This is a genomic window from Acinetobacter sp. SA01 (assembly GCF_011319235.1).
In the GTDB taxonomy this organism is placed as follows: Bacteria; Pseudomonadota; Gammaproteobacteria; order Pseudomonadales; family Moraxellaceae; genus Acinetobacter.
On record NZ_WXXM01000024.1, the window covers coordinates 1 to 41,104 of the forward strand.

Genomic DNA, 41,104 nt, shown 5'->3' on the forward strand with positions numbered 1-41,104 from the left:
CTGATCCAGAATGCCTCGTAATCTAAAAAAAATTTATCCCATAATCCCTTACTTGCCCAGCGATTAAAGCGATTGTAAGCAGTTTGCCAAGGGCAAAGTTCTTGAGGAATATCACGCCATGTCGCACCCGTACGTAGTTTCCATAAGATGGCTTCCATGATATTTCTACTGTTTTTTGAACAGTAACAACCGTGTAATCGCATAGTATCTTGAATTTGCTGCCAAATATCATCGGTGAGAAGAGTACGTGCCATTGAAAAAATGTAGAAATGAAAAGAGCTTAAAGGAGGATTTTAAGCATTTAAAACCAATTCTTCAAATGAGGACACGCCCTAGTACATTTTATTGATAATTAAATCTTTAATTTTTTATATAGATGCATTTAAATAGCTTAAGCTTATCTTTTTACAGCTAAAACTGGCATAAAAAATCCCCCAATATTTGGAGGATTGTTATCGTATTTTATGCTGTTCTAGAATTTGGCATTTAACACATTTTGCGGAACTTTATGTTTCCACAGATCACGCAGTGTGGGCAAATAGAATTTTTCACCAATTTCAACCAGTTCTGCATCAATCAGTGCGTGAATTTCGTGCATAAACAGATAATCGAGTTCTACAGTTTTCAATTTATGGTTGTTTTTCGCAAACTCTTTACGCTTTTGCTGCGCAGTTTTGACTAGCTGATCGGCATAGTTTTTATTTTTAAATTGAGAAATCGCATTTAAACGTAATTCAATCACGCCCCAGCCGCTGAGTAATAATTTGAACAATTCAAAATCTTCAGTGGTCGATTCCCAGGTCATTTCATCCAGATTTTCATCGCCAGGCAGAACCGGAAGCAATAATTCCATCACACTCGGAAAAATCTTTTTAAAATTCAAAATAAATTTAACAGGATGCTCACCCGGATAATCCTTAAATTGCACCTTTTTCTGAACATCTGTTAAATAAACGTCAAGCATAATCAATCATCAGCAGTTAATTTCTAGGACTATTGTACGCATATATGCCCCAGATAAAAACCACTGATGATCAATTGATAGCTGTTCCAACTTTTAGAGGGCTATTTTACATTAGGTGAAACCATATTTTCCGGAATTACCACGGCATCAAACTGTTCGGCAGTGACCAGGTTCAATTCGACCGCGACCTGTTTTAAGGTTTTGCCTTCCTTATATGCTGTTTTGGCAACTTTCGCAGCATTTTCATAGCCAATCACCGGATTTAAAGCAGTGACTAACATCAGTGAATTATGCAGGAAATGATCAATTTTTTCGCGGTTGGGCTCAATGCCAACGGCACAATGGTCATTAAAGCTGTTACATGCATCGCCCAACAGTTGAATCGATTGCAACAGGTTAAATGCAATGACCGGCATAAATACATTCAGCTCAAAGTTGCCCGAAGCTCCGGCGACGTTAATGGTCATATCATTCCCCAGCACCTGTGCCACCACCATGGTCATGGCTTCACTTTGGGTTGGATTGACCTTGCCGGGCATAATGCTTGAACCTGGCTCATTTTCAGGAATACGGATTTCACCAAAACCGCAGCGCGGACCACTGGCCAACCAGCGAATATCATTGGCAATTTTATTTAAACTCGCGGCCAAAGTTTTTAAAGCACCTGAGGCAAATACAGCCGCATCCCGTGCTGCCAAAGCCTCGAATTTATTCGGAGCAGTCACAAATGGCAAACCGGTTAATGTGGCCAATTGTGCTGCCGCTTTGACTGCATATTCAGGATGTGCATTTAAGCCCGTTCCAACTGCTGTCCCCCCCAAAGGCAATTCATATAAACCCAGCAAGGCATAATGCAGACGTTTTAAGGCATGGTCTAGTTGTGACACATAGCCACTAAATTCTTGCCCGAGCGTTAAGGGCGTTGCATCCTGTAAATGAGTACGGCCAATTTTCACAATATCGGAAAATGCTTGAGATTTATCCTTTAGAGTATCGCGTAAACGTTGTACCGCAGGAATCAGCAATTCATTGATTTGCAGGCTTGCAGCCACATGGATGGCAGTTGGAAAAGAATCATTGGTCGATTGTGCACGATTGACATGGTCATTGGGATGGATCGGCTTTTGCGACCCCAAAGGATTGCCCAGTTTCTGGTTGGCAATATTGGCAATGACTTCATTACAGTTCATATTACTTTGCGTACCTGAACCTGTTTGCCACACCACCAGTGGAAATTGACTATCCCACTTTCCAGAAATCACTTCTTCTGCAGCATTGACAATATAATGTGACAATTCATGAGGAATTTGACCTAACTCGGCATTGGTCATGGCGGCCGCTTTTTTGACCAAGCCCATCGCCCGAATCATCGGTCGGGGTAAACGTTCTTGACCAATCTTAAAGTTTTGCAAACTACGCTGTGTCTGCGCACCCCACATTGCTTCACTTGGAACTTCTACCTCGCCCATGGTGTCATGTTCAATACGTGTTTGCATTCTCCACCTCATATCCATGTCGTTTTATGATTTAAACCAATTCAATAGTTTTGACATATTTACTGATCTTAATCAAACGCATTTTAATTGTAAATGATTATTATTTGCATAAGTTTTTTTTAACTCTGCATGGTTTTAATTTCCTTTCAAGGTTTGCTGATAAAAACGCCAGGCATCTTCAATAATTTGGGTAATGCTACGTTTAGGTTGCCATTTTAAAATTTCATGGGCTTTGCCTGAGGTCGCCCCCACCTGATCCAGTTCTGCATAAGTATAAAACGGCGCATCAATGGTTTTGATTTCAGTCTGGGTGACTTTTGAAACTTCACTGAGCAAGGCTCGAATGGACATATTTTGTCCTGCAATATTAAAAGCATCACAAGTATAAGGCTGAGCCCTTAACCATTGTAAAGTTGCGAAAATGGCATCACAGCAATCTAATACATGCAGAAAGCTGCGCTCAACAGTACGATCCAAAGTCTGTGCCTGTTGACGCAGCTCAATATAATCACGTTTTCTCGCTGCAACCTGTAAAGCCAATGGAATAATGTTTTTCGGCAATGGCGCAACAAACTCCCCGAGCACGGCATGTTCAAAAGCTCCGGCAATATTGCACAATCTTAAAATGGCAATTTTCCATTCATTGTCGGTCAGTGCAGTATCGCGGATAATTTCTTCCGTCATCTGCTGCGATTTGATATAGGGATTGGGGTAGGAATAATTAAACGGCGTATCTTCGGTCAGAATTAAGCTGGACTGACCATAGACTGCCAAACTGGATAAGTGAATTAAGGTTCGAATGCCTGTACGCTGCATAGATCGCAGCAAACTCATAATACAACTGACATTATCGTTATAATATTCCAGCGGTTTAAGCGCAGATTCTTCTATTGATTTAAAACCGGCGGTGTGAATGACAGCTTCTACAGAATATTGTTCAAAAACTTTGTTTAAGGCTGGTGTATTACGGATGTCAATTTTGACAAAAGGCACATACATGCCGGAAATGTACTCAAGTCGTTCTAAGGTTTGTAAAGTTGCATTGGATAAATTGTCAACAATGATGACTTCTTGTCCATGAGCCATCAGGCTTAACGCAATATGTGAGCCTATAAAGCCTAAACCACCAGTCACTAAAATCATTGTATAGATACTCCTTATAATAATCAGTACCTTGCAATTCATTGGTGTAATTTTGGTGTTTACAGCAACTTATCCACAGATATTAAAAGCAAAAAACCGACTCAAAATTCTCTTGAGTCGGCTAATCTGCAAGAGCACTATAACACCATCTTAAAGATTTGGAATATTGCATGTGTTGCAGTTATGACTATGAACTGTATATTGTTTATGAAAAAAATAAAAAACTTATTCAATGAATGTTGATGCTCATCAAAAGGAATAAAAATAAAAACATGGGAATACTTTTACATAGAACACACGATAAGACATGATTCTAGCCAAACAACTAGACACACCTAGCCATCTTTGTTGTTTTTTATTGCGAAGTATATGCACCATCGACCACATACTGACTGCCAGTCACAAATGAAGCATCATCAGAGAGCAGAAAGGCAACGACCTGAGCAACTTCTTCCGGGTTGCCTGCTCGACCAATCGGATGTAATTTAACCATCTCTACCTCATCAATCTCAGCACTTAAAGGCGTTTTAATATAACCAGGATGTACTGAATTAATGCGAATACCTTGATCCGCATATTCCAATGCCGCTGCTTTTGTTAATCCGGTAATACCATGCTTTGCAGCCACATAACCAGGAATATTTTTAAACCCGATTAAGCCTGCAATTGAAGAGGTATTAACAATCGCTCCACCTCCCGCAGCCAATATTGCAGGAATCTCATAGCGCATGCTATAAAATACTCCATTTAGATTAACATCAAGTACACGATGCCACCCATCAATGCTCAATTCTGCAGTTGGGTTAAGCTCCCCCAGAATTCCCGCATTATTGAATGCTAAATGCAGTGCGCCATATGTGCTGACAGCAAATTCAACCACTGCCTTCATATCTTCAGGCTCAGCTATATTAGCTTTATTTGCTACAGCCTTCCCACCTAAAGACACGATCTCATTAGCAACTTTATGAACAGTTTCCAGGTTAATATCTGAAACCACCACACTTGCGCCCTGTTGGGCCAAAAGCATAGCGGTACTTTTGCCAATACCAGAACCAGCTCCAGTAACTAAGGCCACTTTATTATTGAATTTATTTGACATAATTTTTTCCATTTCTAATTTTAAGCGTAAGTCGCAAGACTTTGTAATGTTCAGCATCTCAATTCTTTGTTGAGACTGGGTCTATAATACTATTTGCATGAGTTCAACATATTTTTAGTATATTGATCTAACCAAAGTCATACAGCACATTCTCTATATTGAACTAAAAATGAGTTTATTTAACGCCAGCATACTTTTTGAAACACCACAAAAATTCTATACGCTTAGTTGTTAAACAAGCTTAAATAAAATAGTAATATATTAAGCATACCTTAATGATCAAATACTACGGATAGTATTCGATCGCACAGACCCACTTCGGTGGGTTTCTTATTTCTGAAATAAACTTTCGCTATTTTATAGGCAAGGTCGGATTCGAAGGTAAGACCTGTAATAACTAAGTAGCACTAATTCCCAAAACCCATCCCTGTGATGGGTTTCTTTTGCCTATTCTTGCTTATAATTTATTTACCAATAAAAATAATCACTTGAGAATTATATCAGAGCTTCTTCCAAGTCATGATGCTAGTTACATTGGCACTTTTAGCTTTACCATTGACTTTCATTTGGTCTCCAGCAGCATTTAAACTGGCATCAATATCATATACACGTCCATCCTGCGTATTAATCCAAATACCCTTGTTAAATTGTTTATTGCTAGTATCAGCAACCAGACCTTTAAGAGCTTCCATTCCAAAAATTGGCTGATTCTTCAGTTCACCTTGGCATTTGCTACATACTTCAGAACTTGCAACACCAGGTAAAGATCGATTTTTAGTAATGACAGCACTGTACTGTTGTGTTTTAGAATTCTTGCGAATCACGATGTCTGAAACATAATAACCAGTACGATCATCAATAACTTTCCAAGTGCCAATTAACGGATCGAATGGCATAGCGGCTAATGGATTGATTAGCCCAAAAAATAATGCAGTAGCAGCAAAAAATTTACGGTTCATAAAAAGTATTTACAATTCAAAGAAATAAATAGGCACGGCTGTGCTCAAAATTGGCGAGAGTATAACAATTATTTTTCTATTAAGACATTAATTTCATTAGATTTAAATATATATCTGCTAGCTATTCCCAAAATTAATCAAAGATTAAAATCAAGATATCATCATTTTTACAACGTTCACTTACCTTACTATCAAGCCAAAATCAAAGAAAACCATGACATGTAATAACGAAGTAACGCTACCCAGCCGGTCCCAGTGATGGGTTTTCTTTTGAAAAGGCCAGCATTGGTGTAGATCTGGTTCAGATTACTTTTTATTTTACCAATAATGTGAAAAAAGGAAGGAAATATAGGGAATTTCATGCAGATAAAAAACAGGTTTTATGACTTTTAATTTTCACAACCCCAAATAAAACATTGTTTTTAAATAATTATTTTTTAAATAACTTTAACATTAAGTTCTGAATTCTTTAGATACCACCTAAAATCATTGTATACTACCCTTTTCTTATGAAGTTTGGATGCATCAATATTGGATTGGGCATTCTTCAAGTGAATTTCGATGAGTACCTTATTACTAATTACCTCCGCTCCAACCTCGATTTACGCCTGGCATGCCTTGGGTTTGGCTCAGGCCTTGCACGCTAAAAACCAGCCATTTCGCGTGTTCTTCTATCAGGACGGTGTTGCTGTAGCAAATGCCTTGCAATGGGTTCCGGATGATCAGCGTAACCTGACTGAAGAATGGCAAAAACTGGCAATTCGCTTACCAGTATGTGTGAGTGCTGCTTTGGCGCGTGGTATTAGCGATGAGGAAAATGCCAAACGACATCAAATTAGCCAACACAATCTTGCGCAAGGCTTTGAACTGGTTGGTCTGGGTGAACTTGCCGATGCAGTGCAGTCAACACAACGTCTGATTCAATTCTAAGACGATATTTTTTGGTCTTTGTTGCTTTTAAAAGGTAAATTGTGTGAAATCTGTACTCGTTATTCTGACCCAAGCCAATCTGGCCAATTTGCAGGTGCATGAAAGTCTGTCTGCCACGATGGTACTAGCAACTTTTGGCTGTGAAGTGAAAGTTTTACTGCAAGATGCAGCCTTAAGTTTACTCAATGCCGAACTGCAATTTGAGCAATTTAAACATGCCTTTAAAGTGGCATCCAACATGGTCGATAGCTTTGAATTTTATGACCTTAGCCCAATTTTGATTGAAAACAAACATCAACATTCACACTTTGTAGCCAATGCTCAACAGGATATTGAATTTGTTGAGTTAAATCCTGATTTCATTCAAAGTTTTGATTTTGTACTGTACTGGTAAAGTTGAAGAGTAAACTGATTATGTCGAATAAAAACTTATATTTGGTGCAAAGTACTTTTTCAGCAACCCCGAATGTTTTGAGCAAATTGCAACAGGTTTATAGCCCTAAAGATACGGTTGTGATGATGGGTGAATCGGTCCTGCAACTACAGCATTCATTTCTGCAATCATTGAACAAGGTGTATGTACTGGACACCGATGCGGAAATCCTTGCGGGACAAACAACCAAAAATTTACAGCTGATTTCTTATGCAGAATTTGCAGATATTTGCCTCAACTATACCCGCTGTATTCGCTTGAACTAATTTGAGATTAATGATGAATTTAGAACTCGATCAAGATGGTCACTTAGTCGATTACACTATTTGGAATGAAACGGTGGCTCAAGAGTTGGCAAACTCTCTGGAGCTGCAACTTACAGCGTGGCATTTTGAAGTTTTGCATGCAGTACGCCAGTTCTATCAACAGTTTGGACATTCACCGGCAACACGCCCACTGATCAAATTCCTGATGAAAACCGTCAGTGCCGATATCAATAATGCCGTCTTGCAAGAGCAATTTAAGACCGGTCTGGTGGCACGTCATTTAAGCCGTCTGGCCGGTATTCCTAAACCGCCGAATTGTCTATAAATCCTGAAGGAAAAGATTTAGGATGATATTTTGTGCTGTTCCCGGTACTCGTAATCATCTTGCGTCAGTTCAACTTTAACCTGCTTGGCATGCAGCATTGTATGACATCCAGAACATACCCGTCACGGGATCATTTTATGACCACAGCTTTTATGCATATATTGCATCGGCTGTCCTAAGTCTTCATTCATCCACTGATTTGCCCAATGTACCATAAACATCAAGATTGAATTCGGCCTGCATCCAAACCCTGTTTTTACAATCTACTGCCAACCAATTTTTTTAAAAGTGAATTTTATCCCGATTTTCCTCAATAATTTTTAACCATGCCCGTGTTGCCGGATTCATGGCAACGGTGGTATTCCAGGCCATGCTCAGCGTCCAGTTTAGATGAGGGCTTTCCAGCAGACTGATGTTAAATTTCTCCTGATCCAGCTGTTCACAATAAATTTTTGGCAACAAAGCAATCCCTACATCCGACTCGACCATTTTGGCAATAAAGTCCCATTGGCTACTTTTACAAACCACATGCGGTTCAAAACCGACGTAATTTGCTGCCTGAATAATCATATTGTTTAAAGTGAAGGAATCATCATAAAGTAAAAAAGACTCTTCTTTTAATTCAATCAATTTTACGGTTTGTCGATTCTTCCACTGGGTATCTTTTCGAGAAAGCAAACATAAAGGTGAATCCATAATAGGAATACCGCTCAGTACAGGTTTTAAATGTCCCAGTAAAATGCCAACATCGACTTTTTTCGCCAAAATGGCATCTTCAATCGCAGCTGCACCGACTTCCAGAAAACTTAATTCGATATGCGGATATTGCTTGTGAAACTTGGCAATTAAACTGCTAAGTAAAACTGAACCTAATGGCGGTAAACCCAGCGTTAATTTGCCCTGTTTGAGTTGCCGGATTTTAGCCACTGTTTCAAAAATACGTTGCTGTTGTTCCAGTATGACCAAAGCATGTTGATACACTTGTTCACCAGTATAGGTTAAGGCAACATCACGTTTACGACCGGCATCCCCCCTGTGAAATAAAGCCACACCAATTTCCTGTTCCAGGTGATGTATGGTCTTACTGATGGTGGGCTGGGTCACACACATCTCCTCTGCTGTTCGGGTAAAACTTTGCAATTGCACAATTTTAACGAATACGCTCAGACTCTTAATATCCACCTATCATTCCATTTATGCATAATCTTTTTTTTATTATTCATAATATGAACACATGGTCAAATTTAAAATACCTGCAAGTTTTTATATTTTCTGATTATGTCTACTTCTTCACATTCTGCTCCATCAATTTATATTGCTCAGGTGATATTACAGCTCAGTCTGCTGATCTTCATCTGGTGGATTTCCTCACTGATACAACATGCGCTCAATTTACCGGTTTCTGCCGGAGTTATTGGCCTGTTACTGGTGTTAATGGCTTTACTGAGTGGCCTGTTTAAACTGCAATGGATTAAAACAGGTTCAGATTTTATTCTGGGTGAACTGGTCTTGTTATTTATTCCCTGTGTAGTCGGCATCATTAAATATAAAGACCTGCTTTTAACTCAGGGCTGGCAACTGATTTTATCAGTCGTGATCGGCACTTTCTGTGTGATGCTGGCTACAGCCTATAGCGTATATTTTGGCTTTAAACTGGAAGCCCGTTTAAAGCATAAATCACCATCCCAACACCTGTTAGAACAGGGAAAATAATATGAACCTGACTGCGCTTATATGTTTTCTCGGGACACTCATCTGTTATGTACTGGCTAAAAAACTGCATAAAAAATATCCCTACATGCTGTTGGCACCCGGTATTTTTGTGCCTCTTATTCTGGTGATATTGATGCTGGCGTTCAATATTTCCTATGATACCTATATGGTGGAAAATCAATGGCTGATCTGGATGTTGGGACCTGCGACCATTGCCTTTGCCATTCCGATTTATGAATATCGCAAAGTCATTACAGCACATGCATTGTCGATTGGTTTAGGCATTGTGGTGGGCATGATTGTCGGCGTGATCAGCGCATTTTATCTGGCAAAATTATTTCATTTTGATCAGACCACATCTTACAGTTTAATGGCTCGTTCCATTTCCACGCCCTTTGCCATGGAACTCACTTCCCATATAGGTGGTTCAGTTGAACTGGTGATTTTATTTACCATGATTACCGGGATTGCGGGTGTAGCGATGGGAGATATGCTTCTACTGGCACTCAAACTCAATTCACGCTTTGCTCAAGGCGCGTCTTTTGGGAATGCGGCACATGGTTTTGGTACCAGTAAAGCCTTTATGCGCCATCGTGAGGAAGGCGTAGTGGCCTGTTTGACCATGGTACTTGCAGGGGTATTTATGGTGCTGCTGGGACCGGCAATTATTTCCATGGTCGTCACTTATTTATAAGTAATGACCATGTTACGGAAGTGATGCTGTTTAGGTGATCAGGCTGCTCACTTCCTCTTTTTAATCATGTGATGGTTAAATAAAAACTGGCTACAATGAAACTCAAAAGACTCACCGCCTCGCAAATTTCAATACTCGCCCCTACCGTATCACCGGTGATTCCTCCAATACGCTGGATAAATTTGTATCTTAAATAAAGTAATGTACCTAGCATAGATAAAGCACACAGCATTCCAGCCCATCCCCAATACACTGATGTTAGTAAACTCAATACAAATACAATAATGGCGGCAGTTTTCGGAATAAATTCTGCTATTGAAGTGCCTAAACCTTTTTTACGCACATAAGGGGTAGTTAAAAATAAAAATAATGGTGCTAAACGACTCAATAGCGGAAACAAAATCAGGGCTGAATATAAGCGCTCTTGCAATAATACATATAGTGCCGACCATTTCAGCAGACATAGGATGATCAAACTGAGCACGCCAATTGGTCCACAGCTCGGGTCTTTCATAATAGCTAAGGTACGTTCAGGATCACCAAAACCACCCACCCAGGCATCAGCAGTATCAGCCAGACCATCCAGATGCAACCCGCCTGTCAACCAGATCCACAGCACTAAAATCACACTACTTAATAAAATAACGGGGATCGCCTGTAAAAGATGGGCAAGTGCAAATAAAATCAGTCCAATCACCAGTCCAATCACAGGATAAAACAGCAAAGATTGAGCATTTTGCTGTTTGCTCGGCATCTGTTTTAATTGAACCGGAAATGTCGTTAAAAACTGCAGTGCAATAAAAAATGGCGTCATGCTGATTGCTCCACATAGTCAATGCTTAAATCATCATGCAGAATAAAATGATTGAATTGCCCCAGTTCAGCAGACATTTTTAAAATATTGTCCAAGGGTTGATTGAATGCCAGACATTTTAACAGTTTAATCACCCCGCCATGCGTGACCACCATTGCATGTGCAAATTGATGTTGCTGCATGGAACCCTGAATCTGTTGCAGCGCATTTAAAATACGCTGCTGAAACTGCTGCATGGTTTCTGCATTAGGGGGACTAAATCGGGTTGGAGTTTCCCAGAACTGCGCCAATGCCTCCGGCTGCTTTTCATAGATCTCTTGCGTAGAAACCCCTTCCCAATCGCCAAAATGCATTTCCTGCAAATTTCGATCTAGAATAAGTTCAAGCTTTAAATTGCTGGCAATTTCATCTGCAAATAAAGCACAGCGCTGCAAAGGCGAACTAAACACAACATCCCAAGGGTTAGGTGAATTATTTTTTAAGAATTGATCTACCGTTTGATGCATTTTCTGCCAGCCTGAATCCGTCAAGGCATCATCGGTTGAACCACGCAAAGTATGACTCAGCTCGGTCTCGCCATGACGCAGCAAATCAATCCTGTACATCTTAAATCATCCTTAAATCTAGACAGATTAAACTTTTTCACCTGTCACGGCGGCTTCAGCAAAAGTTGCCATATTGTTATGCAGGCTGCATGCTAACTTGATGATTCCTAAAGCTGCCCCGGCACCACTGCCTTCTCCCAAGCGTAAATTCAGTTTCAGCAAAGGGTTGGCATTCAGTTCTTGCAATAAACGTTGATGACCGTATTCAGCAGACTGATGTCCAAACAGCATCCAGTCACGTACAGCCGGATTTAATCGTACGGCGACTAATGCAGATGCTGTGGTGATAAAACCATCAACCACCATCGGCAGACCGAGCTGTGCACAGCGAATATAAGCACCGACCATTGCAGCCACTTCCAGTCCGCCTACGGCACATAGGACTTTAAATGCATCACTACCTACATATTCCTGGTGTAATGCTATCGCACGGTTAATGACATTTTTCTTATGGTTGAGCTGTTCTTCACCGATCCCTGTCCCTACACCGGTCAGTTGCTCAGCAGGCTCATTCAGTAAAAAACAGGCGACAGCAGAAGCAGAACAGGTATTGCCAATACCCATTTCCCCAGCCACATAGATTGAAGCACCCTCTGCAACTGCCTCCTCGACACTTTTACGACCAAGATTTAAAGCTTCTATACATTGTTCTTCAGTCATGGCAACTTGTTTGGCAAAGTTGGCCGTACCCGGGATAATGCAATAACGTTCAACGCCTGCATATTCATAGGCATCACCGACTGAACCACAGTCAATCACTTGCAGTCTGGCATTGTATTCCTTGGCAATTACGCTAATACAGGCTCCACCGCTGGTGAAATTTTGCAGCATTTGGCGAGTTACCGCTTGCGGATAGGCTGAAATGTTTTCTTCCATCACGCCATGGTCACCAGCAAAAATGGTAATCCACGGTTTATCAATGTTCGGGCGCTGATTGTTTTGCAAACAGGCCAACTGAATCGCAACATTTTCCAGTTCAGAAAGTGAACCGATTGGTTTGGTTAACTGTAATTGACGCTCTGCAGCCTGTAGTCGGGCTTCTGCACTTGGCGTTTTACACGCATCTAACCACCAGTTCATTATTTCTCTCCTTTTAAAATCATGGGAAAACCAGCTACACAAAAAATCACCTTATCGGCAATTTTTCCAAGTTGTTGATGTAAACGACCTGATTCATCCACAAACTTGCGGCTGATCTCACCCATGGGAACAACGCCCAATCCGGTTTCATTGCTCACCAAAATGATTTGTGATTGCAAACTTGGCAGCACATCCAGTAATTTTTCACATTCTACGGCTTGCAGATTTTCATCTTCATGCATTAACAGATTAGTCATCCATAGCGTCAGGCAATCGACGAGGATCAGCTGATTTGCTGCATCAATTTGCTGCAATCGCTCTGCCAGTGAGAAAGGCTCTTCAATCAGCTGCCAATGGGCTGGACGCTGTGCTTGATGATGATGAATACGTTCTTGCATTTCCGTATCTAAAGCTTGAGCCGTTGCAATATAACGGACAGGCAAACCTGAATCTTTTGCGGCTTGTTCCGCAAGACGGCTTTTGCCGGAACGGGCGCCGCCTAAAATGAGTTGAATCATGCATCACCCAAAATAACTTGATGGTATGGTGTTAATGGCCCCTGCAAGGTTTGGGCATTGTAGGTCCCAAAAGTTAATTGCTGGATCTGAAATTCAAATTGCTGCTGTGGAATATTTTGCATGCGCTCAAAAACCGCATCGCTATTAATATGGCCTTTATATAGTCCCAAAGTGATATGAGGACAATATTGCAATGCTGCGACTTCTGCTGAACAGGTATATAACTGTTGACGAATCTCGGCCAGGCTTCCTTCAATATCCTCAATTTCAATAAAAAGCGCGCTTTCAAAACTATTTAAGTTCCTTGTCTTCAATTTAAATGAAGATTTTTGTCTCGAGCTTAAATTTTCAATTTGTTGTTGTAATTGCTGCTGGCTAAAATCATCATCCCACTCGGGTTTGTCTGCAGTCAAAAAGCCGCAAATAAATACAGTGATATGAAACTGGCGCGTATTGGGCATAAACAGTAGGTCAGAAAAATGCTGACGTAAATGGTCTAAATAGAGCAGCAATTCAGGCTGCTGTATTTCCAGATACCAGAGTGAATAATCCGTGCGCCCCTTATGCCACTCAGGATAGTCCTGTGCAAGCGTGGGCACAACTGGCATTGCAGGCTTTAGAAACACGTAAAATTCACATTAAATTCAATCACGTTATTTAACCATGAATTTGATGCAATTAAATAAAGCATTGGCTTAACAATATTCAGCCTATGCTGAAATTTATTCAGTTCTTCAAGCATATTCCTGATGCAAACGGTTATTTTTACAGCCCAATAGCCCTGTGTATCCCTCACCTAGATATTAGCCTGATGTATCTTTAGCTACCTGTTATATCATCATGATTTAACGATCTTTTTTTTCTGAACCATAACTTTAATATAAAGCAGAGCATCAATCCCAGCATTAATCACGGCAAAAAATAATAGGGATAACTTTTATGCTACTGATACAAACCACAGCATGACTATACACAGATTTATAATTCCTCCAGATTTATAAACACTCAATCACAAGTTCCTAAAACTAACTTTCATATTGGCATTCACATCTATTGTGGTAAGTCCTTTATTTTAGTTAGTACAAACCGAGCCATATTTAATCGTATCTTAGGGCAGTACGGCCAATCACTAAAATCTCCATAAAAAAGCCCTAAATTTCTTTAGGGCTGATTAGCAGCATTTAAATAAATTTTTATAAGTCCAGTATATCTACGAATTGTGCACCTAAAACCTGAGCTAAATCTTGTGGTTTTATGCCAATATCCAGACCTCTTTTACCACCACTAACATATATTTTTGGCAAGTCTTGGGCCGTAGCATCAATCACTGTTTTTAATCGTTTTTTCTGTCCAACCGGGCTAATTCCACCGACCAGATAACCTGTTAAGCGTTCGGCATTTTTAGGATCGGCCATCTGTAATTTTTTACAGCCTACAGCCGCCGCGACTTTCTTTAAATTTAATTGATGATTCACTGGTAAAACTGCTACAAAGTAGTTCTTGTCATCGGTGACTAATAAAGTTTTGAAGACTTCTTCAACGCTGAGACCCAGTTTCTCGGCCGCTTCTAGACCAAAGCTTTTTGCATTGGTATCGTGTTCATATTCATGAATAGAAAATTCAATTTTATTCGATTTTAAAACTTTACAAGCTGGTGTCATTTTTGAGGATATTAATAACGAGATAAGTAAATTATATGCCTTTTAAAAGTGAATGTTTAGTTTGCTTAGGCTATTTTAGATTCATCTTTTAAATCACGTGACTCTACAAAAACATTAAAAAACCATTTTAGGACTTATATTTTAAAACCGAATTATGGACGTGACTAAAATCTAAGCCTAAGCAAGGCTGAGGTGATCTCCTATTCTACTGTCAACTAGACTCAGTATTTTTTTACAAGCGGTTATTGTGATGTTGGGTATTGGTCTTCCTTTACTTGTTATCTCTAATTCATATACTTTTATTTGAAAAACTGGCTTTATCTTAGCAACCTGCTATAGCGCGATACTCAGGTTTAAATCAAAACTGTTAAAAATATGCTTTTTTAGTTTTAAAAAGTAGATCCTACAGTTGATAAAAAGCGTGGATATTGCATCCACGCCTTTTGATCACATTACAATTAATGAGCTAAATTTCTGAAAATAAGTTTAAGACTGTCTAACATTTTTTCAATTTGCAACGGAGTCAAACCTTCAAAAGACTGATCTAAAACAATATGACTCAGATCGTTAATTTTTTGCACCATTTGCTCGCCCATATGGGTTAAAACAACACGGGTAATTCGCGCATCGTCTTCACAACAATAAGTGTGTACCAAGCCTTCATCTTTTAGACGATAAATAATTTTCGTAGTCGTCGACATCTTAAAAATCAGCATCTCGGATAGCTCGGATACACTCGCATTGGGCTTGGACTTTAAAGCCAACAAGATACGCCGACGAGAATTGTCTAAACCATATTTTTTTAACGCATGATCCACATTCTGAACATATTGAGAATGTACTTGAGTAATCCAGTAGTATGGAAAATTATCCAGATTAAACTCAGATGCTGCAGAAAAAAATTTACTGTATTTTCTTGTCATGTCAAAAAACCTCTAACTTATTGTTGTAATTTAAATTATTTTAATGTTCTAAATTTTATTTAAAGTCATTTTTTTTTAGCAATACATATTAAATTATTTTTATTGCTCATTCAAAAATTAAGTCTCCCATAAATTGTGTAAAAAATCTACAAAATTTGTATAAAATAAAAGCCCGACATCATGTCGGGCCTTTTCGTATTTGATGCTTAGATCTGACTCCTATCGTACATCACCTTGCTGATCTAAGAATTTTTTCTTTACTTCTATTTATTTTTTTTATTGCTGAACTTCCTGTTCCTGCATGATTTGGTCACAGGAAAAATCTATTACACTAATCCGTAAACACCTTAAATTCCTGTGTGCCATAACGTATAAAAATGATGAATTTTACATCCAAGCTATCAAGATCATTCATATATGTTCTTCAAAAAAGAACGGGAAATTTTCTATCTCTGTAAAAATAAGTGCTTTTTTAAATATATTTATTGATAGAAAATTTCCAAATAGAACAGCGCAGAATACTTTATAAAGACACACCGAACTTCTTGAATATGCTGGCACGGCGTTTTGGATGAATATTGGCTTTATTTAAATCACCTTTATAATGGTCGAATACACGTTTATCCATCATTTTAAACCAGAGCGATGGAATTAAAGCTGGTAATAACATGGTGGCATAACCACTTGGCAATTCAGGTGCTTCATCAAAGTGACGTAAGGCCTGAAATGGACGTGTCGGATAGGCATGATGATCGGAATGACGCTGCAACTGGTACAAAAACAGGTTGGTAGTAATATTGTTATTGTTCCAGCTATGCTCAGGCATGGTGCGTGTATAAGTTCCATCTTCCTTTTTGTCACGCATTAGACCGTAATGTTCAATATAGTTAATAATCTCAAACAAACTGATGCCATAAAAAGCCTGCGTGGCCAAATAAGGAATTACATCTTTACCAAATAATTTCAGCATGGCGGCATGGAAAGCGGCACTCATCGCCCAACCTTGAAACAGTTCATTTTCCTTGCTAAAGAAAGATAAGCCTTTACGTTTTAAACGGTTCTTTTCAATTTCAATGGACGATTTAATTCCACCAAATACCGTTCTTGGCCAAAACTCATAGAAGCTTTCACCCATTTTCGAAGAAGCTGGATCTTTAGGCGTTGCAGCACGCTTATGATGTCCATAAGGATGTTCAACCCGAAAGTGATTATAAAACAGCGGCGCTAATGTGGCATGGGCAAGATAATGATCCTTTTTATGTGGTCGATGCGACAGCTCATGCGCTGTATTCACGCCTACACCATTAATCGCGCCCATGGAAATACCGAGCAGTATCTGATCCAGAAAAGAAGTTTCTTTACGACTCACCACATAACCGGCAAAAAGATTGGCTGCCATCTGCAAAGGAATAAACAGTTTTACAATACGGTCATAATAAGGGTCGGCTACAAGTGACTTAATTTCTTCATCATCAGGATTATTACTGTCATCGCCCACAAGAGCATCAACCGTTGGAATAATCACATGCAGCAATAAAGGACCGCCCAAAGCAAAGATTTTTTTCGTGGCTTTAGGACCAAACTGATAGCCAGCCAAAATCCCCATACCGATCACCGGCAAACCGGGACTTAGCAGCCACCAATAACGCTTTTTGTCGAGGGCTAAGCCTGAAGCATTAGGCAGGGTCTGAAGTGTGGCTTGATTTAAATTTACTGGTGCATTCATGCTGGCGATCTTCCCTATTTTTTGTTCTAACGTTATATTTCTAGAAATAGGTCCTCAAGAACAGTTGTAAACGTCCAAAAAAGCTATGCAAACGTCCTTGGCATATCTAGCCAATATTTGACCTAAAAACACATGCGGATATCAATCAAGGCTTTTTATAATTTTTATTAGATGATGACAGAACGATAAGACATGGATGCCTTAAGTAAAATTTTTGACGATATTCATCTGAATAAATCTGAATACATTTATTTAAAACCGCAAGGTCACTGGGCTTATGCTTATCGGGAACAGGATGCCATGATTGGCTATGTGGTTCTGGTAGGCACACTCAACATTCAGTTTGAATCGCAAAAAATGCTGCAGCTCGAGGCGGGAGATTTAATCCTGATCCCTTCAGGGCAAAACCATACCTGCCGAAGTAATGACAAACACAATTTGGTTGAAGCACTTAATATTACCGGGCTTTTTGATGAAAAAAGGCAAGAAACCATTGAATTTGGAAGTACCAGCGGTGAACCTGCACTGATTCTAGCAATCCGTTGTCATATTGATACCATTATGGCTCGCCCCTTACTGAATGCCCTGCCCGACTATATCCATATTCAGCATATTACCGGCAGTACTGCCCCTGAATGGCTACAAATCGGATTACATTTTTTGGCCGTAGAAGCCTATCAAATTCGTCCGGGTCGCGACAAAATTCTCGATCATCTAGTGAGTATTCTTTTTATTGAATGTGTACGCGATTATATTGCCCAGTTGCAGGATTCAAATAACTGGCTACGGGCGCTTTCCCATACCGAACTGGCCAATGCTTTGGCGGCTATTCATGGTAAGCCTGATCAGGCCTGGACGGTAGAAAGTCTGGCTGAACAATGCTGCATGTCCCGTTCCAAGTTCGCCACCTTATTTAGCAGTATCGTAGGCGAAACACCGTTGGCCTATTTACAGCAATACCGTTTCCGTTTGGCATCGCAGCATTTACGTGAAGGACAACTGTCTATCCAACAAATTGCCCATCGCGTCGGTTATTCTTCTGAAACGGCCTTTAGCCAGACCTTTAAACGCCTGTTTAATTTAACCCCAAGCCAATATCGCCAGCAGTTCCAGTAAATCAGGCTTAATCAGATATACCAGCATTCAAGGTATTCAGAATAGCCTGAACCGGATCCTCACTATTGCCTGAAAGCAGCTGCTTATGCATGGTGATGTGCTGCATAGCCTGAATTTGTGCAGTTTCAACGTTCATCAGTTTTTCAATTTCAGCAGCCAGATTTTCTGGCGTTGCATCATGCTGAATCAGTTCCTGAATGACCTTTTTCCCGGCAATAATATTCGGCAACGAATAATATGGAATTTTGATCAGGAACTTGACCAAATGATAGGTCAGCCAGTTTAGTTTATAAAAAGTCACCATCGGACGGTGTAACAACATCGCTTCTAAAGTTGCGGTTCCCGAAGCCAATGCCACAATATTGGAAGCATTCATCACTTGACGGCCAATTTTCGATTCCGTATCAGTATTTTCCAGCAAACAGACTTTAGCCACCAAGTCAGCAGGATACTGTTGTAGCAATGCTTCAATCTGCTGCTTACGTGCATCATTAATCGCAGGAATCAGAAACATATATTCAGGGTACTTTTGACTGACGATTTTGGCAGCATCAAGCACCAAAGGACCCAGTCTTTCAATTTCGCCACGACGACTCCCCGGTAACAGTGCAATGTGCTTGTGTTCCACGTTCAAGCCCAGCTCTTGCTTGGCTTCAATCAGCGGATTTTGCAAAGGCAATTGACTGGCCAATGGATGCCCGACAAAAGCAGCTGGCACATCAAATTTCTTATAAAAGGTTTTCTCAAAAGGAAATAAACACAGTACCAGATCAATACTGGCTTTGATGCCATGTACCCGTCCCTGACGCCATGCCCAGACTGAAGGACTGACATATTGCACGGTTTTGATCGGTAAGTTTTTCTGTTTCAGACTTTTAGATAAACGTAAATTAAAATCTGGCGCGTCAATCCCGACAAAGACATCCACTGGCTCTTTGCTCCAGATGTCAAGCAAACCATCACGCACGGCGAAAAGTTTTTTCAGATCTTTTAAAACTTCCACAATGCCCATAACAGACAAAATATCCATCGGATAATAGCTTTTGAAACCTTCAGCAATCATCTGTGGACCACCGATGCCTTCAAATTCGGCATCTATGCCTTGCTCACGAAAACTACGGATCAGTTTAGCGCCAAGGGTATCGCCTGAAACCTCACCAACCACCATTCCAATTTTTAGTTTTCTATTTTGCAAGTGTTTTTCCCCATACGTCCTGCGGCTGAATAGTTTAATATTTTAGCATAGTCCTTTATCTTTACATGACTAAGCATTAATCTCTTCAAACTATAGCAAAACAATAAATTTAAATGCCGTGTTGGGAAAAATTTGCGTTCGATACAAACATGGCTTCAGCAGGAAATTCTAAAATCTTTTCAGACACAGTGGCGATAGATCAACAAACATTTTATTTTCAGCCTAATATTTTTCATTAATGTTCTGGTTTTCAAGGACAAATCGCTTCATGGATATTTCATGAAAAAAATAGACTGCAAATTGTGACTATATGACCTATATGAATAGTTCCACTATAAAAAAGGCTATCGAAACTTTTTGTGAAAATGCATCACATAACAGTAGCCCAGATAGTGTCTAAGTTGAACTGCTATATAATCAACTTCCATTATTCCGATCTCTATTTCAAGAATTCATATCCTGCTGAATTTTCAATATTTAATTTTAATCAGACAAAAATATTAACGCACAACATAAGAAAATAAAATCCCGCTTTATCTCTTTTTAGAATAAGCAAATCAATAATCAAGACAACGACTTATATGAAAAAGTCATAACATATGCACGTTTTTGATATTTGGCATATAACCATGTTTGGTCCATTAGAATTTATTTTAGCAGGTGTTTTGGTTGGTTTCTGCGTTGGGATTACAGGTGTCGGTGGCGGTTCTTTAATGACTCCTATCCTGATTAGCCTGTTTAGAATCGAACCACATATCGCCATTGGAACAGACTTGCTATATGCCGCTATTTCAAAATTCTGCGGGTCTTTAGTTCATGCAAAAAAAATGAATATTGTTTGGCCGATTGTCATCTGGCTTGCTGTAGGCAGTATTCCTGCCTCATTTGCAACGCATTGGGTACTAGAAAACTATCTCAGCCAATCCAGTAGCTATAAAGCTGTCTTAACCATGGTCCTAGGCTTTATGTTGACCCTGACCGGTGTTTCTATCGTATTCCGTGGTCATATTGAACAATTTTTTAACAAGCTGCGTAAAGATGTACCTGTTGATATGACGCAGGATCTGGAAAAGGTTAACTTACAAGCCAAAGACAAACGTGCTTATATCGTGATTATGGGCATTGTATTGGGAATATTCGTTACCTTATCTTCAGTCGGTGCTGGTGCATTCGGTATTATGGCACTGGTTTTGATGTTCCCGAATTTACCCATGATCCGGATTATTGGTTCCGATGTGGTGCATGCTGTATTGTTGACTTTGGTTGCAGGACTTGGGCACATGAGTTCAGGTAATGTCGATTTACACTTGCTTGGCTGGTTATTGGTTGGTTCCATTCCTGCAATTGTAGTAGGTACTTTGATTAGTTCCCGCTTGCCGGAAAAAATTATCCGTAAGATTCTGGGCATTACCTTGTTTGCCTTAGGTATGAATTTCATGCTGCATCCAGTCAAGGCAAAACCTGTGGCGAAACCGGCTACCGCACAAGTGATCAGCATTGAAAAAACTGCACATGTTTAATTTAACTATACGATTCATCACTTTTTTTTGACCTATATATTGATCTTTTTTATAACATGGTGAATGTATATTCGTGTTATATTCAGGGGATGAAATAATTTTTTGTATGATCGAACCAGTGACGGCAATGAATACACTACAGTCAAAACCTATTACACAATCTGACATCGACGACGTGAATGTACAAAGCATTCAGCCTCTTGTAACTCCTGCAGAATTAAAAAAAGAGTTACCTTTGACTGAGCAAGCCTATCAAACCGTCCTTAAAGGCCGTGAAACTATTCGCAATATCCTGGATGGTAAAGACAAACGCCTGTTTGTCGTCATTGGTCCTTGCTCAATTCATGACACCGTGGCTGCACATGAATATGCCGATCGTCTCAAAGTTTTAAGCGAAAAAGTTAAAGATAGCCTTTATATCGTCATGCGTGTCTATTTTGAAAAACCACGCACCACGGTAGGCTGGAAAGGTTTGATTAATGATCCTGACATGAATGACTCTTTCAATATTGAAAAAGGTCTGCGTATTGGTCGTCAGCTTTTGGTTGAACTGAACGAGAAAGGATTACCATGTGCGACTGAAGCACTCGATCCAAACTCGCCACAATATTATCAAGACCTGATTTCATGGTCAGCAATTGGTGCCCGTACCACTGAAAGCCAGACGCACCGTGAAATGTCTTCAGGTTTATCTTCACCTGTAGGCTTTAAAAATGGTACTGATGGCGGCTTGACCGTTGCAACCAATGCCATGCAGTCGGTGAAACATGGTCACAGCTTCCTCGGCCTGAATGATCAGGGTCAGGTTTCTGTCATTCGTACCAGCGGTAACCAGTACGCACACGTAGTACTTCGTGGCGGTAATGGGAAGCCTAACTACGATGCAGGTTCTGTTGCAGAAGCTGAAAATGCCTTGGCCAAAGCCAAAGTCAGCAACAAGATCATGATTGATGCCAGCCATGCCAACTCCAACAAAGACCCGTACCTGCAACCGCTGGTACTGAAAAACATCACTGAACAGATTCAGGATGGCAACAAGTCGATTGTGGGCATTATGGTTGAAAGTCATCTGAAAGGTGGTCGTCAGGATATTCCTGAAAATCTGGACAATCTGGAATATGGCAAATCGGTGACTGACGGCTGTATCGATTGGGAAACCACTGAAAAAGCCCTGCTCGATATGCATGAAGCATTGAAAGACGTTTTACCAAATCGCTAAGAGCTAAAACGCCATCTGACCAGATGGCGTTTCTACTTTAACATTAGGAAAAATTTTATCTGATGAATGAAATTGAACATGCACTCAGTCATATCAAAAATTTCCAGTTTATTCACGAGCATCTATTCACTTCTGCCCAGCCTAAGGCGGAACAGCTAAAGCTGATTAAAGAATACGGTGTAACCACAATTGTGAATTTGGCCTTGTCTGACGCCGAGCCGCATTTAGATCATGAAGATAAAGTTTGTTTAGATTTAGGCTTAAATTATATTAAGCTGCCCATTTCAGCAGAAACACCTTCTGATGACCAATGTTTACTGGTATTGGACCTGCTCAATCATCTAGTACAAGAACAGATGGTTTGGGTTCACTGTGCAACCAACCATCATGTCAGCTGTTTAATGTATTTATACCGTCAATATTATATGAATGTAGACATGCCTACAGCGCAAGAACTGATGCACAGTATTTGGGAACCGAATGAAACCTGGATCGGCTTAATTCATGCAGTAGCCCTACAACTGCAAGGTCGCAAAGCTACCCAGGAACTACAGCAGTCGCTGATCCATCCAGATCATTTTGCCTGATGCGAAATCAACACTGTTGCAGTCGATAAAATACCTTCTTCACGTCCGGTAAAGCCTAATTTTTCTGTGGTTGTGGCTTTAACGCTAATTTGTGTAACATGCACATCCAGAACATCTGCAATACTTTGACGCATTTCCAGATTATATTTGGCCAGTTTTGGACGTTCACAGGCGACCGTAATATCTGCATTATTTAACACATAACCACGATCTAAAATCAGTTGATAGACATGTTTAAGTAGAACGCGACTATCTGCTCCCTTAAATTTTGCATCGGTGTCGGGAAAATGCTGTCCGATATCGCCCAGAGCCAATGCCCCCAATAATGCATCACAGAGTGCATGCAATACCACATCACCATCTGAATGGGCTTTTAAGCCTTGGTTATGTGGAATCTTGACCCCCGCTAAAGTAACAAAATCACCTTCTTCAAAGGCGTGTACATCCATTCCCTGACCAATTCGAATTTGTGCGACCACGTTAAGCATCCTTAAGAAATAAATGATTGAGATGTTGTATTCACGCTTTCTATTTCGCTATAGTTACAGCAGCGCAACATAGTGAAATTATAAGCGATCATGCTGGTGAATACCGATATTAATCTCATTAAAACATTAGGCACATTATTCAGTATTGGCTGTTTGTGCTCAACCATGGTATATGCTCAAGACATTGACTGTACACAGCCTGATACAGCCTCAATGAAAAATATTTGCGCTGACAGTTTTGCAAAATCACGAGAAAAACTCTCTAATCACTATATCACGGCTTTTTTAGTCAGCGATGCGCCGGTACATTTACTCGAAGATACACACCGTTTATGGTTTAAGCGCTTACAGCAATGTAAAAGCCTGGACTGTTATAAGCAGCAATTTGAAATACGCATTGAAGATCTGAATTTTTATACCTCATTGAACCAGACTTTGACCAATCATTATTTAAAATTTGAAAAGGGTCAATTTGCCCATCAACCGGTACATTTACAGGTACATCAACTGACCAAAGATAAAATTAAAATTGAGGGCGTGGCCTACCGCAACCCGAACAACAAATTAGAAACTCAAACGATTCCTTTTTTAGCCTATACCACAGCTGATCAAAAAAGCGAGATTGTCGATAACGAACACGATTGCAAATACCATTTCGATTTTAATAAAGCACTTTTATCGATTACAACCAAACAAAAAGGCTGTGAACGGTTTGCAGGTATATACCGGCTGTATGATTAAAAAGATTGAAGTTATTAAATAAAAAGACAGAGGTATGATGCCTCTATCTTTTTATTTAAAGGGCTACTTTACTTCAACTGATCGACCAGACGGCTTTCATAATCATTTAAAGCTTCATTCATTGTTGCAATCCATCGTGAGCCAGTCGCCATTACAGTCGGTTTGGATATTTTTGTATACGTGCGAATAGGCTGTTTAGTGCTATTGGCATCATAAATTTCAGTTTCAATTTCAGTATTCAAGGTAATGTATGAAAAGCCGGGTTGCATCCATGACCAAAACTTGTTTACTTTAACCGTTAACACCAAATCTGGATTTTGAACTTGTGCTGCTGGTACAACTTTATAGCCTGAGCGCAGCAAAGCAGATTCAATGCGTTTTTCGAACACGGAAACTACCGTTTCATCTCTTAAGAAAATGTCCCCCATGGCTTTACCATAACCATTACGTTTACGGGCAATCGCTTTCGCTTTATCTGAGGCTGTCGCTTGCTGTAATCCACCTTTGAGCGAAGGAATATTGGCCTGTTTGGGCTTTTCTTCAAATACACGTTTATCTTCGACTATTTTAATAACCGCAGTTTTAAGACCACTTTCCTGTGTATTGATCTGCTTCACTGGTGATTCCAGAGATACCAAGCCACGGGTAGAAACACACCCTGTCATCCCCACAATTAAAACTGAACTTAATACAATTTTTGAAAAAATATTCATAATTATCTATTATTTTAAAGTGATAAGAATCAAATTATCATACCATATTCAAATAATGAATCTTTATGTATTCAAAAGCATGAAGCCAATAACTCCATGCTTTTATATGATCAAACAGGATGCTGTGAAGCGATTTGCTGACTAATCATCACCGCTGTCGCTGCTGATAAAGTCCAGCCTAAATGACCATGACCGGTATTGTAAAAAACCCGTTCACGGCGACCCCGACTGACCATCGGCATCATGTTGGGCATCATCGGACGTAAACCTGCCCAAGGTACAACATTTTCAGTACTCATATTGAAATTCTTGTTGACCCAATCTGTCAGCGGTTGAATACGGTCTGCGCGAATATCCCGGTTATAGCCATTAAACTCAGCCGTACCTGCAACACGCAGACGATCAGCACCTAAGCGTGAAGTCACAATTTTAGCACTTTCATCCAGCAAACTTACCCACGGCGCATTTTTGACACTATCTTCATCATTCAGATAAAGGGTAATAGAATAGCCTTTCACAGGATAGACATTGACCCGATCACCCAGTAAATTTGCCAACTGATAGCTTCCCACACCACCACAAACCACTACGGCATCAGCTTCCTGTGATTCCACCACAGCTGCATCTAGGTGCATATTTTCATTGCTGGCATGGTAAAACACAGTAACACCTTTGTTATGGTGTTTTACATCCGTGACTTCCATACCAAACAGGTATCTTACCCCATACTTTTCAGAGGCTTCAGCCAAACCTTTGGTGAATTTATGGATATCGCCGGTCGCGTCTCCAGGGCAATAAAAACCGCCATAATATTCACCTTTCAAGCTTGGTTCTATGGCTTGGATTTCTGCAGGAGTAACTGCCATTCTTTCCAGTCCACCCTTGATCAGCAGATCATTCACTTTAGTGGCGATCTCATAATCTAATTTGGTGTGGTAAAAATGTAAAATCCCACGTTTTTCCAGATTGAACTGAATATTTTCTTTTTCAGCAACTGCAAATAAGCGCTCACGCGCTAAAAGTGCCATTTTAACGGTATCACGAGTATTGGTTTCATAATGTTTAATATTACCCAGAAACTCCATTAGCCAGCCATATTTATGCAGATCAAAAGATGGGTTGAGTAATAATGGTGCATTTTTATTGGACATCCACTTAATACCTTTCAGTACGGTGGCTTTTTGATTCCAGACTTCTGCGTTACAGGCAGAAAGTTGTCCGCCATTGGCAAATGAAGTTTCCATGGCAGGATACAAATGCTTATCCAAAACCGTGACTTTATAGCCTAAATTGGCGAGCTCGTAGGCAGTGGTAACACCCGTAATGCCTGATCCAATCACAACAATATGACACATAGCACACTCCTTGGAAATGTAGATCTACATTTCTATGCGCCCCATCTGTCATGGTTACCTGAGAGCTTCGATCACATCGTTATAATCAATAACGCCGACCATCCCCTTCGGTGAGCATATATTTTTCTATGCTTCTCTCCAGATTTTTAAAATTATTACAGTCCTTTTGCCTGAGAGTTTCCGGGGTCGTTGCTCCTTCGGCGTGTTCACAGAAGAACATCTCTCCTGCAATAATCATTTATATTAATATGAGCAATTTTTATACCATGTGCGAGCACTAAATTGATTGATTTGTTAAGCACAGTTATCACACTATAAATAGACATATTTTTCAAGTACTTAAAACCAAAACCAGTTTAGTTAAATGATATAGCTTAGGCTATTATTTTAAGGTTATGTACTGTTTTGAGTACTTAACTTATACTACTGAGCACCGACTTTGACATCTGTTGTAATTGCAAATCAATCAAGGGTTGTCCTACATTGGCATGAATGGGATAAGGTTCGGTATGCTGCGTTTTAGCATAACCACACCGTGCATAATATTGAATCAGCTCTGTTCTGCTATCCAGCACCCACATTTCATAATGACTTAATGTAGGAAAGTGTTCTACTGCCATTTTCTCAGCATATTTTAAAACATGTTTGCCAATACCCTGATTTTGCCAAGCTGAAGCTACACAAAAAGTGCCTATTTCCACCCTATTCTGCTGAAAAGTTAAGCCGATACATGCCACTAAATGCATTTGCCCATCTTCTATAACTTCAGCTATATACAGATAAAAATTCTCTTGTGCCAAGGTTTGCTTTAGCTGCTGGGCATTAATCCGGTCTCCAGCAATAATATGCTGCTCACTGGTCCAGCTAGAACCTGTATTGGTACGATAGGCCTGATTGATCAACGCAACAAGAGTTTCAACATCATTGGCATTTGCCAGTCTATATTTTAATGCTTTCATTTTTTTCTAAAAATTTCTGTTTCATAGAAATTACCACAAATAATAGATAAAAAATCAGGCAATAAAAAAAACCAGACTTGATGTCTGGTTTTTTTTATTGAATCATAAAAAGCACATTACTTACTGCATTCGGGCAAAGCAGTGCTTTGTTTCTATTTATAGTTCATAGCTGACGCTATTCACCCACTGCGTTCGAGCAAAGCAGTGCTTTGCTCTTCACTTAGGCTCAATCGGAGTAAACGGCGCAACCACATCGGCATTTTGTGCACGATGACGCATGAAGTGATCCATGAGTACAATCGCAAACATCGCTTCAGCAATCGGAGTTGCACGCACGCCTACACACGGGTCATGACGGCCTTTGGTCAATACATCGGTATCTTCACGGTCGATATTAATGGTTTTACCCGGAGTGGTAATACTTGCAGTTGGTTTCAGTGCAATTGCAACACGAATGGTTTGACCACTTGAGATTCCACCCAGAATGCCGCCAGCATGATTTGCCAGGAAGCCAGCTGTGGTCAATTCATCACGTGATTCATGACCAAACTGTTCAGCAACCGCAAAACCATCACCAATTTCAACACCTTTAACAGCATTAATAGACATCATGGCATGCGCAATATCTGCATCCAGACGGTCAAATACCGGCTCACCCCAACCCACAGGCACATTCTCGGCAAGAATTTCCAGCTTCGCACCGCAGCTGGTACCTTGTTCACGTAATGAAGTCACTAAAGCTTCAAAACGTGGTACGGCATCCACATCACCACAGAAGAATGGATTATTTGGAACTTCATTCCAATCCAGTTTTTCAGCTTTTTCAGTGCCAATCTGGGTCACGTGACCACGAATCACGATACCAAATTTTTCAAACAAGAATTTCTTGGCAATGGCACCCGCAGCTACACGCATAGCCGTTTCACGTGCGCTTGAACGACCACCGCCACGGTAGTCACGGAAACCATACTTTTGGGTATAGGTATAGTCAGCATGACCTGGGCGGAATGTTTGCGCAATATTGCCATAATCTTTCGATTTCTGGTCGGTATTACGAATCAGTAAACCAATCGATGTACCTGTGGTTTTACCTTCAAAGACACCGGAAATGATTTCGACTTCATCCGGTTCTTTACGCTGGGTCGCAAATTTAGAGGTACCCGGTTTACGGCGGTCTAAATCTTTTTGTAAATCTGCTTCAGTCAGTTGTATCCCTGGCGGTACCCCATCGACAATCGCCATCAGGCCAACGCCATGAGATTCACCGCAAGTCGTTACACGGAACAGTTGTCCAATACTATTACCTGCCATGTTGACAACTCCTTATGCTTGAACAGATTGTACAAATAAATCACGGTATTTACGGCACTGCTCTGCAGTTAAAGCAAAAATGCCTGAACCACCATTCTGGAAAGTGAGCCAATGGAAATCTACAGTATTAAAGTTCTGTTTCATCGCCCATTCAGAATTGCCCACTTCAATGACAATCAAGCCATCTTCAGTCAGGTAATCCGCTGCTTGTGCCAGCATTTTACGCACCAGATCCAGACCATCCTGACCTGCTGCAAGTGCAAGCTCAGGTTCATGCAAGAATTCCGCAGGTAAATCCGCCATATCTTCTGCATCCACATACGGAGGATTAGATACGATTAAATCATATTGATTCTCAGCAGGAATTTTTGCAAATAAGTCGGATTCCATCAATGCAACCTGATATTGCATGTTGTGATGTTCAGCGTTAATAGAAGCCACTTCTAAAGCTTCTTTAGAAATATCGGTGGCATCCACTTCAGATTCAGGGAATGCATAAGCCAGAGCGATTGCAATACAGCCTGAACCGGTACACATGTCTAAAATGCGACGCGGTGTTTGCGGATGCTCATTTTCAGGAAGATTGTTTAAAGCTTCACGCATCTGACCATGCTCATCCAGGCAGTAAGGTGCAAAGCGCTGATTAATCAATTCGGCAATTGGAGAACGTGGAATCAGTACACGCTCATCAACATAAAATGGTTTACCGCAGAAATAAGCCAGATTTAATAAATAAGAGGTTGGCACTTTCTCGTTAATGCGGCGTTCCAGCAAGCTGATAAATTCTGCTTTTTCACTTGGCAGCAATTTCGCATCTAAAATTTCCGGGTTGGCATTCCAGTCCAATGCCAGTGTTTGCAGAACCAAAGCCGAACTTTCAGCAAAAAAATCTTCTGTACCTTGACCTAAGTGTGCATCGTATTGACGTAGAGCTGAAACACCAAAACGGATAAAATCGCGAATTGTGCTTAGGTTTTCAGCGGCTTCCTGTAAATGTTCAGGGCTAATAGTCAGTTGATCCACTTAAGGCATCTCCAAGGTCAATTTTTAAAACGCCTTATGATACCTTGTTTTGTGGGGTTTTATAATGTTTCGACCAGATTAAAAACAAATATCTAGGGCGAATTTATTTGGTCTGGTAATAGTAAGTACGCTCCATTGTCATTTCGAGTACACACTTGGATTGTTTAACGGCCATATAGGCAGACGTTACTTTTAAATAACATTTTTGATCTACACGGTTAAGCCAAAGTTTATGCCGTTGCTCTATACTACTTTGATTAACCACATTCTTGCTTATATAGCCCTTATACGCTTTATTTAAAAGTTTTTCCTGATTTTTCAGTTCTTTTTCGACACACTTTTTGACTGTTCCAATTTCACCATAAGAAGTGTTGAGACATTTATTATATTCGTCAGAATAGCCTTGAGCTAAAACTGAATTTGACCAGAAAGCAGCCAGACTCAGCATCACTGATATTGCTAATCGCATAATATTCCCCTGCCCTAAAAGACTTAATATCAAATACTATTATTGTGTTTATGTCGTGATACTACATCAATCATGTGCAAATTCCTATAACTCGATCATTTATCCCCCCACTCAAAAAAATCATTCATATTGCATATTGAATCTGGCTAAAATAGCCCCATATATTTTCAATTCTTTTTCTACAAAATATTTTTATTGTTATGAGCTACAAACACAATAATTTAATGGCGATGCGTGAAAACTACTGGAATGATACCAATTCTGCACAGGTACAGAAGGAAAAAAAATTCTTTCAACAAACACTACTGGAACAGGCAATTCATAGCAGCCCATCAGAAGATGATGCCAAATATCTGTTTTTTAGTTTGCCGAGTATCGTTATTGTTAAAGGTTATGCACTAGGCTTTCAGCATGACACGGTTCAGGCCATGATTTTTAAATACATTCAAGACAATAAAAAATTGTTACAGCAAAAAGGTGATATCAAAATTCAATTTCGGATGTAAATACCAGCACAGTATTGAAGCTTGAGTCCATCGGAATAGCGATTTTAGTTAAGCACCCTATTATATTTTGATGGAAAATAAATTAAATTAAACATATTTACTCTCCATTCAGCATGTTGAACTTTTTTAATACGTGAATAAACGGTAATATCCGTTACAATTAAATATTCTGCGACTTGCTGATTAAAGGATTTTGTTTAATGTCAGATCAGAACGATAAGCTTAAACAACTTAAAACCTCTTCCATGGATCGACGCTTATCTATCGCTAAAGCATCATTACTCGCAGGAACGCGTTGGGCTGCATCAAGTGCAACCACCATATTTTCAAGCGAAGCAGAAAAAGAAAAAAAACGTAAAAAAGCCATGAAGGAACAAGCTGACTATCTAGTTTCTGAAATCGGCAAATTGAAAGGCTCGATTGTGAAAATCGGGCAAATGATGGCACTCTATGGCGAACATTTTTTACCTGAAGAAATTACCCAAGCTTTAAATACCTTAAACAATCAGACTGTTGCACTTGCATGGCCGGCCATCAAACAACAACTGGAACAGCAACTCGGCTCTAAGCTGCATGATTTGACCATAGACCGTGAACCTTTGGGCACAGCCTCTTTAGCCCAGGTACACCGCGCCACACGCAACTCAGATGGTTTGGAAATTGTATTAAAGATTCAGTATCCAGGCGTCGCTGATGCGATTGATTCAGATATGAGCCTATTTAGAAACATGCTCAAACTGACCCGTATGGTGCCGCAAACCCGTGAGTTTGATCAGTGGTTTGATGAAGTTCGTGAAATGATGCATCGTGAAGTCAATTACAAGATTGAAGCCGCGACCACTCGCCGTTTTGCCGAACGTTTAAAAGATGATTCTCGTTATATCGTCCCACAAATTGTGGATGAATATTGTACCGATCAAGTGCTGTGCATGACTTTTGAGCGTGGAGTGCCGATCAACAGCCCGGTCATGCTCTCTCTTCCTCAAGAACGTCGTAACCAGTTAGGCGAAGCATCTCTCGAGATCGCAGTTCGTGAGATTTTTGAATGGGGTGAAATGCAGACTGATCCAAACTTTGGCAATTATCTGGTCCGTTTGGGAGATGGTGCAGAAACTCAAGACCAGATTGTATTACTGGATTTCGGGGCCATCCGCCAGTTTGATGAACATTTGCTGAAAGTCGCTCGTAATCTGATCAAAGCCGGTTATGATCACAATATCGATGAAATGGTTCATGCCATGACCGGTTATGAATTCTTTGATTCTATTCCGCAAAGTATCAAGCCAGATATGGCTAAAGTGTTTTTATTAGCCACTGAAGCCTTTAGCAGCATTATGAATAATCCAGACTTACCTGAAGGTGTGATGGATGCAAATCAGCGCTATGACTGGAAAAAAAGCCAGCTTCATAGCCGTGTCATGCAACGTGCTTCCAAATCGATGGCATCGCGTTATTTCAGTGTGCCACCTAAAGAGTTTATGTTTATTAGCCGTAAATTCATTGGTGCTTATACCTTCATGACCGTCATTGATGCAAAAACCAATGTACGGAAAATGGTGGCGAATTTTCTATAAGCTGTGTAAAGACTAGAATGATGTCTTGTCATTCTAGTCAATTTTCATTTTTCATACCAAGTTTTACTTATAATAAAATAAATAATATTCAATAATTTAATCAAATTTAAATTGATTTTTAACCGTTTATCCAAGTCAATTTTAATTGTCAGCGATGACATAGTCATTTCGATATCCACATGTCAGCATAAAAATATAAAGAATCGAAAATCGATGGATGACAAAAATGACCAATATGGTAAACAAAGCTCAAGGACTTGGGCTATCACTCATTACTCGAATTGCGGGTAGCGATGTACTTGATCGATTCAAACTGCGTAAATTTCTGGAAAAATCTCTCTATCAAAGTTCAAAAATGGGTTTTAAAACCTTAAGCAAAACCCAAAAAGTTTTTAAAGCCAGCTCCGGTGTCAGTAAGCAACGTTTGCCCAATCAACCGAAATCACTCTTTGATTTAAGTTTGACTGAAGAACAGCAAATGAGCTGTGATGCGATGGATCAGTTTGCATCCGAAGTGCTTTATCCACTGGCAGCTCAGGCAGACAATAACGAACAATTTCCTGCAACGCTTTGGCAACATGCAACAGACTTGGGACTAAATTATTATGCTTTGCCTGAAGCCTTGGGTGGAGTGGCCACCGAAAAAAATATTTTAAGCAATATTTTGATTGCAGAACATTTGGCCAAAGGTGATTTCAGCTTAACTGCCGGATTACTTTCAACCTTTAGCGTGATTAATGCCATTACACAATGGGGTTCTGAAAAAGTTCAGGCGACCTATTTGTCCAGCTTTGCAAATGATGCAGAGATACACGCCACCTTTGCCATCCAGGAAGCCACTCCTGCATTTAATCCACTGAAATTAAAAACCAAAGCCAGTTCAATCAATGGGCAATACTATATTAATGGCGAAAAAACCTTGGTGATTTTAGGTAAAACTGCAGATCTGTTTCTAGTCAATGCTGAGTTCAATGGCTCGCCAGAAGTATTTATTGTTAAACGTGATCGCAGTATTACGGCTCAAAAAAGTCCGGCTATGGGTCTAAAAGCAACCGAAACCGTTAGCTTAAAATTCCATAATACGCCTGCTGAACTGTTAGGTGATGATGACTTTGATTATCTGGCATTTTTAGATCTGGGAAACTTAATGTGGTGCGCCATGGCTGTTGGAACTTGTGAAGCCATAAAAGCCTATTGCATTGAATATGCCAATCAACGTACTGCTTTTGGCGAACCTATTTCACATCGCCAAAGTGTCGCTTTTATGATTGCGGATATGGCGATTGAAATTGATGCCATGCGCATGCTGATTTTAAATGCCGCCAGCCTGGCTGAAGCAGGAAAACCCTTCCATCGTGAGGCTTATCTAGCACGTCTACTTTGTGTTGAAAAATCCATGAAAATTGGTACTGATGGTGTACAAATTCTGGGTGGCCATGGCTTTACCAAAGAACATCCGGTTGAACGCTGGTATCGTGACTTACGTGCCACTGCGATCTTACATTCAGGCTTACATGCTTAATCTATCCAATAAGGAATGATGCAGATGAATTTACAAAATCCTAAAAAATTTAAAATGTTGATAGATCAAGCACATGAATCAGCTTTAAATGTATTACGACCGATTTCACGTAAATATGACAAAGCCGAACACAGCTACCCCAAGGAACTCGACATGTTTGCCTCCCTCATTGATGGCATGAATGATGGTGGCGAAGGCATCAATGCCGGTGCTGCAGTGGGCAAACGTGGCTATGCAGATTCAGGCAACAAAAATGGCGTCAATATGTCTACGGTACTTGGCGTAATCGAAATGTGCTATGGTGATACCGGTTTATTGCTCAGCATGCCACGTCAAGGTTTAGGTAATTCGGCGATTGCAGCCGTTGCCAATGATGAACAGCTGGAGCGATTTAAAGACACATGGGCGGCCATGGCCATTACGGAACCCGGCTGTGGTTCAGACTCTGCTGCTATTCGAACTACAGCGACAAAAGACGGTGACCATTACATCTTGAATGGTGAAAAAATTTTCGTCACCTCAGGTGAGCGTGCCGATGCTGTAGTAGTCTGGGCAACATTGGACAAGAAACTCGGCCGTGCTGCGATTAAATCCTTTGTCGTTCCTAAAGGAACGCCTGGAATGAAAGTAGAACGTCTTGAACATAAACTGGGTATCAAAGCATCCGATACGGCTGTTATCAGCTTTATTGACTGCCGTGTACCTAAAGAAAATCTGTTGGGCCATGCTGAAATTGATGTCGCCAAAGGTTTCGCAGGCGTCATGGAAACTTTTGACAATACCCGCCCCCTAGTTGCTGCCATGGCAGTCGGATGTGCCAAAGCCTCATTGGAAAGAATTAAGGAAATTTTCAAAAATCAGCTGGATGAAAATTACCAAACACCCTATTTGCAGACCTCACATATTGCAGCGCAGATTTACCGTATGGAAGCAGAATGGGAAGCTGCACGTTTACTCACCATGAAAGCAGCCTGGATGGCTGACAATAAAAAGCCAAATTCACGTGAAGCCTCCATTTCCAAAGCCAAAGCAGGCCGTATCTGTAATGAAATTACCTTAAAATGTGTCGAACTTGCAGCAAGCGTGGGCTATAACGAAGAGGAATTGTTAGAGAAATGGGCACGTGACTCAAAAATTCTTGATATTTTTGAAGGTACTCAACAAATTCAGCAACTGATTATTGCTCGACGTGAGTTAGGCAAAAATTCCAGTGAATTAAAATAAATTTGTCGCTTTTTTCTACGCATAAAACCGGACAAAAGATGGATTTTTATTAGATATCGCGTTATAAAAATCCATCTCCTTTTATTTTACTCATTGAGTTTTATGTACCAGATCAGACCTATTCAACCCCAAGACAATGCTGAAATTGCACAGGTTATTCGTGAAGTTTCTAAAAAATTTGGCCTTGCTCCTGAATCTGGTTTTGCTGTAGCCGATCCTATTTTAGATGATTTATATACAGTTTATCAGCAATCAAATGCCCAATACTGGGTAATTGAAAATCAACAGGGTAAAATTCTGGGTGGCGGTGGCTTATCACCTTTAAAGGGTGATTCTACAATTTTAGAAATTCAGAAAATGTACTTTTTACCTGAAGTTCGAGGCTTAGGTTTCGCCAAACAACTTTTAGCAAAAGCCTTTCAGTTTACACAGCTGCATGGTTTTCAATCATGTTATCTGGAAACCACCAAGGAACTTTGGCAAGCAGTGAAACTCTATGAAAAATTAGGTTTTCAATATTTAGATCAACCTAAGGGAAACACCGGACATAGCCATGCCTGTGAAATCTGGATGGAAAAACAACTATAATCGGTCTTATTTTATTGTTTTATATAAAAAATCCTATTCATTTAACTCATCAGGGTTATTAAGCTTTAATTAATACCTTGTTGTCTACTTTGACTTACACTGAAAATATTTATTAACTTCTACAGCATATCGAGTCATAAATTTATGCTAAAAGCATAAGGAAACACGAAGTTTCCTTAATAAAAAAAATAAACGATATAAGCAAGAAGCTAAAAGAGAAGTTAATCACCCTCATAAGATAAAATAGGCCTCATCTAGCTATGAGGCTTATTTTTTAATATTTTCAAACCTTAACAAGAATAAGCCAAAAATTGTACAGCTTCATTGAGTCGTTTTGTTAATGTCAAAGCTTATCTAAATGATTCAGGATCATTAACATGACTAAAAAAGCATTATTCATAACTTCCAATGTCGGTGTTGAACAAGATGAACTGATCAAACCCCTTGAATTTCTACAATCTAAAGGAATTGAAGTCATTCATGCTGCAGAAGAGCAAAAAGATGTCCAAACTGTCAAGAGAGATAAAGAACATGCTATGGCTTACACTCCACAAACAACTTTGGCTAAAGTCTCTCCAGAAGATTATGATATTTTAGTCATCCCAGGAGGGACAGTAAATGCTGATACGTTACGCTTAAATGAAGATGCTCATAAAATTATTCAGCACTTTACCGATAATGCCAAACCGATTGCTGCTATTTGTCATGGACCATGGACCTTAATCAATGCACAGCGAATTAAAGATAAAAATTTAACCTCTTATAAAAGTATCCGGTTAGATTTGGAAAATGCGGGTGCCAAATGGTTAGATAAAGAAGTACATCGATGCAATACCAATAATTGGCCTTTAATCACATCACGATCTCCAGATGATATTCCTGCATTTAATCAGGCAATTTTGCAGGAACTAGATCATTAAAAATATTTTTAAGTGAAAAGTCTCATTCAATTAATGGGACAATTTGTTTATCATTTAAATAATTGAATTATTTTTAATTATAAATTGAGATCAGAGAAATATTTATCACATTGATCTAATCCATCAAAATGTCAGTGCTTGACTCATCCTATTCAGCCCACTAGCATAACTGCAATAAAATTTTACTTTGGGTTTTTGACTTTGTTTTTTACACAGCATTTCTCATATTTATCCTCAAAAAAATCTAACTATCATTTATTTACATTTAAATCCGTAGCTATCATTGTTACTACTCTCACTTTTGTCGGGTGTACTTCTTTAAATAGTAATTCAATTGCTAAACGATCTGAAAAATTATCTACAGGTATACAAAAAGCCTATTCAGTTGAACCAGCTACTGCAAACCGCGTTTCTCCCATGATTATTCAAAGTGCAGACAAATATAATGTAGATCCAATATTATTGGCTGCGGTGATTCGACAGGAATCAAGCTATAGAAACTCTATAATTTCGCCTGCTGGGGCAGTCGGATTAACTCAAGTCATTCCACATTATTGGCAACAAACTTGTCCAGGTGACTTATACAATGAAAGCAGTAATATCCAATGTGGGACTTATATTCTTTCTAAATATAATCAATCATCCGGTAACTGGAAGAAGGCACTTGCCTATTATAATGTAGGTCCGTCAGGTTATGAGAATAATCGTAAAATGCGTAAACAAGGTAAACTGTATGCTAAACAGGTAAAGCAACATCAAAAGAATCTAAAAAATGCTTTATAAACGCTAAATTGTTATTCGAAACCCAGTTTTGGGGCTTTTTTATTATTTCCTAGATTCTCAAATGAAGTGCAACAGGGATTAAATTATGAGAAAGTTGCAGATATTATTTTTAAATCTAACAATTTATTTTCAATTTTTTCATATAGATATAACAAAGCATGATCTAACATTATCAGCTCAACTACTATAATGTATATATCATTGATTTTAGTCCACCCATTACATTTATCGGCAGTCCACTAATTTCACTTCAAAACTTGCCACTAAAAAATCTTACTGCTCAAAACAGCATACTAAAAAATCATCAATAGATTTATCTAAAGCTGATAGCCAATCATGCAATTCTAATATATCAATTCTTCTGTCTAGGTTTTCAACTTTAGCTATGTATGATTGTGGCTTTTTTAAGGATGTAGCAAGTTCTACCTGAGTAATATTTTTCAACTCACGTATTTTAATTAATTCTTTGATCAAGTTTTTGTATCGAGGGTCATGTATTGAGCTCATAGCCCAAGATGTTGTACTATTAATGAAATTATCCCAAAATAGGATAATTTCATGTTCAATTGTCTATTCGGTATATCTATATGTCTACAAATCATCAGCTTAAAAACTGTTTGTTTGATTTTTTATCAAATAGAACATTCTCAGGCTATGAGTTTAAAGACTTAAGAACGCTTTTCATCAGTCAGTATCCTGAATTTAGTGCTAAAAAATATTATGCAAAAATTTATCAAATAATCAGAGAGCTAGCTTCAATAAATCTAATATCAATCGATAGCCGATTATGCACTTATAAGTACTCTTCAAATTATGAAAATATAGATATATTGAATTTAATTGCTATGAATCAATTCAATAGCGATATCAAAAGTGATCTTGCACTTGAAAGTAATAGGGTTATCACTGAAATTAAGAAGATAAATAATGAACTTTCTATTTATCAGCGTTATCTTCAACGATTTCCAACACTTTCAGAAATAATTCATAGTTTGATCAAAAAAAAAGAAAGTGAAATTAGTTTGCTAAAATGTGAATTGACTGCAATAAAAAATATGATAGAAGCCTTTTAGGTTTTTATCATAGAAAAAATTAAAGATTTTTGATCTCAGTTCATTAAGTTACGAGTAAGTATTGTATTCTTATAAATCAAAATTTTTTAGTGGTTTACTCCATCTATTATTTTAAAATTTAGATCAAAAGTAGTAATAAAGTTCAAAATTTATAGCATAACTGAGGGAAAAATGTTTCAGATTAAAATGTATCCAGCTGGGAATGGAGATGCTTTTTTAATATGTACAGATACAACAAATATCCTAATCGATGGTGGTTATGCAAGCTCTTTTGTGCAGCACATTGAAAGTGATTTAAAAGAGCTAAATTCAGCAAATCAATCTCTAGAACTTGTCATTACAACTCATATTGATTCTGATCATATAGGCGGAATACTTAAGTTCATAGGTTTAAATGGGACTTCTTCACAACCATCAATTATTCCTATTAGTAATATTTGGCACAATAGTCTACGTAGCATAACTACACCTATTGCAGAGCCGTTAAACTTAGAAAAAAATCTTGGTTTACTTGAATCTATTAACGACAGAGGCCACCCTAAAAATGAGTTAGATAAAAAGAGTGGTGAGGTAATAAGTGCTCAACAAGGTAGTACATTGGCAAGATTAATTCATGAAGGTGGATATTGTTGGAATAATAGTGATGGAACAAAGAGTATATCTAAGGAAAATTTTGAATCATTCCCTATAACGGGAGGATTGATTCGAGTTTTATCACCATCTCAAGAGTCTTTAAATTTTTTATTACGTGAGTGGGTGAAGCAATTAAAAAAATATGGTTTTAAGGGCTCAATCACTTCTGGTGAGCTTATCGATGATGCATTTGAATTTATGTTAGAGCATATGAAAGATGTGAATAGAAAAGCTCCAAGAACAATTTCTGCAACAACACGTAAAAAGCTTTATGAAATTTATCAACCAGATGACTCACCTACCAACAAGAGCTCTATAGCTACAATCATTGAATTAAATGATATTCGAATTCTAATGTTGGCGGACGCATGGGCTGAAGACATAATACAAAGTCTTCAAAAATTAAAAGACGAAGGACATTCTATGATGTTTGATGCTATTAAAGTTTCACATCATGGAAGCTATCGTAATACTAGTCCAGAATTACTAACGCTTGTAGATTCACCAATTTATTTTGTTTCATCTAATGGGAATAAGCACGATCATCCAGATATCGAAACGCTTATAGCTATAGTAGATAGACCTTCAACATTTTCTAGAACAATTTATTGCAACTATGCTACTAATGCTTCTGCAGAACTAAAAGACTATCAAACCACATCAGGAGCTCAATTTTCTGTGATTGAAAATGCCTGTGACTGGATTACATTTACAGGTAATAAATAATGTTAGAAAGTACAATCAAACTTGCAGTATGTAAAATTAAATGTGGAACTGAATCTGGTTCAGGTTGGCTAATCAAACAGAATATTGTATTAACCGCATACCATTGTGTAGAAAATGCCATTAATGATGGAAACCCTATAGAGTTAGAGTTCAATTTTTCTGGAAGTTCAGAAGATTTTTCTGCTGAAATTATAGACTATGATGAAGACTTAGATATTGCGCTGCTTTCATTAGAAAAAGTTGTCGAGTATGAACCAATTCCTTTTCGTGATGCTCTGCCTATGGAGAGTAAAGAATTTTATTCCTATGGTTGGCCAGTTGATAAACTAGAAATAGGTCACAAATTAACGGGATCGATATTACAAATACTTACTTCTTTGAAATTAGGCAATGATATTGAAATCAACATTGACCCATCCAACTCGCTTGGTGACTATAGTGGTCATTCTGGAGCACCACTTATATGTGATGGTATATGTATCGGAATAATTCGATATTCGATAGAAAATACGATTGGTGCAATATCAATCTTTAGAATTAGAAAATTTCTAATAAAAAATAATATTTTTGAAGAAGAGCTAATAGACAAAGGTTTGGAAACACCAAAATTAGCTTCAAGAACTGAGTTTAATGAGAGTTTTGATAATTTTGTAATTAGTAATAAGGGTAAATACATCTTTTTAGAAGGTGCTCATGGTATTGGAAAGTCTACATTCTGTATGACTTATAAAACTCAAAATCCTTCAATTGAGTATTTTAATACTTATAGTTTTACGCACAACAGAGATATTATAAATGTAGCTCATCTAGCACAACCAGTTGAATTTGTTAATTGGCTTAACATGCAAGTTTCAATGTTAGTTAATGGAAGCACTGGAGTTGCATCGAAAGATGAGTATTCTAAACTAATTATGCAAACTCAGAATGTAATACAAGTGCTAGGTCGTTATTACAGTTCTATTGATAAAATTGGCGTACTTTTTATTGACGGTTTAGATGAAATTGAAAAACAGGATAGAGAACTGCTTAAAAAATTCCTTGGGCTATTACCTCAAATCATTCCATCTAGTCTAGTTATAATTCTTTCTGCGCCAAGTTATAGACAATATTCCGAGCTTTTAGGAGCTAAATTAAGACAAGAGTCTTGTATTGCTTTACCTTCTTTGTCTTACGAAACCACCCAAAGATTTTGTGTAGCAACATTGGCTGAAGAGCGGTGTGATCCAGAAATTATTAAACTTATCTGTGACAAGGCTGAGGGTCATCCTCTATACCTTCGATATTTAATTGATTTGGTCAATAATGGTAAGAGTGATGATATTGTTGAATTACCTTTACTGGAAGGCAATATTCTTAATTACTATGAATCTTTGTGGTATGAATAGCCACTAATTTTGTAGACACCTTTTAGTTAGATAATGGACTGCCACCACTCTCCTAGACAAATATCGTCTATTCTTTTTGCATAGGAGAGAACATTATGAGTGGACAACGATACACCCCAGAATTT

General features: G+C 39.0%; 45 protein-coding genes and 1 riboswitch. Of the genes, 21 read left to right on the plus strand and 24 right to left on the minus strand.

Annotated features, from left to right (window positions below; genetic code table 11):
- The 6 genes from GTU69_RS15340 to GTU69_RS15365 form a co-directional block, all read right to left on the minus strand.
- Positions 1 to 254: transposase (locus GTU69_RS15340; protein ID WP_166169863.1), on the minus strand; the 254-nt coding region annotated here is incomplete at its 3' end.
- 218 nt (positions 255 to 472) lie between these two features.
- Entirely contained in the window at positions 473 to 964 is a 492-nt protein-coding gene (locus GTU69_RS15345) for a hypothetical protein (RefSeq protein WP_166171760.1), read from the minus strand.
- 101 nt (positions 965 to 1,065) lie between these two features.
- Positions 1,066 to 2,460, minus strand: a complete 1,395-nt coding sequence (fumC, locus tag GTU69_RS15350) for a class II fumarate hydratase (protein WP_166171762.1) — start codon at positions 2,458 to 2,460, stop codon at positions 1,066 to 1,068.
- A gap of 135 nt (positions 2,461 to 2,595) precedes the next feature.
- On the minus strand, positions 2,596 to 3,603 hold the full coding sequence (locus GTU69_RS15355; RefSeq protein WP_166171764.1) for an SDR family NAD(P)-dependent oxidoreductase: 1,008 nt from the start codon (positions 3,601 to 3,603) through the stop codon (positions 2,596 to 2,598).
- A gap of 355 nt (positions 3,604 to 3,958) precedes the next feature.
- On the minus strand, positions 3,959 to 4,702 hold the full coding sequence (locus GTU69_RS15360) for a glucose 1-dehydrogenase (RefSeq protein ID WP_166171766.1): 744 nt from the start codon (positions 4,700 to 4,702) through the stop codon (positions 3,959 to 3,961).
- 500 nt (positions 4,703 to 5,202) lie between these two features.
- Complete coding sequence (locus GTU69_RS15365; protein ID WP_166171768.1) at positions 5,203 to 5,661, minus strand: DUF2147 domain-containing protein; 459 nt, start codon at positions 5,659 to 5,661, stop codon at positions 5,203 to 5,205.
- Positions 5,662 to 6,222: 561 nt separating this feature from the next.
- Here GTU69_RS15365 and tusD point away from each other — a divergent pair.
- From tusD to GTU69_RS15385, 4 genes are read left to right on the plus strand one after another with little or no spacing between them, the layout of a single operon-like run.
- Positions 6,223 to 6,591, plus strand: coding sequence for a sulfurtransferase complex subunit TusD (tusD, locus tag GTU69_RS15370; RefSeq protein ID WP_166171770.1), 369 nt, complete (start codon positions 6,223 to 6,225; stop codon positions 6,589 to 6,591).
- 43 nt (positions 6,592 to 6,634) lie between these two features.
- A complete protein-coding gene (locus tag GTU69_RS15375) occupies positions 6,635 to 6,985 on the plus strand; it encodes a hypothetical protein (protein ID WP_166171772.1) in 351 nt (116 codons plus the stop codon).
- A gap of 20 nt (positions 6,986 to 7,005) precedes the next feature.
- Entirely contained in the window at positions 7,006 to 7,290 is a 285-nt protein-coding gene (locus GTU69_RS15380; RefSeq protein WP_166171775.1) for a DsrH/TusB family sulfur metabolism protein, read from the plus strand.
- A 13-nt stretch (positions 7,291 to 7,303) separates the two neighbouring features.
- On the plus strand, positions 7,304 to 7,615 hold the full coding sequence (locus tag GTU69_RS15385) for a TusE/DsrC/DsvC family sulfur relay protein (RefSeq protein ID WP_166171777.1): 312 nt from the start codon (positions 7,304 to 7,306) through the stop codon (positions 7,613 to 7,615).
- 282 nt (positions 7,616 to 7,897) lie between these two features.
- Here GTU69_RS15385 and GTU69_RS15390 read toward each other — a convergent pair whose 3' ends face one another.
- Complete coding sequence (locus tag GTU69_RS15390; RefSeq protein WP_166171779.1) at positions 7,898 to 8,797, minus strand: LysR family transcriptional regulator; 900 nt, start codon at positions 8,795 to 8,797, stop codon at positions 7,898 to 7,900.
- Positions 8,798 to 8,893: 96 nt separating this feature from the next.
- On the opposite strand from GTU69_RS15390, the gene GTU69_RS15395 reads away from it, so the two are divergent.
- Together GTU69_RS15395 and GTU69_RS15400 are read left to right on the plus strand one after the other, a co-directional pair.
- On the plus strand, positions 8,894 to 9,328 hold the full coding sequence (locus tag GTU69_RS15395; protein WP_166171781.1) for a CidA/LrgA family protein: 435 nt from the start codon (positions 8,894 to 8,896) through the stop codon (positions 9,326 to 9,328).
- A gap of 1 nt (position 9,329) precedes the next feature.
- Positions 9,330 to 10,022, plus strand: a complete 693-nt coding sequence (locus GTU69_RS15400) for an LrgB family protein (protein ID WP_166171783.1) — start codon at positions 9,330 to 9,332, stop codon at positions 10,020 to 10,022.
- A gap of 64 nt (positions 10,023 to 10,086) precedes the next feature.
- Here the strand turns inward: GTU69_RS15400 and GTU69_RS15405 are convergent, their stop codons facing one another.
- From GTU69_RS15405 to GTU69_RS15440, 8 genes are all read right to left on the minus strand, one after another.
- Positions 10,087 to 10,836, minus strand: a complete 750-nt coding sequence (locus tag GTU69_RS15405; protein WP_166171785.1) for an adenosylcobinamide-GDP ribazoletransferase — start codon at positions 10,834 to 10,836, stop codon at positions 10,087 to 10,089.
- The gene (locus tag GTU69_RS15410; protein ID WP_166171787.1) at positions 10,833 to 11,441 is read right to left on the minus strand and encodes a histidine phosphatase family protein; all 609 of its coding nucleotides are present in this window, start codon (positions 11,439 to 11,441) and stop codon (positions 10,833 to 10,835) included. The genes GTU69_RS15405 and GTU69_RS15410 overlap by 4 nt, the downstream gene beginning before the upstream one ends.
- A 27-nt stretch (positions 11,442 to 11,468) precedes the next feature.
- Positions 11,469 to 12,521: a nicotinate-nucleotide--dimethylbenzimidazole phosphoribosyltransferase gene (gene cobT, locus GTU69_RS15415; protein WP_166171789.1), complete on the minus strand. Its 1,053-nt coding sequence runs from the start codon at positions 12,519 to 12,521 to the stop codon at positions 11,469 to 11,471.
- The gene (gene cobU / locus GTU69_RS15420; RefSeq protein ID WP_166171791.1) at positions 12,521 to 13,039 is read right to left on the minus strand and encodes a bifunctional adenosylcobinamide kinase/adenosylcobinamide-phosphate guanylyltransferase; all 519 of its coding nucleotides are present in this window, start codon (positions 13,037 to 13,039) and stop codon (positions 12,521 to 12,523) included. Before cobU ends, cobT begins: the two co-directional genes overlap by 1 nt.
- Positions 13,036 to 13,665 carry a 2'-5' RNA ligase family protein gene (locus GTU69_RS15425; RefSeq protein WP_346764491.1) on the minus strand — a complete coding sequence of 210 codons (630 nt, stop codon included), beginning with the start codon at positions 13,663 to 13,665 and terminating at the stop codon, positions 13,036 to 13,038. Before GTU69_RS15425 ends, cobU begins: the two co-directional genes overlap by 4 nt.
- Positions 13,666 to 14,232: 567 nt before the next feature.
- The gene (ybaK, locus tag GTU69_RS15430; RefSeq protein ID WP_166171793.1) at positions 14,233 to 14,700 is read right to left on the minus strand and encodes a Cys-tRNA(Pro) deacylase; all 468 of its coding nucleotides are present in this window, start codon (positions 14,698 to 14,700) and stop codon (positions 14,233 to 14,235) included.
- Between the two features lie 458 nt (positions 14,701 to 15,158).
- Complete coding sequence (locus GTU69_RS15435) at positions 15,159 to 15,623, minus strand: MarR family transcriptional regulator (RefSeq protein ID WP_086197423.1); 465 nt, start codon at positions 15,621 to 15,623, stop codon at positions 15,159 to 15,161.
- 523 nt (positions 15,624 to 16,146) lie between these two features.
- Entirely contained in the window at positions 16,147 to 17,349 is a 1,203-nt protein-coding gene (locus GTU69_RS15440) for an alkane 1-monooxygenase (RefSeq protein WP_166171795.1), read from the minus strand.
- A gap of 192 nt (positions 17,350 to 17,541) precedes the next feature.
- Between GTU69_RS15440 and GTU69_RS15445 the strand changes: the two genes are divergently transcribed.
- Positions 17,542 to 18,465 carry an AraC family transcriptional regulator gene (locus tag GTU69_RS15445; RefSeq protein ID WP_166171797.1) on the plus strand — a complete coding sequence of 308 codons (924 nt, stop codon included), beginning with the start codon at positions 17,542 to 17,544 and terminating at the stop codon, positions 18,463 to 18,465.
- A gap of 7 nt (positions 18,466 to 18,472) precedes the next feature.
- Here the strand turns inward: GTU69_RS15445 and lpxB are convergent, their stop codons facing one another.
- Complete coding sequence (lpxB, locus tag GTU69_RS15450; protein ID WP_166171799.1) at positions 18,473 to 19,660, minus strand: lipid-A-disaccharide synthase; 1,188 nt, start codon at positions 19,658 to 19,660, stop codon at positions 18,473 to 18,475.
- A gap of 629 nt (positions 19,661 to 20,289) precedes the next feature.
- Here lpxB and GTU69_RS15455 point away from each other — a divergent pair.
- The 3 genes from GTU69_RS15455 (at position 20,290) to GTU69_RS15465 (ending at position 22,986) form a co-directional block, all read left to right on the plus strand.
- A complete protein-coding gene (locus GTU69_RS15455) occupies positions 20,290 to 21,180 on the plus strand; it encodes a sulfite exporter TauE/SafE family protein (RefSeq protein WP_086197427.1) in 891 nt (296 codons plus the stop codon).
- A 127-nt stretch (positions 21,181 to 21,307) separates the two neighbouring features.
- On the plus strand, positions 21,308 to 22,399 hold the full coding sequence (locus tag GTU69_RS15460; RefSeq protein WP_180176592.1) for a 3-deoxy-7-phosphoheptulonate synthase: 1,092 nt from the start codon (positions 21,308 to 21,310) through the stop codon (positions 22,397 to 22,399).
- A 62-nt stretch (positions 22,400 to 22,461) separates the two neighbouring features.
- The gene (locus GTU69_RS15465) at positions 22,462 to 22,986 is read left to right on the plus strand and encodes a protein tyrosine phosphatase family protein (protein ID WP_166171803.1); all 525 of its coding nucleotides are present in this window, start codon (positions 22,462 to 22,464) and stop codon (positions 22,984 to 22,986) included.
- Here the strand turns inward: GTU69_RS15465 and ispF are convergent.
- On the minus strand, positions 22,974 to 23,465 hold the full coding sequence (gene ispF, locus GTU69_RS15470; protein ID WP_086197430.1) for a 2-C-methyl-D-erythritol 2,4-cyclodiphosphate synthase: 492 nt from the start codon (positions 23,463 to 23,465) through the stop codon (positions 22,974 to 22,976). The genes GTU69_RS15465 and ispF overlap by 13 nt on opposite strands.
- Before the next feature lie 99 nt (positions 23,466 to 23,564).
- On the opposite strand from ispF, the gene GTU69_RS15475 reads away from it, so the two are divergent.
- Positions 23,565 to 24,215, plus strand: a complete 651-nt coding sequence (locus tag GTU69_RS15475) for a hypothetical protein (protein ID WP_166171805.1) — start codon at positions 23,565 to 23,567, stop codon at positions 24,213 to 24,215.
- Positions 24,216 to 24,283: 68 nt separating this feature from the next.
- Here GTU69_RS15475 and GTU69_RS15480 read toward each other — a convergent pair whose 3' ends face one another.
- The 6 genes from GTU69_RS15480 to GTU69_RS15505 all read right to left on the minus strand — a co-directional run bounded on the left by GTU69_RS15480 (position 24,284) and on the right by GTU69_RS15505 (position 30,045).
- The gene (locus tag GTU69_RS15480; protein ID WP_166171807.1) at positions 24,284 to 24,928 is read right to left on the minus strand and encodes a flagellar biosynthesis protein; all 645 of its coding nucleotides are present in this window, start codon (positions 24,926 to 24,928) and stop codon (positions 24,284 to 24,286) included.
- Between the two features lie 110 nt (positions 24,929 to 25,038).
- Complete coding sequence (locus GTU69_RS15485; protein ID WP_166171809.1) at positions 25,039 to 26,283, minus strand: D-amino acid dehydrogenase; 1,245 nt, start codon at positions 26,281 to 26,283, stop codon at positions 25,039 to 25,041.
- A gap of 148 nt (positions 26,284 to 26,431) precedes the next feature.
- Positions 26,432 to 26,521, minus strand: a riboswitch (glycine riboswitch).
- Between the two features lie 175 nt (positions 26,522 to 26,696).
- Complete coding sequence (locus GTU69_RS15490; RefSeq protein ID WP_166171811.1) at positions 26,697 to 27,242, minus strand: GNAT family N-acetyltransferase; 546 nt, start codon at positions 27,240 to 27,242, stop codon at positions 26,697 to 26,699.
- Positions 27,243 to 27,458: 216 nt separating this feature from the next.
- Entirely contained in the window at positions 27,459 to 28,553 is a 1,095-nt protein-coding gene (gene aroC, locus GTU69_RS15495; protein WP_166171813.1) for a chorismate synthase, read from the minus strand.
- Between the two features lie 12 nt (positions 28,554 to 28,565).
- Positions 28,566 to 29,576 carry a 50S ribosomal protein L3 N(5)-glutamine methyltransferase gene (gene prmB / locus GTU69_RS15500; RefSeq protein ID WP_086197436.1) on the minus strand — a complete coding sequence of 337 codons (1,011 nt, stop codon included), beginning with the start codon at positions 29,574 to 29,576 and terminating at the stop codon, positions 28,566 to 28,568.
- A gap of 103 nt (positions 29,577 to 29,679) precedes the next feature.
- A complete protein-coding gene (locus GTU69_RS15505) occupies positions 29,680 to 30,045 on the minus strand; it encodes a lysozyme inhibitor LprI family protein (protein WP_166171815.1) in 366 nt (121 codons plus the stop codon).
- A gap of 200 nt (positions 30,046 to 30,245) precedes the next feature.
- On the opposite strand from GTU69_RS15505, the gene GTU69_RS15510 reads away from it, so the two are divergent.
- The 7 genes from GTU69_RS15510 (at position 30,246) to GTU69_RS15540 (ending at position 37,162) form a co-directional block, all read left to right on the plus strand.
- Complete coding sequence (locus tag GTU69_RS15510; RefSeq protein ID WP_166171817.1) at positions 30,246 to 30,551, plus strand: hypothetical protein; 306 nt, start codon at positions 30,246 to 30,248, stop codon at positions 30,549 to 30,551.
- 200 nt (positions 30,552 to 30,751) lie between these two features.
- The gene (locus GTU69_RS15515) at positions 30,752 to 32,125 is read left to right on the plus strand and encodes an AarF/ABC1/UbiB kinase family protein (protein WP_166171819.1); all 1,374 of its coding nucleotides are present in this window, start codon (positions 30,752 to 30,754) and stop codon (positions 32,123 to 32,125) included.
- Between the two features lie 235 nt (positions 32,126 to 32,360).
- Positions 32,361 to 33,647, plus strand: a complete 1,287-nt coding sequence (locus tag GTU69_RS15520; RefSeq protein WP_171522041.1) for an acyl-CoA dehydrogenase family protein — start codon at positions 32,361 to 32,363, stop codon at positions 33,645 to 33,647.
- A 24-nt stretch (positions 33,648 to 33,671) separates the two neighbouring features.
- Complete coding sequence (locus GTU69_RS15525; RefSeq protein WP_166171823.1) at positions 33,672 to 34,871, plus strand: acyl-CoA dehydrogenase family protein; 1,200 nt, start codon at positions 33,672 to 33,674, stop codon at positions 34,869 to 34,871.
- Between the two features lie 102 nt (positions 34,872 to 34,973).
- Positions 34,974 to 35,459 (plus strand): GNAT family N-acetyltransferase, encoded by a 486-nt coding sequence (locus GTU69_RS15530; protein WP_166171825.1) that lies wholly within the window; start codon positions 34,974 to 34,976, stop codon positions 35,457 to 35,459.
- A gap of 377 nt (positions 35,460 to 35,836) precedes the next feature.
- A complete protein-coding gene (locus GTU69_RS15535; protein ID WP_166171827.1) occupies positions 35,837 to 36,379 on the plus strand; it encodes a type 1 glutamine amidotransferase domain-containing protein in 543 nt (180 codons plus the stop codon).
- Between the two features lie 201 nt (positions 36,380 to 36,580).
- The gene (locus tag GTU69_RS15540; protein WP_166171830.1) at positions 36,581 to 37,162 is read left to right on the plus strand and encodes a transglycosylase SLT domain-containing protein; all 582 of its coding nucleotides are present in this window, start codon (positions 36,581 to 36,583) and stop codon (positions 37,160 to 37,162) included.
- A gap of 273 nt (positions 37,163 to 37,435) precedes the next feature.
- Here the strand turns inward: GTU69_RS15540 and GTU69_RS15545 are convergent, their stop codons facing one another.
- Positions 37,436 to 37,669, minus strand: a complete 234-nt coding sequence (locus GTU69_RS15545) for a helix-turn-helix transcriptional regulator (RefSeq protein ID WP_166171832.1) — start codon at positions 37,667 to 37,669, stop codon at positions 37,436 to 37,438.
- An 80-nt stretch (positions 37,670 to 37,749) separates the two neighbouring features.
- On the opposite strand from GTU69_RS15545, the gene GTU69_RS15550 reads away from it, so the two are divergent.
- The 3 genes from GTU69_RS15550 (at position 37,750) to GTU69_RS15560 (ending at position 40,979) form a co-directional block, all read left to right on the plus strand.
- The gene (locus tag GTU69_RS15550; RefSeq protein ID WP_205683558.1) at positions 37,750 to 38,235 is read left to right on the plus strand and encodes a hypothetical protein; all 486 of its coding nucleotides are present in this window, start codon (positions 37,750 to 37,752) and stop codon (positions 38,233 to 38,235) included.
- Positions 38,236 to 38,406: 171 nt separating this feature from the next.
- The gene (avs1a, locus tag GTU69_RS15555; RefSeq protein WP_166171834.1) at positions 38,407 to 39,594 is read left to right on the plus strand and encodes an AVAST type 1 anti-phage system MBL fold metallo-hydrolase Avs1a; all 1,188 of its coding nucleotides are present in this window, start codon (positions 38,407 to 38,409) and stop codon (positions 39,592 to 39,594) included.
- Complete coding sequence (locus GTU69_RS15560) at positions 39,594 to 40,979, plus strand: trypsin-like peptidase domain-containing protein (RefSeq protein ID WP_166171836.1); 1,386 nt, start codon at positions 39,594 to 39,596, stop codon at positions 40,977 to 40,979. The genes avs1a and GTU69_RS15560 overlap by 1 nt, the downstream gene beginning before the upstream one ends.
- Positions 40,980 to 41,104 lie beyond the last annotated feature (125 nt).

Coding starts and splice junctions, on each gene's coding strand:
- GTU69_RS15485 (WP_166171809.1), bottom strand. CDS start 26,283: ATGTGTCATATTGTTGTGATTGGATCAGGCATTACGGGTGTTACCACT.
- GTU69_RS15360 (WP_166171766.1), bottom strand. CDS start 4,702: ATGTCAAATAAATTCAATAATAAAGTGGCCTTAGTTACTGGAGCTGGT.
- GTU69_RS15510 (WP_166171817.1), top strand. CDS start 30,246: ATGAGCTACAAACACAATAATTTAATGGCGATGCGTGAAAACTACTGG.
- cobT (WP_166171789.1), bottom strand. CDS start 12,521: ATGAACTGGTGGTTAGATGCGTGTAAAACGCCAAGTGCAGAAGCCCGA.
- GTU69_RS15435 (WP_086197423.1), bottom strand. CDS start 15,623: ATGACAAGAAAATACAGTAAATTTTTTTCTGCAGCATCTGAGTTTAAT.
- GTU69_RS15550 (WP_205683558.1), top strand. CDS start 37,750: ATGTCTACAAATCATCAGCTTAAAAACTGTTTGTTTGATTTTTTATCA.
- GTU69_RS15490 (WP_166171811.1), bottom strand. CDS start 27,242: ATGAAAGCATTAAAATATAGACTGGCAAATGCCAATGATGTTGAAACT.
- fumC (WP_166171762.1), bottom strand. CDS start 2,460: ATGCAAACACGTATTGAACATGACACCATGGGCGAGGTAGAAGTTCCA.
- GTU69_RS15345 (WP_166171760.1), bottom strand. CDS start 964: ATGCTTGACGTTTATTTAACAGATGTTCAGAAAAAGGTGCAATTTAAG.
- GTU69_RS15520 (WP_171522041.1), top strand. CDS start 32,361: ATGGTAAACAAAGCTCAAGGACTTGGGCTATCACTCATTACTCGAATT.
- GTU69_RS15395 (WP_166171781.1), top strand. CDS start 8,894: ATGTCTACTTCTTCACATTCTGCTCCATCAATTTATATTGCTCAGGTG.
- GTU69_RS15385 (WP_166171777.1), top strand. CDS start 7,304: ATGAATTTAGAACTCGATCAAGATGGTCACTTAGTCGATTACACTATT.
- GTU69_RS15440 (WP_166171795.1), bottom strand. CDS start 17,349: ATGAATGCACCAGTAAATTTAAATCAAGCCACACTTCAGACCCTGCCT.
- cobU (WP_166171791.1), bottom strand. CDS start 13,039: ATGATTCAACTCATTTTAGGCGGCGCCCGTTCCGGCAAAAGCCGTCTT.
- GTU69_RS15405 (WP_166171785.1), bottom strand. CDS start 10,836: ATGACGCCATTTTTTATTGCACTGCAGTTTTTAACGACATTTCCGGTT.
- GTU69_RS15380 (WP_166171775.1), top strand. CDS start 7,006: ATGTCGAATAAAAACTTATATTTGGTGCAAAGTACTTTTTCAGCAACC.
- GTU69_RS15400 (WP_166171783.1), top strand. CDS start 9,330: ATGAACCTGACTGCGCTTATATGTTTTCTCGGGACACTCATCTGTTAT.
- ybaK (WP_166171793.1), bottom strand. CDS start 14,700: ATGACACCAGCTTGTAAAGTTTTAAAATCGAATAAAATTGAATTTTCT.
- GTU69_RS15535 (WP_166171827.1), top strand. CDS start 35,837: ATGACTAAAAAAGCATTATTCATAACTTCCAATGTCGGTGTTGAACAA.
- GTU69_RS15525 (WP_166171823.1), top strand. CDS start 33,672: ATGAATTTACAAAATCCTAAAAAATTTAAAATGTTGATAGATCAAGCA.
- GTU69_RS15465 (WP_166171803.1), top strand. CDS start 22,462: ATGAATGAAATTGAACATGCACTCAGTCATATCAAAAATTTCCAGTTT.
- tusD (WP_166171770.1), top strand. CDS start 6,223: ATGAGTACCTTATTACTAATTACCTCCGCTCCAACCTCGATTTACGCC.
- GTU69_RS15505 (WP_166171815.1), bottom strand. CDS start 30,045: ATGCGATTAGCAATATCAGTGATGCTGAGTCTGGCTGCTTTCTGGTCA.
- GTU69_RS15460 (WP_180176592.1), top strand. CDS start 21,308: ATGAATACACTACAGTCAAAACCTATTACACAATCTGACATCGACGAC.
- GTU69_RS15560 (WP_166171836.1), top strand. CDS start 39,594: ATGTTAGAAAGTACAATCAAACTTGCAGTATGTAAAATTAAATGTGGA.
- GTU69_RS15545 (WP_166171832.1), bottom strand. CDS start 37,669: ATGAGCTCAATACATGACCCTCGATACAAAAACTTGATCAAAGAATTA.
- GTU69_RS15475 (WP_166171805.1), top strand. CDS start 23,565: ATGCTGGTGAATACCGATATTAATCTCATTAAAACATTAGGCACATTA.
- aroC (WP_166171813.1), bottom strand. CDS start 28,553: ATGGCAGGTAATAGTATTGGACAACTGTTCCGTGTAACGACTTGCGGT.
- GTU69_RS15530 (WP_166171825.1), top strand. CDS start 34,974: ATGTACCAGATCAGACCTATTCAACCCCAAGACAATGCTGAAATTGCA.
- GTU69_RS15445 (WP_166171797.1), top strand. CDS start 17,542: ATGGATGCCTTAAGTAAAATTTTTGACGATATTCATCTGAATAAATCT.
- GTU69_RS15355 (WP_166171764.1), bottom strand. CDS start 3,603: ATGATTTTAGTGACTGGTGGTTTAGGCTTTATAGGCTCACATATTGCG.
- GTU69_RS15515 (WP_166171819.1), top strand. CDS start 30,752: ATGTCAGATCAGAACGATAAGCTTAAACAACTTAAAACCTCTTCCATG.
- GTU69_RS15480 (WP_166171807.1), bottom strand. CDS start 24,928: ATGAATATTTTTTCAAAAATTGTATTAAGTTCAGTTTTAATTGTGGGG.
- GTU69_RS15365 (WP_166171768.1), bottom strand. CDS start 5,661: ATGAACCGTAAATTTTTTGCTGCTACTGCATTATTTTTTGGGCTAATC.
- avs1a (WP_166171834.1), top strand. CDS start 38,407: ATGTTTCAGATTAAAATGTATCCAGCTGGGAATGGAGATGCTTTTTTA.
- GTU69_RS15410 (WP_166171787.1), bottom strand. CDS start 11,441: ATGTACAGGATTGATTTGCTGCGTCATGGCGAGACCGAGCTGAGTCAT.
- GTU69_RS15455 (WP_086197427.1), top strand. CDS start 20,290: ATGTTTGGTCCATTAGAATTTATTTTAGCAGGTGTTTTGGTTGGTTTC.